The organism is Candidatus Firestonebacteria bacterium RIFOXYD2_FULL_39_29, from assembly GCA_001778375.1.
Classification (GTDB): Bacteria; Oederibacteriota; D2-FULL-39-29; order D2-FULL-39-29; family D2-FULL-39-29; genus D2-FULL-39-29.
Genome location: MFGV01000011.1, coordinates 1 through 46142, shown reverse-complemented (window position 1 = coordinate 46142; position 46142 = coordinate 1). Strand labels below are relative to the sequence as shown.

The window sequence follows — 46142 nt, the reverse complement described above, 5'->3', positions numbered from 1 at the left end:
ATTATTAACACGGGTCACAAAAGAATAAAATCCTTGATTTTTCAGTGCAAAAGTTATGGCTTAATTTGCTTGTTGCGGAATCGCTGTGTACACGAAGAATTGATTGACAAACACGTTGGCATCATAGTATTATATGTTTGCTTGTTTCTTGAAAAAATCAAACGGAGGATTGGTGAGTGTTTAAAAATATAGCCGTAGTTTTACTAAGTGTCATTATTGTTTCTCTTTTGCATTGTGGGGAAAAGCAGACAATCGAAACTGATCAGGAAAAGATTAGGGAATATCTGAAAACCGTGAACGAATACAATATGAAAGATATTAAAACATTTTCTGCCACATTAAGTCAGTCAAACAGGGGTGATAGTCCGGTAGATTCAAAATATTATGAAAAAAGAATATATGATGGGAGTATATTAACGAGAATTGAAACCGTCATTTTGAATAAAAAAAGCATAACAATACAAAACCCTAGCGGAATGTATATTATTAATGATGGACAAGTTTATAAGTATGTGTCACCAATTAAGATGAAAAAAGAGATATCATCGAAAGTGTTTAAGGAAATTGATAAACCTAATCCGGTAAATAATGTTAAGCCAGAGAATGATAAGACTATGCTTTCCATGGATGAATCTGAATACGATGGTGTTTCATGCTTTAATGTTACAATCAATAATGGAGCGTCGAAAGAGGACCTGAAAAAACAGGCAGATAATTTACGAAAATATATTCCAAAAGATCGTATGGAAAAAATGAAGCATATTAACATTGAAGATATGCTTCCTATTGCAACTGAATTATGTATTGGAAAAGCAGATAAATTTATATATAAAACAACTACATATAATGGAAAAGGCAAATGTATGTCAAAAAAGTATTATTCTTCAGTTAAAATAAATTGTGAATTAAGTAATGAATTATTTGAAATACCTGGAGATATGAAGATAGTGGAAATTGAAAATATTATTGATATGTATAAAAATATTAAAAAAGGAGATGGAAAATGAGAAAATGTATATTTGGTATAGTATTTGTGTTCAGCTTGCTGTTTGTGTCATCCGTGTCGTTGTTTTCTTATACGCAAGGTGAGTGTGATAGAGCAGCAGAATCTGCAGAAATTGATGCTGCACAAGTGGTTCTTGATGAAGCGGCATGTTTTGTTTGCCTTTCTGAAGTAGGGGGAACTGCATTACCTGTTTACGGTGGGGTTATCTATTTGATTTTAGTTAAAATTATACCTGGATATGCGCAATCATATGTTTTGTGTTCTAATTATACTGCGGATTGGACAACGTCATATTTTTCTCATGCTAGTGCGATGTGGATATGTAATCATGTAAATGGCGAAAGTGGACCTACTCCAGACGAATAAAATAATAATATATTATCAGCACTGCGTACTTAAAAGGATGCAGTGCTGATAAATTGTTGGCTCATAATCATGAAAGTTGTTGTATTTAGCTGAAGAGTTTCTATGATATCTTACAAGGTGTTATTAAAATTTCGATAATTATTGAGAAATTGATAACAACGTCTTTATAACATTCTCGGGGTTTTCAATTACGATATTTATTAATTTTGTTTATTATTCAAGGCAGAATATTTTGCGAGGTAGTTATTTTATATAATCAAAGATTAAAGCTTGATTTTGAAACGCCCAATTTTTGCGGGGCGTTTTTTATTATCGTGGTCTTTGTTTTAATAGGTGTTACGTTTTATTTGTTTAATAAAAAACCGCATAAAATTGGTTCTAAGATGTTATTTTTATCTGTTCTATTGTCTGGAATATTTACAGAATATCTGCTCGTATTGACATACTCAAGAGGCGCATTTATTGCTTTCGTACTTACGGCAATGATGTTTATTTATGCAGTTAAAGATAAAAAAGAAAGACTTGTTATATTGTTCTTTCTTGCCATATTCTTTATTTTCCTAGCAATTGTCCCTTTTGGTATGTCTAGAGCCGGCTCAATATTTAGTGATGATGACTCAATAGGGAATAGGTTGATACTCTGGAAAAGTGCAATTGGAATAACTTATGATAACTGGCTATTGGGTACGGGTTTTAGTAAATTCGGTGATACCTTCATTGCTTGGTACCAGCCTTTGAATATGCTTCAAGAATATACTACTCCTGTAAATAATTGTTTAACAATATCTGCAGGAGGAGGAATATTTCTGTTTTTCTTGTTTATGTTTTTAAGTTGCATATCTACTATTGGGCTTATAATTGAAAACAAAATAAAACGCAATCCTATTGTTTATTCATTTGCTTTTGCTCAAATAGGGTATTTTATCTGTGGATTTTCGAGTACTTTATTTGCTTCTCCCTGCCTGAATATCGTAATTGTCATTCTCACAACATTAAGCCTCGGATATATTGGAAGAATCTGGATAAAAGAAAGAGCAAATTTAGAAAGAGTATTTAAAACATTAAAGTATCCTATGATTGTTTCACTTATGAGTTGTATTATTCTGTTAATGATCGGTTTTTGGCTCAAGGAATATTCGAGTACAAAGTATTTTATATATAAGAACATAGGGGTTAATAAAATTAATGTTTATCGGATTGCTCCTACAAAAAGTAAAGTAAAAGCAGTTATTATTTATTCGTATGACAATAAGAATAATATTATTACAAGAGAGGCCCGAAGTACGATCAGGTTTCTGGCGGAAAAAGGTTATGTTGTTGTGACACCACAATTTACAGATATTGATATTAGGGCTCCTAAAGAATTGGAAGAAACGATTGAGTTTGTAGAAAGAAAAAAAGAGATGAATTGTTTGCCTGTCATTTTAGTTGGACAATCGGAAGGTGGGCAATATTCAATAATAGCTGCAGCTAGCCACGAGGGTACTAGAATAAAGGCTGTTGCTTCTATTGGAGCTCCGGCAAAATGGCCATTCATTGAGCTTTCAACAAAAGAGTATATTAGTAAAATAAAACAACCAATATTGTTGCTTCATGGAGGTAATGATAAAAAATATGAATTAGAAAACTTAAATATTTTAGTTAAAGCAGCAAAAATGGGTATTTCTAAATCAATTATATATAAAGACGCGGATACTTATCTGAGACCTAAAAGAAAAGAAGCGTTAGAAGAGATTGATAAGTTTATAACAAAGGTAATAGAGTGAAAAATAATAGAAATACTATGTTTAAAGGCACTCTGATTGCGTTAAATATTGTTTTATGCAGTATTGCTGTCGGCTTTCTCTTTAACGCTATAAATCCTTTCGGGTTGGAGATAAAAAAATCTACCATTACTCAAAAAATAATTATATATAAGGACGGAAAAATTATTGATGCTGAAAAGAATATCGTCAATCATGATTATACCAATGAATTGGAGTATCTTGATTTGCGGATGGCAAAATTGTATTACGACGAAGAGAGAGCTGTTTTTATCGACGCAAGAACCTCTGATATATATTCTTATGGGCATATAAGAGGGGCGATATCTCTTCCTGTCGGCAGTTTTGAAGAACAATATAAGCGTTCAAAAGTGAAAATAGATAAAGGTTTTGCTTTGATTGTTTATTGCAGCAGCTCATTTTGTCCATTGAGTGAAAGAGTGGCAATTCTTTTGAAACTTAAAGGTCATAAAAATATTAAGGTTTACAGCGGTGGATGGGGTGAGTGGTCGGAAGCAAGGTATCCGACGGAGAAGGGAACAAATGAGAAAAAATAAAATATTTGAAAAATATCTAAATAAAAAGGCTTTGTTTGTTTTAAGGTTGATAATAGGGGGATTGTTTATCCTTTCAAGTTTTAATAAGTTGTACGACCCGGAGCATTTTCAAGCTATTATAATGATGTATAAAATACTTCCTGATGTATTGGTTTCTATTTTTGCTATAGTTCTTCCCTGGGTGGAATTTGTCTGTGGAATATTGATAGTTCTGAATTGTTATGCAAAAAGTAGTGCCTTGATATTGTCTGCGATTTTAATTGCTTTCATAGGAGCTATCTTATTGAATCTTGCAAGAGGACTTATTCATGATTGTGGATGTTTTGATGTCTTTGGATTTAAAGAGGATATAAGCGTGATTGTTATTTTTAGAGATCTTGTGTTATTGGGGTTAACCGTATTGATTTATTTGAAAACTGGGAATAGTGGGTTTAAGTATTCAAAAAAACTGGGTTGACATGGCAAAAGACAAAAAAAAGTTGTAGTTGCTCGATAAATCGAGCGGCCTGATGCCTGCCCGCCAGTTTTTGGAGGGAATCAGGCAACTACGAATATTATTAAAGACGCTGGATCCCGTATCTGAGTATGGGATGACAGAAAAAAAGGGGAGATATTGTGAAAAAGACAGCGGTTCTGTTGTTTATGAGTATATTATCATTATTTTGTGATGATGAATTTACAGTGAAACGGGGGGAATATACTTTTACAACAGAGTTTGAAAATAATACTACAGTTACTGTCTTTTATGCTGTTCCTATGAAATTTAACAGGATTATGTCTAGCGCAAGTAATATCGTGTTTTGCGCTCCTTTTGTCGGAGAGAGAAAGTTTTTCGTCAGGGAGTTTAATAATTACTTTGTGAAGAATATGGGCTGTACTGTCTTTACTTTTGAGTATAAATACAAAAAGGAAGAACCGGAAAATAGGACAAAATGGTATTATTATAAGGAATCCGGCTGGCATGACCTTATGTTTAAAGTTCAGGATAAATTAATAGCAGATTATGGCCTTGATAGGAAAAAACTAATTATAGTCGGTGAATCCGGTGGTGCGAGCATGGCTCAGCAAATGGGAATATACTATCCTGATAAGGTTGATGCGGTCGCTGTAGTTGGCGGTGCTAATTATGATAAACCAACGGTCAAGACTGATGTAGCATGGTTGATGATAAATACCTGGGGGGATGATACAAAAAAAGCAAATGATAAGTTCATGGAAGATTCAACTGCTCTTAATATGCAAGTGTTGAGGCCGGTAACTCCCCCGATATATGCCAATATGGGAGCTCAGGATTTTCATCATGGCGCAAGCAAAATGGCGGAAGAATATCTGTTTGAATTTGTAAAGGGAATAATTGATTTAAGAAAGAATAACAATAAGCTGCCTTCGGCTGAAAAATGGCCTGTGAAGTATTCTTTTGAAGGCAAAATACTTAATTTTCCTTCAGAGGGGTTCAGGAAAAAATGGGAAGAACTTCCTCATGATTTTATAAAGAAAACATTTTACCCTTCAGCAAAAGATGATGTAATGGAATATCCGGTTAAGAAGAATGGAAATATTATATTGTTTTTGCATGATAAGAAGTTTACTTCAACAAATCTAATGGATAATATATATTACCTTCAAGAACTTGGGTATAATGTTGTCACCATAGACATCAGCATGGATGATTATGTAATATGTAAAGAAAGGATAATTAAAGCCCTGGATTATTCGAGAAATAAGGCGAAACAAGAGAATAAGAAGCTTTATGCTGTGGGGTTTGGTGAGTCAGGTCTTACTTTATTGAATGAAACCGCAAAAATAAAAGAAAATGGAGTAAAAAAGCTTTTTGTTTTTAATCCTGTTAGGAACTACTATTCCGAAAAGACCGTTAATTTTCCTGCGGATTGCGAATGCAAGGTCTATTATACTCAAGATTATTGGGATGATAAGCCGGTGACGGGCAAAGCCTGGTGCAACGAGGAGGTCCTTCCATTATATGATGATTTTGGCAGGAAGTGGTTTAAACTTCTTGATGCAATGTTTATAGAAAAGGTAGAAGACGAGAGAATAGAAGTGAAAAAGGAAATGAAAGAAAAGAAAGTAGACGAGAAAAAAGAGGAAATAGTTATCGGCGATAAGGATCGAATCCTTTCAACGAGTCAGGTGGATGAGATTGACCGTAATCTTACAACTATCGAAAGGTTTCTCATGAAAAAAGAAACCGAGATTGCCAAAAAAATGTTTGAAAAGCTGACAGCAAAATACTCTGACGGAAATATTGCATATGTTAATGCCGGTACTTACAAATGGATCATAAAGAAGATGGAGGATATTAAATAAAAGCAATGTGTAATCAATTGTATGATAGCCGCATGACTTTTGTATGCATCCGTCTGGTGGACGGCAAAACAAACTAACAGGTTGCTGAAAAACTCATTTTTCTGTCATTCTCGACTCGCCTGCCCGCCATTCTTTTTGGAGGGATTAGGGATCCAACGTCTTTGTCTCCTTTTTTTAGTATGAATAAATGAAAAAAAGACACTGGATTCCGTATCAAGCACGGAATGGTAATATGTAAAAGACCTCCTTCCGAAGAAGGTACATAAGGCTCTTTAAGAGCAGACCTTTTTTGTGATATTAATATATCACGAAGACGGGCTTAGTATCAGAGATACTATCCCACACAAAAACTTCGAAAGGAGGCCACATGAATTATATAGCAATTGATGCGCATTCGTCAACATGTACAATGTGTGTTCTGGACAACAAGGGCTGCGAAAAGGATAGCTCTCAAATAGAAACAAACGGAAGGCTAATTAAAAACTATCTGAGGAGTTTTACCGGAAAAAAGATAGTAACCTTCGAAGAATCTGAGATAAGCAGTTGGCTCTTTGACATAATAAGGCCGGAAGCAGAAGAAGTATTGGTCTGCAATCCAGTCGCTAACAAAGATTATACAAAGAAAAAAACTGATAAATTGGATGCCAGAAAGCTAGCAAGATTTTTAAGAGGCGGCTTTCTGACTCCTGTATATCATGATGGATCTAAGAGGGAAAAATTTAAGATATTAATCTCAGGTTATATGGCATTGGTTGAAGATGCTGTAAGAATGAAAAATCGGTATAAATCTATATTTAGAAGATCCGGAAAAAAACAAACAGGAAAAAAGCTTTACAACGATGAAAGCTTGATAGAAGACATAGCGGATCCCGGACATAAGTTTGTGGGAAGCAATATATATAAATTGCTGAGAGAAATGGAAACAATGAGAGGTTCTTATGTGAAAGAAATTAAAGAACAATCTAAAGAATTTGAAGAAGTCGATTATATTAAATCAATACCCGGTATTGGTGATATCCAAACCGCAAAGATAGTTGCATACGTAATTGATCCGAAGCGTTTTGCAAACAAGCACAAATATTACAGTTACTGCGGGTTGGTTCGTCACAAGCGAACTAGTGATGGCGTTAGTTATGGCAGCAGTAAAATATGGGGTAACAGTATACTTAAGTGCGTTTACAAAATGGCGGCACAGTCGGCAGTTAATAGCAATAACGCTTTTAAGCAATATTTTGATCATCTCACTAAGAACGGCTATAATGATAAAAATGCTTACAATGATATATCCAGAAAGATAGCAGCGATAAGCCTTGCAGTGTGGAAAAACAAAAAATACTTCAATGAAGAAGAAATATTAAAGTTAATCAGATAGGCTTGTGATTTTTTTGCCAAAAAATGCTTGATTGAGGGCAAGATCCTTTTTGTCATTGACCCTAGAGGTCCAACGGAATGGTTGATCTGCCCTTGGTTTAAATCATAGATTACAATGCTCTTAGAGAGCACCGATAGATGACTGAAGACCAAGAGAAATTAAAGTAATTAAAGCATAAAAAAGGCAAAAAAAGAACTCTGCTGATTAGCTACGGAAGGAGTTTTGGCAAACACATTTATTTTGCCTTAGTGGTATATTTGTGTCTTGACAAACTTTTACATAGATGACAAAATAATACTTTCAGTTTCTTTTTCCAATACTACTTGATAATATTTGGTTTTTATCGTTTTATATCAAAATCATGGGAAAACACCACGATAAAACCATTTGACAAAAGCATATAAAGCTTTTATAATCGTTTAGCTTATGAAATATTTAAAAAAAGATGACTTAACCGGCAGGCAGTATGTTTTTGCCTGTTTTTTTATTACTGCAATTATATTGATTGTTTATGGCAGGTGGATTAATAACTATTTTTCGGGTGATGATTTTTTTGGAATTACCTCTGTTATAAAAATGAGAATGAATTTTCTTTCCTGTGTCGAAAGGTATTCCTGGCTTATGTCGTCCCTGTCCTCTTATATTGATATGCTTATTTTTGGGATTAATCCGGCCGGATATAATATCACAAACATAATTCTGCATGTTTTAAATGTATTAATGCTGGGGCTGGTGGTTCTTCTTGTTTCAAATAATAAAGTATTATCCCTCCTGGTCATGTTCTTTTATGGCTTGAGCGCTCAAGGGATTGAAGCTATTGCCTGGATTTCCGGCAGGGGACATTCAACTCTAATGCTTTTTATACTTCTAACCATTGCCGGTTTTATATATTACAGGAAAACGAAAAAGATTATTATTTATTATATTTCTATATTTTTCGCTTTACTTGCCCATCTTGCTTTATTTAATGCAGTTATAATACCGGTGCTATTAATGCTTTATGTTTTATTGTTTAACAATAAACCGTTTTCAAAGAAGAACTATTTAAGTAATATAAAAATACTGCTTCCTTATTTTATGATAACAGCTGCTTATATTATTATTTATTTATTTGTGAAAAATACGCAATCAATCTCATCTTATTATAAGTTTGATATGTCCATCCCGGTTCAGCTTGGTAAAAATATCTTTGATTATATTGATTTTATGTATTTGAATTACCGTATCTTTGATTATAATTCCAATTCCGTGATAGTTGTAAGTATTATTGTTTTGATTGCGTATTTTTCCTGCCTATTATTAATAAAAGACAAAATGATACGTTTTGGACTCTTTTGGATGCTTATAACATTAATTCCTTATCTTCCTGTGCCTACCGTGAAATATTTTCAATATTCGCGCTACAGGTATATCCCCGTTGCCGGTTTCGCTATAATTATTTCCGCGGTAGTTATGAAATTATATAATATGAAAATAACATCAGGAAAGAAGAATTTGTTTAAATATAGTTATAAAATAATTGCAGTGTCTGTTGTCCTGGTATATGCGTTATCAAATGTGTATTATATTGATCTTGAAGAACAGGGATATAAAACCTTCGGGGATTACCATAAACAACTTGTAAACAAAATTATGCCGCTAATGGAGTCGGTTCCAAAAGATAAAATGGTGGTATATGTGAATAGCTATTATTTTAACGGACCAAAATACATGCAGCAATATCACTTAATAATGCCGAGGCTTCTTTTTGTGAGGAGTACAGGACCTCTTGGTTTGGTATACATAGAAGATTTACTGACTTTCTGCAAATATGATACTGAAAACCCGGGGGTATATGTACAGGAAAGGTCAAAAGAAAAAGTGTTTAAATGCATGGCTGATAATAATTATACGGGAATTCAATTTACGGAAAAAGGTTTCTCTTTCTTTCAGTTGAATAAGAATCGTTTTGAGGATTTGAAAAAAGATTGGGGAAAATCCGGCGGGCTTCCTGAAAATGTTATTGCGGTAAAATGGGAAGGAAAGTAATTCTCTGGCAATACATTTGACTTTTTAACGAGAAAATACTGTATTAAATATGCCTGAAGTGAAAATCCAAGCAAAATGAGAAAGCATAAAATATTTTACTGCATTTTTTACTTGACCTCTCATAAATTTCTGATATAATACAGATAATTACTTAAGGGGCATTTAAGGCAAACTCTAAGCTCTAAATTAGAAATTCTAAACTTAATGTTTAACCAGGTCTGATTTGAGACATTGATGCTAAACTGACACGATCATTCGAATTTTTGTGTCGTAGCACGGGATGACAAGTTCATTGTCACTTTTATAGACTTTATGGATGTTATAGACTTTACGGACGTATTTATTTATTCTCAAGGGGCGTAAGGATGCGAAAAACTATATTGACCGTATTATTTAATCTCTTTCCTATTGCTCTATTTGCTTTAACCGGGTGGACGGATCCTTTACCTATAACTAATGTCAGCGGAAGTATTCAAGATTTTGCTTTTTCTGTTTCTGCCGATAAAGGGGTTGGTCTATTTGCTTATGCCTGTAACGGGGGAAGCGCAAATAACGGGGTTTACTTTAAGAATTCTACGGAAAATATACTTTCCTGGTCGTTAAACTCATTTCTTTCTACGGTGAACAATGATTCTTTGTCCCCTTCAGTTGCCGGTATAAATGGTTTTGTTTATAATGCGTGGTTGGATAATAATTTGGGAATTTACCGGGTCTTCTTGAGAAGAGGTTTGACAGGGGATCCTCTGGAGCTGAGTGGAGGAGGTAATTGTTCTTCCGTTAACATATTTTCAGGCAGTACCGGGTCTGTTCACGCGGTTTGGAGTGAAGATGGTGTGATTTATTACAAAAAAGGTTTTAATAACGGAAGTAACTGGTCTGACGTTAAAACAATAAGTAGCGGGAGTTCGGAAAATCCTTTTGTGTTTGAATCAGGAAACTTGTTGATTGTCCTCTGGCAGGGAGGCGGGTCATCTTATGCTGAATATTCTACCAGCAGCGACGGTGGTATTACCTGGAGCGGAGAAAGTAATTTTTCCTCTTCCGGAATTGCTTCACTTTCCTGTTCCGTGGACTCTAAAGGTGTTGTGTATGCAGTCTGGGAACAGGCTGACAAAGTATATTTCAAGAAGTATAAAATTTCAGGCTGGGAGATGGAAAAGACGGTTTCGACAAATGTTTCAGGTACTGCAAAAAACCCTGCTATCACAATTGATACAGACGGAATCATATATGTAGTTTGGTCTGACAATAGAACCGGAGCGAATAAAATATATCTTTCTATGAGTGAGGATGAGGGTCTTGCTTTTTCTTCCGAAATTATTTTAGGTACGCTTACTCAACCCGGCAAACTGCTTTTTACCTCGTTTAAAAAGAATTTGCATTTATTGTATAAAGAATCAGGTCAGGTAATGTATCGAATTAAAGATACCTCTGCTCCGTCCCCGGTGTCCATCAAAAGTCCCGCCTATCACCCCTCCGGGGGCGGATGCAATAACAATTGCCCTGTCTTCATCTTTGAGAGTTCCGATAATGACGGAGGAACCGGGGTGAAGGGGTTTAGCTGTGCCTTTGATAAAAGCGCGGCTACGGTACCGTCTGAAGTTATAAATTGCCCTTCGAATACCTTGTCCTTTCCAAAGACAGAAAATGGTAGCTGGTATCTTCATGTCAAGGCAATGGATTTGCTTGGTAATTGGAGTGAAACATCTCATTTTAGAATGGTTATTAACAATACCTCGCTTTTACCTGAAAATGAGGTTTGGTCTGCGCCAAATCCGGTCAGATCCGGGCAAAATCCTGTGGTCAGGTATTTTGTCACGGATCCTTCAGAAGTGGAAATGACCGTGTTTAATGAAGCCGGAGATATTGTGGCTTTTGTTAAAAAAAATGCACTTATGGGAATTAACGAGATTAAAGATTTGAATATAAATGACAGGGCAAACGGGGTTTACTTTTACAGGCTCAAGGTTAAGAGCGTGCAAACCGGAGTTTCCGCTCAATTAGTCAAAAAAATATTACTGTTGAGGTAATTATGAGAATTTTATTTTTATTATTTTTATTAAATTCCCTGATGTTTGGAACTTTTTCCTCTTTGACGTATGATTTGAAATATGAAGGGGATAGTTCCGGCAGAATATCAGAAGCCTCCTCCTCAAATTATCTTATTAACGGGGATGCCGGAGCTTTTAACGGCGAGTTTTCTTCCGCACATTATCAAATAAATAACGGTTGGTATTTTACGGTTAATATTGATGATACACCGCCTTCTGCAGTCGAAAGTTTTACTTCTGCGACCCTTTTAAACGGTAGTATAAAGATTGCCTGGGCGAGTGTATTTGATAACGAATCCTTTACAAGAGTATATCGTGTCTATAGATCGATAAAACAGTCTGCGAATGGGAGCTTGATTACGGAGATTGACGGAAATGAGTTTACTGATACAAGCGGTCTTATTTATGGAATTACATACTATTACAGGGTGAAGCCGGTTGATTTAGCGGGAAATGAAAGTGTTATCGGGAATATTGCGGTCTCTGCGCTTTCAAAGAGTTTGAGTACTTCCATTACCTCCCTTGTTGTTGTTTCAAAAATTGGAGGCGGGGTAGAGCTTAGCTGGCAGAGAATGACGGGTATTTCTTATTATAGAATATACAGATCAGAAGTATTCGGGGAAAAAGGGACTCAGGTAAATACTGATGGAAATACAGTTACTGAAAGTTTTTCACAATCTTTAAGCGGCGGTTTAGTTGATGGAAAGAGATACTACTATACCGTTCAAGGGGTTGATAGCTCTCTTAACGAACAGCAGATCGGGAATAATCAGGCATCCTCTGTATGTGATGCCGTTGCTCCGGCTATACCCGTAGTTAATTCCTCTTCTCATCCTGACTCCTTGCCCGGTGTTGATAACTGTCCCCATTTTTCCTGGGTAGAGTCGGAGGATTCCAAGGCGCCGGGAGACGGGGCTACAGGGGTCAAAGGCTATCACTTTATTTTAAGCAGGAACTCTACGGAGACTTTCAGCAGCAGCTGGGTTTTTAAAAATGATCTTACAGTATGTTATGATATGATTGCTGACGGAGATTGGTACTTCTTTGTTCTTGCTGAAGATTACGCGGGAAACAAGAGTGCTGCTGCTTCGAAAAAGATAGTTATAAGTACCTCCGGTACAATCAACGGTATAATGTATGATGCTGATGGAATAACACCGTTGAAAGATACCCGCATGGATCTCGTGTCCGGTGTTTTGGCCGTAAAATCCTGCCGGACAGATAATTCTGGCAATTATACTTTTGATTGCGTACCTTTTGGAGAGTACAAATTAAAAATATATAAAGCCGGTTTTAATCCTTATGAAACTGAAATTTTCACACTTTCGAAAAATACAACCGCGGTAGTTTTTAATAAAATCATCAATACTGCTCAAAATATCGGCGCAGACGGTCTTGCGTCATATCCAAATCCGTGTAGGACGGGAACTGTTACTTTTGTTTACAAGGTGGATACACCGGGAAAAGTGTTTATAAATGTTTACGATTCAGCAGGGGAAAGAGTGGCAGCTATCGAAGAAAACCAGACACTGGCCGGTTTTCGCGAGACAAAATGGGATGCTTCCCTGGTCTCCTCAGGTGTGTACTTTTATCTGATAAAAATTGAAAATAACGGGAATATTATTAGGTTCCCGATAAAAAAACTTTCCTTGATCAGGTAGGGCTGGATGCTAAAAAAAATTATATTATCTGTTTTTGCTATGGGTTATTTTTCTTTTGCGGAAGCTTCGGATTCGTTTTCATTTTTATCTGCAGGCGCAGGCGCCAGAGCTTTGGCTATGGGCGGGGCTTTTACCGCACTTTCCGATGATACTTCGGCATTGTATTGGAATCCTGCCGGTCTTGCCCAACTGAATGTTTATAAGACACATTTTACGGGGATGTTCAGCAATATGGACTATGGACGCTTGAACGGTTTTGCCGGTATTTATGAAAAAATGGATAATTGCGCGGGCTCAGCCGGGTTAAGCCTGCATTATTTCAGAGTAAGCGGCATAGAGGGAAGGGATGATTCCGGTGCTGTGACGGGAGATATTGATTTTAATGCAGGAGTGCTCTCTGTCAGTTATGCAAACATTATATTTGAAGGAATGAAAGCAGGTATAAGTTTAAAATACTATTATGCTTCTTCGCTGGATTCAATAGGAAAGGGCTTTGGAGGGGATCTTGGAATAATATACAAACCATTTGGCCCGTATTTCTCGACAGGTATGGCGGTCAAAGATATTAATACAGGTGTTACCTGGTCCGGCGGCAGGACAGACTATGTTGAAACATTATTTGTTTTTGGCGCGGCGCAAAGTATTATTCTTGAAAAGTTTTCTGTCTCAGCGGATATAGAAAGTAATACTGCTTTGATTTTAAAATATAGGATTGGCAGCGAGTTCATTTTAAATAAATTCTTAGCTTTTCGTATCGGATTAAATCATGGAGATTTGACCTCAGGTTTTGGTGTAAATTATAAGAACTATAAAATAGATTATTCGTTTTTAATGGATAATGACGGATTTGCGGACGTGCACAGGTTCTCTTTTTCTGCCGGTTTCTAGCCGAAACAGCCGGCTGATGGCTCTGATGGAAATGAGATGACACAGATAAAACAATTGCCTGTATATTCATGTGGTATAATTCTAAAAGATAGGATATAATTTATTCAGATTTAATTTCCACGGAGGAAATATGAACGGGATGGAAACACCGGCAATATCAGGCGGGATGATGGCGATGATGGGGGCGTTTTTTGTGGTTTTTCTTTTTGCTTTTGCGGCAGTTTATATATTTTGCGCGGTTTGCCTTCAGACAATTGCGAAGAAGACGAATACTGCAGATAGTTGGCTTGCCTGGATTCCGATTGCAAATTTATTTTTAGCGGCGAATATAGCCAAAAAACCGGCTTGGTGGGCAATACTGTGCCTTGTCCCTATTGTTAATATAGTTGCGGGTATATTTTTAGCAATAGGAGTAGCCGAAGCCAGAGGCAAGGAAAGCTGGCTTGGTATTTTGATGATAATTCCCGGTGTCAATTTAGTAGTACTTGGATATCTTGCATTTAGCAAGTAAAACAAGAAAAGGAATTAAAGAAAGCAGACATCCTTCATCTTTTAGAAATACCCCATATATTTATTTATCTGTGTCATCTATTTCCATATTTGTGATATCAGCCGGTTGTTTTGGCTTGTTATTTCGGGCGTTTGCTGTTAAAATCATTAAAGCTAAAAAACACATAAGTTTTGTGAGTTATTTAACATCATTCATGGGGAAAAATGCTAAAATTAAGATGTAAGAGGCCTGAATTTAAAAGGATTCTCAGGTTCATGTATTTAAGGATTGTCAGGGCGAATGATTCGCCTCCTAGAGTTGCAGCCGGAGTTGCAGTAGGTGTGTTTCTGGGGATTTTTCCGACTTTTGGGCTTGGCTTGGTACTTGCGTATGTTTTGGCGGTGGTATTTAGGATTAATAAAGCTGCCGCTGTGGCGGGAAGCTTAATAATGAATCCGTTGACAACGCCATTTTTTTGGACGCTTTCTTCGATATTGGGCGGGAGTTTGATAGGAACAGAAAGAGCCCTTATACTTGGAGAACTAAAAACGGGAAATATCTTTAAAGCAATTGGACCTGCTTTTTTCGCTTATATGCTTGGAAATATCATAATATCGGCCGTGTTTGCCGTTGTTTCATATTTTATAACGCTTGAAATAATAAGAAGGCATAAAAAAGTTTAAAAAAACCGGAATTTATGTTATTATACAAGAAATATACAAAAGAGTTGACAGTAAGAAATGATCAGGAGATGTTAATATGCGAAAACTAATTCTTGCAATTGGCTTGACTGCAGTTATTCTAGTTGGTTGTGGCCAGGAGAATCTTCAGAGAAGCAACCCACTGGATCCGCAGTTTGGCGGTAATGGGGTAGTTCAGGGTTCATTCTACTTAAACGGTCAACCTATGTCCGGAGTAACTGTTTTTACTACACCTGCTACGAAAATTGCCACAACGGATGCGGGTGGAACATATATGCTTTCAATTGCCCCCGGAACGTATACTGTTTTAGCGCAAGCACCCTGGTTTAATCCTATAAGCTCTACGCAGCAAGCCGTGATAGCAGGTTCCACTATTAACGTTAACTTTAATCCGCCGAATATGACTCCTAATTACCAGGCTCCGTGCAATCCTGAGGGATTTGAAAATTATATAAGTGCGACCAGTCCGGGCTCACCCTGGAGCAACACCGCTTCCGGAGGTACCGTATTTGTTGACTCCAGTACATCCTCTGCGGGAATTAAATCCTGCAGGTTTGACAGCGGTAGTCTGGCAAATCAATACTCGAAACTTGAGCTTTATGGACTTAATACAACAGGAGTCCGGGTTTCAGCAAAAGTAAAGACGGATCAGGTTAGTTTAATTTGTAATATGAAAATCGGTGTGACTAATATGAATAATCAAACCACGGAGTTTGGTTTCGACGGCTCGGCAGCGGATTATGTGAAATATCTGCTTCCTTCGGGATTCACCGGTACACCTTTTGTATCTCCTTTTCCTGCATGTAATGAGTGGTACTATCTGTATTTTGAGGTGAATTATGAGGACAGGACTGCAAGGTTTGAACTCTGGAACCAGAATAAAACCATAAAGATGATGGATTCCGGAACGATTACTTTCAGCGGTACATACAGGAGTATAGACAAATTCTACATTAAGAATTCCAACTACTCTCAGGGGACTACCATTAATACTTATATTGACGAAATAGAGATTATAAAGAAATAAAAATTAATGCGAAATGGTTCCAATCAGGAAATATATGAGAAAAATATATTTGACCGTTTGTGTAGTAATAATTTTGGTTTTGCTTGGCTGCGGACAGGATAACCTTACAAGAAGCAATCCCCTGGATCCGCAATATAACGGCAGTTCGCTGGGTACTGCGACTTACACCGGTAAAGTAAGAAGCACCGACGGTAATACATTTCTTGTCAATGCTAGAGTGACCCTTTCAGGCAATAATTTTAACAAACAGGCGTACACAAATGATACAGGGGATTTTCTTATCAGTGACATCCCAATGGGGCAAAATCTTACAAGAAGTGTCACGGCTGCTTTCCATTCTGGCATACAGGATACTTTTACGGCCACGAACAGTACGGTTTATGATGAGAGGGTTTTGACACCGAAACCTCCTACAATAGAAGATAGTTTTGAAACCTACACGCCTGTCGCCCAGTTGTCTGTGCCCTGGTTCGTATCAATCACAGCTTCCGGCGGTGCCAATGTGATGGCGGGAGGTACCTCCGGTTCTTATGAACTTAACCTTTCCAAACCGGATGCCAGCGGTGCGGCGTATGTCTATAGGGTTATTACAGATAATTCTTCCTATAAAATCTCCGCAAAAGTACAAAGCAATATGGCTACTTATTGTTTTAGATTAGCCCTCTGCACAAATTCTAACGAGGAGATTGCAGGAATAGGATTTACCAATACCTCGATTGTCGGAATGCAGTATCAGACTAAGGCTGAAGGCACAAAAGATGATACGACACAATCACTCGGGACGCAGGGCGGGGGAACAATAGTTTTCTGGCTGCTTGAAGTTGAAGCGGACGGTCAGGAGAACAAAGCTACATTTACAGTCAAAGATGCCGTTACGAAAAGTATTATAATCCGGCGAACCGCGGTTTTAAATAATTCCGGAACGGCGATGCTTTCCAGAGCCCGCATTATAATGGATACACAGTCCCCGGCTCAGATACCACTCAGTATAAATGTTGACGAGTTCAAGGTGACGGAAAGATGAAAAAAACATTGATGTTGACTTTTTTGTGTTTTTTTATTTCGGGTTGCGGTCCTGAGAATCTGCAGAGGATTAATCCTCTAGATCCTAATTATAGCAGTGAGGGTAGCGGCGTAGTATCCGGAAGAGTAATGCTTGGTGGAATAGGGCTTTCTAATGCAACTGTGGCTTTAACGCCCTCTTTCTCTGGTTCTATTGTTCAGACAAACGGGACAGGGGACTTCAGTATCCGGGGTGTTCCTGCAGGCAGAGATTATACTTTGGCGGCCTCAGCTTCTTTCCTCAGGCAGACCGGCGGAGCTGTTGTTATAACAAAATTGAGTTCAGGGGAACAAAGAAGCGGGTATGCCGTGGCTATGAATGAAAATCCGGTGCTCTTTGAAGATTTTAATGGCTATACCGGAGCTCCTGCAACTCCAACTTGGCAGCCAGGGTATGTTGGCCCGTTCAATGTCAACAGTGGGGTAGGTGTAAGCGGTTCCAACGGCTGTCAAATTTCCACGGGTTCCGGACAAAATTACTTTCTTGATTCCAAACTTATATCAACCGGCAGCGGAATAAAAACAAAAGTTGCTATGCAAATAAGCGGTCAGGACAGTTCTTGTTTTCTTAAGCTGACAGATACGGCAGGAACCGGAGTTATCGAACTCGGTTTCTACAATCCGGGAGGAAGCTGGGGTGTCTATAGACGGACTCCGGCAAGCCCTACTTATGCTATCTGCACCTCTGCTTTGACAGCGAGTACTTATTATTCTTTCACTATCGTCGCCGATAATGATGCCAATACCGTCGAATTCAGTATAGATAATTACAGCGGGTCAAATGTCTGGAAGAGTTCACCCCAACCTATATGGAATACCAGCGCGCATAACAGTTTTAACAAGGTGTCCATTGTCCTGTACAATACCAGCGGTGTTTTCGCCTGTTATTTTGATGAAGTAAAAGCCCTCGCTAAATAATATCTTTTACTGGTTTTTTAAATAATAGAATATTGTATTAAAGTTCTTTATATTATAGTATAATTCTTGCAGAGGGAAAAAAATATGAGAAAAATATATATACTGGGATTGATAGTTTTATCGGTTGCTCTTATCGGTTGCGGTCCTGAAAATCTGCAAAGAAGCAATCCTATGGATCCTTTGTATAATGGCGGCGGGGAAGGCTTCGTAGAAGGTTTTGTAAGATATAGCAGTGGAGGGATGTCTGTTAACGGAGCAACCGTCTCGCTTGTAAATACAACTAAGACAAACACCACAGGTGATTCAGGTCATTATTTTTTTGATAAGGCACCGACTGGAAATATTACCCTTACGGTGACGTATCCCTGGTATTCTGATAGTTCCCAAATGATAGCCTTGGCAATCGGGGAGCATAAGACCGTAGATTTCTCTCTTTCTCCCGGCAGACCTTCTAATACTTTTCCCTGTGCTTTTAGCCCGTATACCTTCGGGCAGATACCTCCCTCACCCTGGTCAACAAATAAATTCGGCTCTGCAAGTATTTTACCGACGGTGGATAGCTCGGCTAGCCTCAGTGCTTCTCAAAGTGTTAAGTTTACCTGCGGAACTAATCTTAATGATTATTCAGAGTTAGTATACAGCGGTATAAATGGTACCAAAGGCGCAAGGGTTAAGGCGGCAATAAACGTATCGAGTATTAATCAAAACAGTTTCATGGTTGGATTGAAAGACTTAGCAAATAATGGACCGGAAATAGGAATATATAACAATAATTTCTATAGGAAAACTCCTTCCGGCACAGGATCAATTCTGTCCGGATTTGGGGCGCCGGCACAAGGCATCTTCTATTACGTAGAGATGGTTTATGACAAAGAAGCTGGGAGCGTAGCTTACAGCGTTTATAGTGCTTTGGATGTAATCATGGGCATTCCGTACACTATCACCGGACAAGCCAAGTATTCAACTGACAAGGTTTCGGTTGTACTTAAAGATACCTCAAGTGTTACTACCTATGCCTATATAGACGATATAGACGTACTCAAGAAATAGTTTGAAAATATCGTAAAAACACAGTAAAACAAATCCTATTTGCCGTATTAAAAAATACCCATCTTTCGGTAAAACAGAATACTTGATTTATGACCCTGTCGGGTGTTTTTGCTTCTCTTTCAAGGGGAAAACTGCATAAAACCGGCTAAACTTTTATCCAGATCCGGTCTTTTTTGTTAAATATCCATTTTTTATCATTAATCTTAAAATATTTAATTTTTAATTTTTTGCTTTGCGCCATTTTTATTGTTGTTTTCCAGTCTTTTATTCCGCTGAGTGCATCCATTTTTGTTACATTTTGAGCGCCTGCGGCTGTTGCGCATTTTACTGCGGTTATCGCAGATTCTCCCTTAACAAAAGCAGTTAAAAAACCGGCAATAGACGCGTCTCCAGCCCCGGTTGCGCTTGCTGCTTTTTCAACGTGAAAGCAGGGCGTCCAGATTTCTTTTTTTGCCCAATTTTTTATTTTTACCGGAAGTTTTTCTATAATAGCTTTCCCTGCGGTTTTTAAATAGTACCCGCGGTGCCCGCATTTTATAACTGCAATCTTAACGCCGTAATCGAGTAATGTATCTGCAACCCGGGTTAAATCTTTTAAAGTGAAAAAATCCACCGGATCTTTGCTGCCTGCGGCTTTTTTGATTTCGTAATAGCGTTTTTTGTTTAGTGTGTATAGAGCCTCTTCTATACTCGGCAGGAATATGTCCGTATACGGCATTAATTTTTTAAAAATATTATTCCAGTTAAGTTTACCTGCTTCTTCGCTTGGATCAGGCATAGTAATATCAAGGGATGTGACGGTCCCGAGTGACTTAGCTTTTTTGAATATTTTGACGAGCTCTGATCCGTTATTTAAATACAACTTCCGTAGGAGTGTAGGATATCCCAGATGAAGGACCCGCGCCTTCTTTACTGTATTAAAGTTTATATCGTTACAACCGAAAGTATTGTTTGTTCCCGGATTATGAAAGAAAAACCTGTCAACACCCGGAATTGCCATTACTATGGTGTAGGAACTGCTTTCAGATTTTATAGTGTTAATGCCGGATAAATTATTTGTATGCTGCTTTAATAGGGCCTTAATAATCCCGCCGAACATATCGTCGCTGATCTTTGTCATCAGTTCCACGCGGTTTCCCAATTTTAACAGGGAAAGGCCGGTGTTTGATACGGAACCGCCTGTTGAAAGCACGGCCTTATCGATAATTGTAAGGCTGCCGGCCGAGAATAGTTTACTCATATCTCCTGTTTTTGATTTAGAAAATGAGGGAAAAATATCAAGGCAGATGTGTCCTGCCGCTACAAAATCTATGCTCTTATTCATAATGATATATTAAGCAATAATCATTGAATAATCAAGGAAATTATCTATTGTTAAAAAAAATCTATTGTGATAATATTTAAATGATGTAAAAGTATGTTATAAGATTTGTAAATAAAAGGGGGAGCTATGGGTGGTAAAGTAAGAATTGGAGTAATCGGTGCAGGAATAGGCTCGGCGCACTCAAAAGCATTGAAACAGGTTAAAGATGCGGAACTTTCAGCTATCTGCGATATTGACGAGGCAAGGGCAAAAGTTGCGGCAACTAACTGGCAGATACCTAAAGTATATAAAGATTATAAGGAAATGATAAAAAAAGAGAAACTTGATGCGGTAACTGTAGCACTCCCGAATCATCTCCACAAGGAAGTAACGATTAAAGCTTTTGAAATGGGTTGTCATGTTTTTTGTGAAAAACCTATGGCAATGAATGCCGGGGAAGCAGAGGAGATGATAGCTGCCGGAAAAAAAGCAAAAAAGATATTAGCAATAGGATTTGTGCAAAGGTTCAGGTCTGAGAGCCTGCTGCTTAAAAAGCTTATTACCGGGGGGGATATGGGAAATGTTTATCATTCCATGGTGTTTGCTTTGAGAAGAAGGGGTGTCCCGGGATGGGGAACCTGGTTTACTACCAAATCAAAATCAGGCGGCGGCGGTCTTATTGATATCGGAGTTCATATCATAGACCTTACAATGTGGGAAATGGGATTCCCCAAGCCGGTATCCGTTACGGGTTCCGAATATATGATGTTCGGTCATAAAAAAGATTACAACTATATCTCTATGTGGGGCTCAAAGAATGAAAAGGGAATTTACGACGTGGATGATTATGCTACTGCTTTTGTAAGGTTTGAAAATGGCGCTACCATGACGCTCGAAGTCAGCTGGGCGGCAAATGTTGAAAAGGACTGTTTTTATTCCGTTATACTTGGTGATAAGGGCGGGGCCAGATTGGATATTGACGAGCCGTTAAAAATTTACACCGAACATTACGGTAAAATCGCCGATATCGTTCCAAAGTATATAAAAGAAGATAACTGGTTTAATCAGTTCAGTAATTTTATTGATAGTGTGAAAAATAACAAGACTCCGGTAACTCCGGGAGAGCATGGCTTGCAGGTGCAAAAAGTTATTGATGCGATATATTTGTCGTCAAAAACAAAAAAAGAAGTTAAAATTACATAATTTAATTATTGCAGAGATTTTTAGCGGAGCGATAATAGCAGTTTTTGCTATTATCGCTCCGTTGTAGTTAGAGTTGCTTTCCAGTCATATTTTAGACCCTATTGTAGGAAGGTTGAGAAAAAATCAATAAAATAAATCATTTTTGCCGCTTTTAAAAATGCCCAATTTCTGGTAAAATACAATGTTTAGATTTAATTGCTTTTCAAAGGGGAATCAATATGAAGAACGATATTAAAGTAGGGTTAATCGGCTTTGGTACGGTTGGGGCTTCAGCTGTCAGGATAATTAATGAAAATAATGCCAAAGTAAGCAGGCGCGCCGGCGGCAGGATAATTGTAACAAGGATCGCGGATAAAGATATTACTACTAACCGGGGTGTTAAAATTGACAAAAAGATACTTACCACCGATGCCTATAATATCATAAATGATCCGGATATAGATATTGTTGTCGAGCTAATCGGTGGAGTTGAGCCTGCCCATAAGTTTATTATTGATGCCCTGAATAACGGTAAACATGTTGTAACAGCCAATAAAGCTGTGCTTGCTAAATACTGGGAAGAGATAATGGAAACAGCGAAGAAGAACGGAGTGGATGTATATATCGAAGCTTCTGTCGGCGCCGGAATACCGGTTATACAAGCTCTCCATGACGGTTTGGCGGCAAATAATATTAAATCCATATATGGCATTGTAAACGGTACTACCAATTATATCCTTACAAGGATGCTCGAGGACAATAAGGATTTTGAAGAAGTGCTTAAAGACGCGCAAAAAAAAGGTTACGCGGAGGCGGATCCTTCTACGGATCTTGAAGGTAAAGATGCGGCGAACAAACTGGCAATACTTTCTTCCATTGCCTTTGATACGGCCGTTGACCTTAAGGATGTCTACGTGGAAGGAATTTCCCGTATTACCAGAAAAGATATGCTCAATGCCAGGGAGCTTGGATATGTTATTAAACTTCTTGCAATTGCCAAGGCTGTGGACGGGACCCTGGATGTCAGGGTTCATCCCGCGCTTATTTCCAGCGAACACCAGTTGGCTGCGGTTGATGATGTGTATAACGGTATTTATTTCGTCGGTGACGCGGTTGGGCCTGTTATGTTCTACGGACAGGGAGCCGGCGGAGATTCAGCCGCTTCCGCGGTCGTAAGTGATATTATATATATCGCAAGGAATATAATAAACGGAATAGCGGGTAAAGTTCCAAGCGTATTTTTTGAAAAAGGAAAAGCAAAAATTAAAGTTAAATCCATAAATGAAATAAATTTCAGGTATTTTTTGAGATTTACAGTTCTGGATAAACCCGGAGTATTTGCGAAAATAGCGGGAGTACTTGCAACGCATGGAATCAGCATCTCTTCTGTAGATCAGAAAGAACAGCATTCGGGCAGTAAAGTTCCGGTAATTATAACCACTCATGAGGCAAAAGAGAAAGAGATGAGAAAGGCCCTTGCTGAAATAGATAAACTTTCCGCCACCAAAGAAAAAACCCTGGCGCTGCGTATGGAAAAGGGAGAATAATGAAAGAAATAAATATTTATAAAGGATTGATTGACACCTGGAGAAAATATCTTCCGGTAACAAAAAAGACTCCGGTGATTTCCCTTTGTGAAGGAAATACTCCGCTGATACGCGCTTTTAATCTTGAAAGAAAGATCAGTAAAGATATTGAGCTTTATCTGAAGTTTGAAGGTATGAACCCGACCGGTTCTTTTAAAGACCGCGGAATGACAATGGCAATTTCCAAAGCAAAGGAGGAAGGTTCCAAAGCGGTAATCTGTGCTTCTACGGGAAATACTTCTGCTTCGGCCGCGGCTTATGCCGCCAGAGCGGGAATGAAGTGTGTGGTTATTCTTCCTGCCGGAAAGATAGCTTTGGGTAAACTTACGCAAGCTCTTATGCATGGAGCTACGGTGCTTGCTGTAGACGGTAACTTCGATGATGCTTTAAATGTTGTTAAAGAGATCTCCTCAAAATATCCGATAACACTTGTTAATTCTATTAATCCTTACAGAATAGAGGGGCAAAAAACAGGAGCTTTTGAGATATGCGAGAATTTTGTCCCTGATTTTCACGCGATTCCTGTCGGAAATGCCGGAAATATTACTGCATATTGGAAGGGATATAAGGAGTTTAGAGCTGTCGGAAGGATTAACAGAACTCCCGTAATGCTTGGTTTTCAGGCGGAAGGAGCGGCTCCGATTGTCCGTGGATATCCGGTAGAAAAACCTGAAACGATAGCGACTGCAATACGTATTGGGAATCCTGCTTCCTGGAAACAGGCGGAGGCGGCGAGGGATGAATCCAAAGGTCTTATTGATATGGTGAGTGATAATGAAATAGTGGCAGCTTATAAAATACTTGCGGCAACAGAAGGCGTATTTTGTGAACCGGCTTCAGCAGCTTCAATAGCCGGTGTCTATAAACTTGCAGGAAAAAAATATTTTTCAAAGAAAGCCGGTACTAAAAAAGCCAGAGTAGTTTGTATCCTGACAGGTCACGGTCTTAAAGATCCTGACAGGGCAATTAAGGTCTCCAAACCACCCATAACGGTTAAACCTAGCATTAAAGAAATAATGAAGCACATTTCCTTGTAAAACAAGCACTAAGAATAAAGCACTAAGCACTAAAAAGGAAGACAATTTATGGCGAGTATGCCGCAGAAAACCACGGAGGTAACTCCGTGGATGAATGCGGCATGAATAATAAGCAAAGCTTTTCCCGATAGGAAATATATCATAAAGCGGGATAAATTTGAATTCCATTCGCCGAAACTCCGGACGTAAGTCCGCAGAGGTTCATATATTACAATGATTTTGCTTAGGATTTAGGATTTTAAGCTTAGTTATTGATTTACTTTTGGTTTACATTTTGGCCTTTAAATGGTAAAATGAACTATTAAGGCAAAACCGCCTGTTTGAGGCGGTTTGTTATTTAAAATGAGAAAGGTTTAAAGACGTTGTGATTAGAGAAAAAAAGATAGGGGCAAGTATACTTAGATCCGGAGACAAGGAGCAGAAATAGATGGGTATATTGCTTGACGAAGCACCATATATACTGGAAAAGTTCCCCGGCGGAGGGTTTGTAATTACATCCGCAGACTGGTTTATTAACTGGTCTCGCGCTAATTCTCTTTGGCCATTGACTTTTGGTTTAGCCTGCTGTGCTTTCGAAATGATCTCAGCAAATATGTCAAAATATGACCTTGACCGGTTCGGGGTCTTCCCGAGACCCACTCCCAGACAGGCTGATCTTATATTTGTAGCTGGAACATTGACAAAAAAAATGGCTCCAAGGCTGAAAAAACTTTATGACCAGATGGGAGAGCCCAAATATGTTATATCTATGGGGAGTTGTTCAAACACCGGCGGGCCTTTCTATGATTCTTATTCCGTTGTAAAAGGAGTGGACAAGGTAATTCCGGTGGATGTTTATGTTACAGGCTGTCCGCCTCGTCCCGAGAATCTCATTCAGGGTATTATAAAACTGCAGGAAAAAATAAAAAAGGATACAATAAAGAACAATGGACGCGCAAGAATATTTAACAAAAATAAAAGCTAAGTTCCCGGACGTCGCTGATGTACCTGCTGAAAAGTTAAAGGACGGTATACCTGCCCTTAGCTGTCCGGCGGCTTCTTTATTTGAGGTTGTGAGATACCTCAAGGAAGAGAGCCTTAATTTCCTTATGAATCTTTGCGCTACGGATTACAAAGAATATTTTGAAGTGATATATCATTTTACTTCCCTGGAAAATAAGGTAAAGCTTGCGTTAAAAGTAAAACTTCCAAAAGAAAGGCCGGCTGTAGCATCAATAACACTTCTTCATGCGGGCGCTGACTGGCAGGAGCGAGAAGCCTTTGACCTGCTTGGTATTGACTTTCCGGGACATCCGAATTTAAAAAGAATTTTACTTCCCTGCGAATGGGAAGGACATCCTTTGAGAAAAGACTATGACAGAAAACCAGATCAATACGACTAAAATATTAGATAAAGACGGCTTTGAGACCATGTATTTAAACATGGGGCCTCAGCATCCTTCTACACACGGGGTGTTACGCCTTGGACTGGTGCTTGACGGTGAAGTTATCGTAAAAGCAGAACCTGATATCGGCTATTTGCACAGAGGTATGGAAAAGCTTGCCGAGAAACGTACTTATCAGGCAAATATTGCTATGAGCGACAGGTATGATTATGTTTGTTCAATGAACAATAATTTTGCAGTTGCGTTAGCAATAGAGAAACATCTAGGAGTTGAAGCGCCAATAAGGGCTCAATATATAAGGATACTGATGGCAGAGCTGAACAGGGTTGTAAATCATATGCTCTTCTTTGGTTTCTTTGCCATGGATCTTGGAGCAACCACAGCTTTGGTTTTTGGATTCAGAGAGAGAGAACAGGTTATTGAACTTTTTGAAAGTGTTTCGGGAGCCCGTCTTACTTATAATTATTTCAGAGTGGGAGGCGTAGCAAGAGATCTTCCGTCTGATTTTGTAGAAAAAACAAAAGTGTTTATCAGGTTTATGAGAGCTAAATTAAAAGATTATGATAATCTGGTCACGGATAATGTTATTTTCAGGGACAGGACAGAAGGTGTCGGGAAGTTCTCAAAAGAAGATTGTGTCGGCTATTCCTTAAGCGGTCCGATAATCAGAGCTTCAGGCATTAAATATGATATTAGAAAAGACGATACTTATTCCGTATATAATGAATTTGATTTTAATGTTCCTGCTCTGGAAAATGGAGATTGTTTTGACCGGTATTTACTGAGAATGCTGGAACTCCGTGAATCATTAAAGATCATTGAACAGGTACTGGAAAAACTTGAACCTGGTGAAATTATTGCAAAAGTTCCAAAAGTAATAAAACCTCCTGTCGGAGAAGCTTATGTGAGGACAGAGTCGCCCAAAGGTGAACTGTCCGTTTATTTAGTAAGTGACGGTTCTGCCAATCCTTACAGATTTCATCTTAGAGCGCCGTCTTTTATTAATTTACAGATACTTCAAAAAGTTCTGGTCGGTGTCAAAGTTGCTGATGTTATCGCAATTTTAGGTTCTATTGATATAACTCTCGGAGAGATTGACAGATGAGTTCAAATTACGGATTGGAAAAAGTATGGTTATGGGGCGTTTCCCTTATTGAACGATTGATAAGCTGGCTGGGACTTCCCTATATTTTTGCGTATACTATAGAAAAAATAATATTTGGTGTTGCTCTTTTGGTTTTTATCGCGGTTTCAGTCCTGTATCTTATCTGGCTGGAGAGAAAAGTTTCCGCGCATATGCAATCACGTATGGGGCCTATGCATGTGGGCGGATGGAGAGGCTGGGCTCAAACTATAGCAGACATGGTAAAGCTCTTGTTTAAAGAGGATATTATCCCTTCAAAGGCGGACAAATGGGTTCATAGGATTGCTCCGATAGTGGTTTTTGTGCCTTCCCTGATGGCATTTCTGGTCATCCCCTTTGAGAAGAACCTTATAGTTCAAGATCTTAATATAGGGATACTTTTAATATTTGCTTTTTCTTCTATTGCCGTTCTTGCTATTATCATGGGCGGCTGGTCTTCCAATAATAAATATACCCTTCTTGGCGGTATCCGGTCGGCTGCGCAGATGGTGAGTTATGAAATCCCTCTGGTGCTTTCCATTTTAAGCATTGTTATGGTTGTAGGAAGCTTGAAACTCAATGATATGGTTGCTGCTCAAAGCGGAGACGGTAAGTTCTGGTTTGTATTTACTCAACCGCTGGCTTTTATATTGTACCTGGTTGCCGGTACAGCGGAAGTTAATAGAGTTCCGTTTGATATTCCTGAGGCTGAATCCGAGATAGTTTCCGGTTATAATACCGAATATAGCGGTCTTAAATATGGCTTTTACATGCTCTCGGAATTTACGAATATGCTTATTATTTCAATGGTTGCGGCTACGGTATTTTTGGGAGGCTGGAGCGCACCTGCCTGGCTTTCCTTCTTACCGGGTGTTGTTGTACTTTTAATTAAGACTTATTTCATTGTTTTTATTTTGATGTGGTTCAGATGGACTTTTCCCAGATTAAGGGTTGATCGCTTGATGGATTTTGGATGGAAGATTCTTATTCCTCTGGCGTTTCTTAACATATTTATTATCGGACTTCGCATGGTGGTGTTTAAATGGTAAATTACTTTGTAAAGATATTTAAAGGTACCTGGAGTTTAATAAAAGGTATGGGCGTTACTTTAAAATATTACTTTACAAAACCTGTAACTGTGCAATATCCTTACGAAAGGCGGGAGGTTGCTCCGGTCTGGCGCGGAACGCTCAGACAGCTCTGTGATGATAAGAGCGTGGAGATTTGCGATGGTTGTCAGATTTGCGCCAAGATCTGTCCCGTTCAATGCATAACCATGGAAGTCTATAAAGATCCTATAGATAATAAAAGAAAAACCAGCAGTTATACCGTTGATTTTGGCAGGTGCATGTTTTGCGGCTTATGCGTAGAGTCCTGCCCAAAAAAATGCCTGGTGCATACGACTGACTATGAGTTCGTCTCTTACGATAGAGCCGGGATGGTGCTGGGGAAAGACAAGTTGGTAAGAAAATAATAACTAAGAATAAAGCACTAAGCACTAAAAATGAAGGTATTTAAAATAAGTACAATGATTTTGTTTAGGATTTAGAATTTAAGTCTTGATTGATTTTGTGTTTGTTTAGTGCTTAGAATTTAGATCTTAGTGATTGAATTTGGATGGAATTGCAAGTTTAAATCTGTTATTATACTAAAACCTCGTTCTTGATGTTGTATCAAGCTTCAAACGCCGGGATGGTGGAATTGGCAGACACGTACGCTTGAGGTGCGTATGGGCTTTCCCGTGGGGGTTCAAGTCCCCCTCCCGGCACCATAAAGCAGAAAATCGACAATAGAAAATAGAGAATAGATAAGGAAGATATTGAATAAAAGAAGATGTCAACTTTCGATTCTCGATTTTCAAAGTGTTTCATAAATATACCACATTAATTCAAACCCAGGCCCCAGAACCTAGAACCCAGGACCTGCACTTATCAAGGAGTTCATCATGCTTATAATCGGAGAAAGAATAAATGCTACCAGAAAACATGTCGGCGCGGCTGTTGCCAATAAAGATGAGAAGTATATAATAAAAGAGGCGACGGAACAGGAACAGTTCGGGGCCCACATGATAGATGTTAATGCCGGCAAGTCTCCGGAAAAAGAAGTAGAAGATATGAAATGGCTTATGGAGCTGGTCCAGAAGCATACAAAGCTTCCTATCTGTATTGATTCGGCGAATTCGAAAGCGGTTGCTGCCGCCCTTCAATTAAACAAAAACGGCAGGCCTTTAGTTAATTCAGTTACGGATGAGCAGCCAAAAATAGAATCAATTCTGCCGCTTGTTAAACAATATGACACTATGGTAGTTGCGCTGCTTATAGATGAAAAAGGTGTTGCGGATACCGTAAACCGCCGTATGGAAATTGCTGATTCGCTTGTTAATAAGATACTTAAAATAGGAATAAAGATCGAAGATATTTATGTTGATCCTTGCATTTTTCCGTTGTCAACGAACGGTATAAACGGATTGGATGCGGCTGAAAGCATTATGAAGATCAAAGCAAAGTTCCCGGGGATAAAAACTACTTGCGGGCTTTCAAATATCTCTTATGGGCTTCCATTAAGAGCTCTTATCAATCAGGCTTTTGTTGTAATGCTTATGACTGCGGGGCTTGATTCAGCGCTTATTGATCCTCTTGATAAAAAGATGGTGTCACTTGTCTATGCGGCGAAGGCGCTTCTTAATAAAGATGAATACTGTATGGATTATATTACGGCAGCCAGAGAAGAAAAGCTTGTCTAAAAGTTAAAGCTGTTTTGGAGCCAAAATGAAACCTGCCCGAACTTATGCACACAGGGTAAACAAAGCAGAAAAATTCCTGAACGGTTTAAATGACTACGAGAGAACCACAGGTTATTCCTATAATGCCGCATATTTTAATCTGAAAAGAATGAAATATCTTCTTTCATTAATGGGCGATCCTCATTTAAAAGTACGTTCCATCCACGTGACCGGAACAAAAGGCAAAGGGTCCACCTCGAATTATATCGCTTCTATTTTGCGGGCCGCAGGGATCAAGACCGGGCTTTACACTTCTCCTCATATCCTGACATTCAGAGAGAGAATAAAGATAAATAATAAAAATATTTCCTGGAAAGAACTTGACCGCCTGACCGAAGAGATCAAACCCCTGGTTGAAAAAATAGAAAAAGAGACAAAATACGGCTTGCCTACGTTTTTTGAAGTCTATACCGCCATGGGCATTTTATATTTTTTTAAAAAGAAGGTTGACGTAATGGTCCTTGAGGTCGGTATGGGTGGAAGATTGGATGCTACCAATGTCGTTCATCCCTTGGTATCGGTCATTACCCCAATAAGTCTGGATCACGTTAAGGAATTAGGAAACACTGTAAGAAAGATTGCATGGGAAAAGGCGGGGATAATTAAACAGGGGGTTCCTGTTGTTTCTGCCCTTCAGAAAAGTGAAGCGTTACGTATTCTCAAAAATAGAGCGAAAGAGCGAAAATCTGTATTCAAAATCGAAGGTCGTGACTTTTTCCATGAAGTTACAGCTGATACGCATAACGGAATAAGCTTCAATTTGAAAGGTCTGAATTTGAATTTTAATAATATAAACTCAAGAATGCTGGGATCTCATCAAGCTCAAAATGCTTCAGTTGCTCTTGCCTCCGTAGAGTTGGCTGCCGGTAAACTTGGAATAACAAGTACTCTTTTAAAAAAAATCGTGCCTGGAGCTCTTGGTAAGATGCTCCTGCCTGGAAGAATTCAGGTTATCTCAAAAAAACCTTTTGTTGTTTTTGATGCTGCTCATAATGCGGCTTCTGCAAAAGTTCTTATGGATTCTTTGAGAAAATTTAAATATGATAAACTCATCATGGTTCTGGGAATGTCGGCGAATAAAGACTTTAAAGGCTTTATTCAAGTTCTGGAAAAAGAAACTGATCTGGCTGTTTATGTCAAATCTTCAAATTACAGGTCAGCGGATCCGGAGGAACTATTAAAAGTTTCTAATATTAAAAATGGAAAAGCCTTCTATGATGTTCCTTTAGGTATAAATTATGCCCTGAAAATAGCAGGGAGGAAGGATCTGGTCTGTATAACAGGTTCTTTCTATGTTCTTTATGATGCTTTTAGATACCTTAAAGTCCGGTTGTAGAGAAACAAGATAACGAATTGAGCGAAGTATAAATAATAAGACCACAATTCTTCGCGAAATCCGCCTAGGCGGAGGGTAGGCAATGATAATATTAATAGATGCATACAATGTAATGCGTTCCACCGCTTTTGCGGATGATTTTGATTTTAAAATACTTAGAAATCAGAGGGAAAAGTTCCTTTCTCTTTTATCCGAATATGCTTCAAGGGTAACACACCGGGTAATTGCTGTTTTTGACGGTGCCGGCACAGGTGAACTCCTTTCTAATTCAGAAAACTTTGGAAATGTAGAGATCCTTTATTCTTCAGGGGGAGAATCGGCAGATGATGTTATTAAAAAAATGGCAGCGGAAGCTTCAAATCCGAGAAATATTATGGTTGTTTCTTCTGATAAAGAAATAATGTACTATGTAAAGCAATGCGGAGCAAATGTAGTCCCTGCCGGTGAATTGTATTCTAAAATAAGGTCAAAAAGTACTCCGTTACAGAGTGATTATAAAGATCCTGAATATATCGAAAAATACATTAAGGGCTATGAAGAGGAAAAAAGCAGCCGCCGGCCAAAAAACAAAAAAAGAAAAGCAATTTCGTGGTAAAATGTGATAGAATAATTAAGTAAAATAAATGTGTTTTTGGAGGATTTATGTTAAAAAAAACAGGTATTTTGATTCTGCTGGTTTTTTCAATTTCACTGCTTGTGATTTCTCCCGGGGACCGGCTTTTTGCTGCGGAAAGTAATACTGATGCGAAAAAAACCGTCTCAAAGACCGAGACAGAACGAGCAAGGAGACTTCTTACTATTACCGGGCTGACTTCGTCTCAAATCAGTAAATATGGAATAAGTGAAGATATAGTTTTGCAAATTCATGCTGCGGCTGTAGTTTCAGGGAGTAGTTTTCAAGTGGTTTATGAAAATAGCGACAAAGGTGCCAGCCTCACCGACTTCTATAAAAAGTATTCTGTCTCTGCTTCTGCTCAAACAGCTGCAACAGCAAAATATACTAAATTGAAAGCTGATTTAGAAAAGACAGAAACGGCAGCACAAACACCTGCCGGTGTAGACAAAAGGGCTATGGCTGACGTAATATCTATAAAAACCGGAATTTCCAGTAGTATGATTATGGATTATGGTTTTGGCTCGGGAATACCCGTGAATGATATTATCACTTGCTGTGTTATAGCTGCCAAGTCAGGTAATAGCCTTTCAGTTGTCATAGAAAAAAGAAAAAAAAGAGGTACTATTGCGAATGTCTATAAGGATCTTTCAATAGATACCCAGAAGCAGTATGAAATTTCAGCTGTTGTAAATTCCTGTCGTGAAGAAGTTGAGATGGCGGGAAAACCTAAAGGAGCAGGAAATACGCCTTTAATAGACATTAGTGGAAATAAAATATTAGAAGCGGCAAAACTTGCTGATATTACCGGAGTAACGAAAAACAGCATTATTGATGCCATGAAAAAAGGCAACAGCAGCACTGACATAATTAAGGCTATTGCAATAGTAAAAAAAATAGGAGGCAATTTAACTTCAATACTTGAGATCAAAAGAGACGGGGGCTGGATGAAAGTTAATTCGTATTATGGAGTCGGAAGCGTTCAGGCTCAGAATGAAATCGCCGGTATCATTAAAGAAATTAATGATAAAATAAAACCGCCTGTGCCTGTTCAAAAAAAAGTATTGGTAAATGGAAGATAATTTGAGTTTCATATTAAAAAATATTTAAAAGGAGTTTTTATATGGCAGAAGGAAAAAGCGGCAGTATCTGGTTCTACATAGTTATTCTCATTGTCGGTGCGGTCATTGGTTCTGTTATCGGGGAGCTGATCGGACAGATAGGCCCAAAAGAGGGTATTATTCATAATATACTTGTTAATGGGGTTAACCCTGGTCTAAATCCGGCTTCAGTGATAGATTTAAAGTTCTTTACAGTTACCTTTGGTTTTACACTTAAACTTACCTTAAGCAGTGTTCTTGGTATAGTAATAGCAGGGTTGATTCTAAGAAAAGTATAAAATAAAAAAAGGCGCAGAAGCTGATAAGCATCGCGCCTTTTTTTAATGGTTACTCAGCTGTAGTTTCGGCTAAAAATTTCTCAGAATAATCTTTTATTGATCCTTTCTTTCTGATATCTTCCATGAAATTAGAGAAAGAAGATTGCTGCTTTTTGTTCAATATATCCGTTTTAAGAGTCTCTTTTTCTTTTTCGAGTTTCTTCATATCCGGTTCTTTTAGATCTGCCAGTTCCAGAACATATATTCCTGATGTACTTTTTGCCGGCCGGCTAAGCTCTCCCTTAACTCTTAAAGATTTAACCGACTTTAAAAAATCCGAAGTATCGTCTATGTCTTTAATGGACTTGTCGTTCATGGTAAAATATCCGGTATCTTTAATTCCATACTTGGAGCATGCTTTATCAAAAGTAGTTTTGCCTTCTTTGATAGACTTATAGATGTTTTCTGCCTCGGCTTCCGCCATGGGCGATGCTTTTTCTTTTTTGATATTATCTTCAATCTGAGTTCTTACGGTCTCAATTGTCTTATACCCTTCCGGAATAAACCCGGTCAGTTTGAAAACATAAAATCCTTTTTTTGTTTCCACAACTTCGGAGGTTTCACCCGGCTTTAGTTTAAGGATTGCAGCCTTTACCGTTTCCTGTTCGTCAGAGTCTATGTCTTTAGGGTTTAAAAACTCAGAACGGGAAAAAGAGCTCTCTTTCACGATAAAGCCGCCGATTTTAGCTCCTGCGGAAAAATCTTTTTTTATATTTATTAATTTTTCAGAGGCGTTGGTCTTGCCCTTTGCATCAGGGGAGGGTTTAATCAGAACATGTCTGGCTCTTATCTCATCGCCTTTTTTTTCTTCAACTTTTATTATATGATAACCAAAATCTGTTTTTACCGGTTCCATGGTGTATTCTCCCGGGTTCAGCGAAAAAGCTGCTTTTTCAAATTCAGGGACCATCATGCCTTTTTTAAAAAAGCCCAGATCCCCGCCGTTACTTTTTGATCCCGGATCTTCCGAATATTCTTTTGCCAGATCTTCAAATGCGGTGCCTGTTGACAGCTTTTTGATAAGCATCACCGCTTTTTCTTTGGCTGAGATATCAAACTCTTTTGTAAAATCCAGCATTACATATTGAACCTTAAATTGTTCCGGAATACTAAATTCATTTTTTCTCTCGTTGTAATACTTTAAAATATCATCTTGAGGGATCTTAAATTGTTTGGAAAAAGCAGCAGTATCTATTTTTATGAAACGCACCTTTTTTTGGCTGTACTTGATGTCAAGTTCCTCATTTAGTTCATTCTCGCTTACTTTTGAAGAGTCACGAATCATCTGCTGTACTTTTATAAGATTGGAATTATTAATAAAGTCGGCGATTAATTCTTCTTCTGTTATTTTATTCATTTTTAGAACATACTTCAGATAGTTAGGATTGTATTTCCCTTCGACCGTGTAAGTTTCTCTTATTTTTTCTTTTACTTCAGCTTCGGAGGTGGTTATTCCGTTCTTTTTTACATAATCCAGAAGCAAATGCTGATTAATTAGATTCTGAACAGTCCCTTTTTTGATATCTTTTTTGTACATCTCAGGGACTTCTTCACCTTTAAAAAATCTTGTTTGATACTGTTCCAGAGTTCTCGTATATGCTTTACTAAATTCATCGTATTTTATTGACTTTCCGTTTACTACGGCCACTGTGTCAGGATCCTGCCTGAAGAGACCGCTCGTTATTCCCGCATAACCTAAACTTAAAACAAAAGCTATTGCCACTCCAAAATATATATACTTCATAACTTTCTTGTTTCTAAATACTTCCATTGCCATAATATGTGTTCCCCCTTAGAAGGTAATATTACATAAAGCCAAAACAATAGAATAATAATATCACCAAAAAAGGAAATATTCAATATAATATTTGACAAATATCATTTTCTATGATATTAATTATAAGATAGGGGTTGCAAAAGGAGTGACCCGGGGGGAATAAAACGATGGAAGTGGGTGAAATACTTTTAAAGAAGCATGTTGATGAGGATATGCTTAATTTTATTAAGAATTATATTAATACATTTGAGAAGCTTGATATTGTCAGATTCTTTGGTCTAAATTCCTCTTCCCGCGTGGACGTAGAAACCCTTACCGAAGTTACAAATAATAAAAAAGAAGAAATAAGCAAGGCTATTAAAGAGCTTGTGAAAGCACACGTTTTAGAAGAAGTAGATGTTGACGGGAAAAAATTGTATGAGCTTTCTCAAAATAAAAACACACTGGAACTGGTTAAGCGGTTTATCTCCTATTATAGTAAGAACTCTATTCGTATGTTGATAATAGGTTATCTGCTGAATAAAAGTATTGAGACAAAAAGATAGCTGGAAAGTCAGGAGTTTTATGACAAACGATACAAACAGGGTAAAAACCGGTATAAAAGGTCTTGATGAGATGCTGGGTGGCGGGCTTTATGAAGGAAGCAGTATGCTCCTTAAAGGTGCGCCCGGGACAGGAAAGACAACTCTTGGCCTGCAATTTATTCATAATGGAATTACAAAATTTAATGAAAGCGGATTAATAGTCACCTTTGAGGAATTCCCTCAAAAGCTTTATCGTGATGCTTTGAGCCTTGGTTGGGATCTTAAGGACCTTGAGAAAAAAAATAAACTCAAAGTTATCTTTACCAGCCCGGAAATATTTTTAAAAGATTTAAAAAGCGGCGCTTTTATTACAAAGCTTGTTGCCGAAATGAATATCAGAAGAGTTCTCGTTGATACCGTTAGCTATTTTCAGGGCTTATCCGGCGAGGCTTTTGAATTAAGGAAAATATTCACAAAGGTGATTTATGGTCTTGAAAAAGAAAATATTACTTCTGTCTTTGTAGAAGAGTCAAGCGATAGCGGTGTTGATGTTGTGAGCGTGACACATGATTTTTCCTATGTTGTTGATGTTGTCGTTTCACTCAGATTTGTCGAGGTGGAAGGTGCCATCAAAAAAGCTATTTTAGTCTTAAAGACAAGAGGCAGCGAACATGATGAGAAGATAAGGGAATTTATGATTAATAAAAAAGGTTTTGATATAAAAAATAAATTTGAAAGTGTGGAAGGTATATTAAGCGGAAACACAAGAAAAGTTATTTCGGAAAGACTGGAAAATTTCTTCGTAAAAAAGCTAAAATAATAGAAAAAAGGTTTTAGGTGCTTGGTTCTGGGTAATAGGAAGAAAGATAAGAAGGCGGTCAAATGGCTGTCTTTTTTTTTGAGCTAAGTATCTTTCAATTGCTTTATGAGCAGAGGGATCCTAAAGTAGTGTAATCGTAGGAAATCTTTTAAGCTTGAACAAACCCCGTTTTTATAGTATAATCACCCTCTATCGTCGTATTTAATGTGTCCCCATAGACTAGTTGGTTAGGTCACCACCCTTTCAAGGTGGTCGGACGGGTTCGAGTCCCGTTGGGGACGCCAAATTTGCTTAGGCAAATTTGGCCGAGAATCGATAGTCGAAATTCGAGATTTGATTATGGAGGATATCGATTCGGTCCATTTTCGATTCTCGATTTTCAAAAGATCTCTTTGCGAAGCAAATATATAATAACCTCATATCGCATTATGCTGAAACATCTTTTCTATTTTCATCCCCGTGTGTTTCCCTTTCAAAAATCAGTATTGACTTTATGCAAGACTTTATGTATACTTTATGCAAGATATGTGGAAACCAAAGTATAATATAAATAACAGAACCTTACGGCTTCTGGAAGAAATTGCAGGGCTCAAGGAAAAGATACAGTCTGCGAGTGTGAAACTTCCGTGGATTCCTGCACTTGTTCGGGATGCAGCTGTTAGCCTTGCACACGGGTCTACGGCAATAGAAGGATGCACCCTTTCAATTGAAGCAGTTGAATCGCTCTTTGACGGAAAGGAAGTGGTTGGTTATCCGGAAAAGCATGTTGTAATGGCAAGAAATTATTTAAGCGCAATAAAGTGGATAATTAAAAGAGAGAAGGACAAGATAATAGATAAAAAGGATATTTTGCGCCTTCACGAAATAATTGTGACCGGAGCTCTTGAAGGCGGAAAAGCAGGTGAATACCGGAGAGTGGATGTTAAAGCCGGACTTCATTTTGCCCCACACTGGAAAAAAATACCCGGGATGATGGAAGAATTCACGGATTGGATAAACGGAGAAGCGAATGAACTGCCGGCCGTTATATCTTCCGCGTTGATGCATCTTCAATTTGTTACCATACATCCTTTTCAGGACGGCAACGGACGAAGCGCCAGAGCTTTTGCTACCTGGGATTTATACAGAAAAGGTTTTGACTCGCTTCATATTTTTTCTTTAGATGAAGTGTTGAATGAAAACCGGCGTTTTTATATCAGCAACCTTCAATATGTCCAGGTTGAAGGGCGCCCCATTGATATCTGGTTGGAATATATGTGCGAGAATGTTCTGGAAACACTGGAAAGAACTTATAAGCGTATCCTAGCGGTTGGCATAAATGAGAAATTAAATGTTTCCCTGACTCTCAGACAGGAAAAATTACTAAGGTTATTACAGGAAAAGAAACTCGCGGGTATAAGAGAAATAGCCGAAGCGTTAGGCACAACCCTGCCCGGAGCGCATTATGTAATGAAACCCCTGATTAGTTCAAGTGTGATAGAAGCGGTAGGTAGCCATAAAAACGTGAAATACAGGGTAAAAAAATGAAAACCTTGATAATAATTATGGTGTTAACTGGGGCTTTGTTCTCTGAGCAAATATTTGTCGAGCCCCCTATCGATTTTTCGAATACTCCGGTAAAAGTAGCCATTGAAACACTGTTTTTAAAAGCGGGGGCCAAATACTTAATAGAAGTGAATCTCTCAACTTACGGCAGTGTGACAATGCTTTTTAAAGAGCGGCAGGAATTAGATGAGTTATTGAAGCTGATTCTTGAATCGAAAAAACTTGATTTTGAAAAAGATAAAGCAGGCATTTATCACATAAAAACCGGGAAAGCGATTAATGAAGAAGATGATAATTTTGGCGACATAATTGCCAGAAGTAAGTTATATATTACCTGGAACATTGTAAAAGATAAATTGCAGTATCGGGAATATCTAAAGGGTGTGGATCCGACAAAGAAGAATGAAACAGTGGATGTTCCTTTGGAATTTGCAAAAATTCCAATAATTGAAGTGCTGTCGGTTATTCTGGCAAAAACCGGAAATAATTTTATGACCGCTGAGAATAGTATGGATTTTAAGGTAACTTATAAATTGATGGAAAAAATGAAACTTGATGATTTACTTAACAACGATTTTAAAGGATACAGGATATAAATACGATAAGTCGCAAGATATGTATTATTTCTTAAGAAGAAGAAATTTGAAACTAAAATATATCCAATGACATACACTATTGTTTCTGACATTTTTGATATGAACATGTCTAGCCGACGTTTAATAGATAAAATGTATTTTGAAAATAACGAAGATGGCTCAAAGTCGCTGGAATACAAGTACTCGGATTTTAAAGGCTATGAGGAGTTTTATAGCAAAATTAAAGACAAGTTGACTACACAGGCTAAGTTAGAGAATAATAATGACAAAAAAACTGTCAGAATTACAGATAAAACCGAGAATATACACTCTCTGATAAAATTATTGTATGATAAGTAATTTAAAAATGACTGCATTAACGGTTATGTTAATATTAATTCTTGAGGTTTAGGGCGCGGAGCACGGTGTCTTTAGATACTTTGAGAGCTTTTGCAATTCCCGTAATGCTCATGCCAAGCATATGCAATTCTGTTGCTTTAGGCGCAAGCCCTATATATAGCGGGATATGATCAGACAGGGTAATGATAATATTGGCTGTAATTAAACTTTGAGTTCGATTCGCTTCACAATGGGGACGCCAAATTTCCAAAGAGGAAATTTGGCAGAGCAATTGAACAATCGAGATTAGACAATAGATAAAAGCCAGTTCAATTGCGTTCTATTGCTCAAAAGTCTTTTTTTGAATGTTGCTTAGTTCTATTGTTCAAAAAGATCTTGTGTGGAAGTTTCGAGTTCTATTTTCAAACTATCTGTTTTTCACGGGGGTGAAAAATGCCATTCCTTTTCGAAAATCTAAAAGTCTATCAAAATTCTCTTAATTTTGCTGAAGAAGTCAGCAATCTTACCGAAGGGTTCCGGAAAGGTACCTATTATCTCGTTGACCAGTTGAATCGTGCATCTTTATCAATTGCAACGAACATCGCCGAAGGAAACGGTCGCTTCCAAAAAGCCGACCGTATACATTTCTTCAGGATAGCCAGAGGTTCTGCTTTTGAATGTGTGCCTATTCTTGAGTTATGCAAGAGAAAACAACTAATAAGCGAAGAGCCCAACAAAAAACTTAAAGAAAAGCTGAATGAAATAGGTAAAATGTTAACAGGATTAATTCAGTATTAGGCTGATATTTTCTGGCAGAGTCTGCCTAGGCGGACGATCTATTTTCATACCTGTGTGTTTCCATTCCAAATATCATCGGAAATCTTTACGGTTGACAAAAATCAATTATACAGATATAATGCAACAAGTAAATATTGGAGTGTGTTACAATATTTACGCGTATAATATGGAGTGGGGGAAAATATGGGCGCAGGCAAGCAAATTGTCAGGTATATGGAAGCAAGTACAGGAGCTGATCTTTCTGAGAAGATGGTTTTTATCGGCGGACCCAGGCAGGTCGGGAAGACCACGCTTGCGGAACAACTGGGAGATAAACTTTACAAAGGAAATTATCAGTACTTGAATTGGGACAGCCGGGAAGACAGAACGAAAATTCTTAGTGAAAAATTTGAAACAAAAAGCAAGTACATCATTTTTGATGAGCTGCACAAATACAAGAATTGGAAGAATTATATAAAGGGTATTTACGATAAGAATAAAGAAAGGCTCAATATCTCGGTCACTGGAAGTTCCCGGCTTGACATTTTTAGGAAGGGCGGGGATTCTCTTTTGGGTAGATACCGTTATTATCGGTTGCATCCTTTTAGTGCCGCAGAAATGGCAGGAATATCCTATAAAGGAGTTCCTTTAAAAGATAATCCTGATTATAACGGTAAAGTTGACGGCAAGATATTTGAAAGGCTTTGGAAATATGGAGGCTTTCCCGAGGTTTACCTGAAACAGGATGAAGCGGGACTAAGGCGCTGGCATAATGAACGATCTGACAGGATTATAAAAGAAGATATAAGAGATATTGAGTGTATAAAGGATATTTCCGCTATGCAGGTGCTTGTTGAATTATTGCGGGGAAAAGTCTCTTCCGAGTTATCGATTGAATCCCTCTCTGAAGATCTGAAGGTTTCATTCAAGACAGTTCAGCATTGGTTGGATATTTTGTCCAGATTTTACTATATTTTCAGGATAGCGCCTTTTAGAAGTTTAAAAATAAGGTCTTTAAGTAAAAAAACTAAAATGTATCTATGGGACTGGTCAGAACTTAAAGATGAAGGCGCCAGATTGGAAAACATAGTTGCGTCGCATCTTCTTAAACTTACTGACTACCTGTATGATACACAGGGCTACAAAGTAGAGCTTCATTTCATAAAAGACAAAGATCAGAGAGAAACAGATTTTCTTGTTTCTGTGGATAATAAGCCCTGGTTTGCCGTGGAGGTGAAATCTTCGTACAGAGAAATTCCCCAAACTCTCAGATATTTTATAGAAAGGATTGGTATACCGGCTGCTTATCTTGTGGTGATGGAACCGGGGAAAGATTTTATTATTAAAGGCGTAAGGGTTATTAGTCTAGATAAGTTCCTTGCTGGATTGGTTTAGCGTAAATCCTTAGAAAACCCACTGCGTATGCTAAAACCCTCTTTAAGGTTGGACAAACATTCCAAATTTCGACTGAAAAATGCTTTGAGATTACTTAATTTTGTGGTAAAATAATTTAAATAGTGTTTTACCGGGTGAATAGAGGGGAATCAATTATGCATTTCGAAGTAGTTAGTATTATAGTATTAATGGGGGTTTTATGAAAAAGTTGTTTATGATATTTGCGGTATTTTCCTGTTTTTCTGCTGCAGGCTTTGCTCAAGCTGCTACTAAAACCAGTTTTTTATATGAGGAACTTGCCAATGAGGAAAAGGCAGTACATGAAGTCATGAGTATAACTGGAGTCAGTGAAAAGGATATAAAAGGAGATTATAAAAAAGTTGATCTAAAAGATATGTTGATGGCATATTCTTGTTCTTGTTCGCTTGATGCTTTTTTATCTGGCGATGGAACCGGCTCAAATAATGAGGATATGACAACAGCGGTAATATACAACATTCAGGATAAATACCGCAATTATTGCGACCGGATATTTAAGGTCAAAGTAACAAAGGGTATTTATTTGAATGTCAATAAAACACAGCTTTCTGATGAGATGTATTCGGCAATACAGTCAATGGATTCGCTGAGTCCTGTAGAAAAAAACGTCATAAATAAAAGCGATATCAGTTATAAATGTTTTGGCAGAAAATTAACTATACGGGATTCAATAACTGCCTGTGTTGTGGCGGCAAAAACAGGTAAAGATTTGTCTTCTATTGCGGAAAAGAGGATGAGTGGGGTTGATTGGGAGACTCTAATATATGATTTCCGGCAAAGCAATATGTTTGTCAAATCGAATTATTTCAGATGGATACCATTGGTCAGCATGAGGACGGGGGAGACAGTAGGTTACGTGGGTTCGCTTTATAAAGTACACGTACCCAAAAGGATACAGGGCAAAATATCCGTTGAAGACCTGAACGGTATTTTAAGCGCGTGTGCGACTGCGGCTTCAACTGTAAGCATTCCTGAAGGTTACAAAGAAATGTCTCAGGATCAGGAGCAAACGGAATTGGCGGAAAAAATATGCAAATTAATAAATGCTGACCAATCTGTTGTTCTTGAGAGCATTAAAAAAACAGATAAGATAGATCAGGCAGTTAAAATTGCCATAATAGCAAATAAAACGAAAAAAGCCGTAAATGATATTATAACTGAAAAGAAAAAATATCAGACAATTGGTATGCTTTGTAAACAGTTTTTAAAACTCAGTCCGGGTGAAATAAAAGAGATAAATGACCTTGCGGATTCCGCAATGAAAACATTAGAAAAGAAATAGAATTGAATATGCAGAAGGTTTTAAGGTTAATAAAGTTTGCAATGTAAATGATAAAAATCCATATTTAATATAGAAAAACCAGCCAGAATTTGCTAATATAATGATAAGTATGCCCTGCGGGGGCATTTTTGTATTTGTAGTATCATTTTTAGCGGGAGGGAAAAAGTTAAGAAAGATGGGGATAATTGTACAGAAATTTGGCGGGTCGTCGGTTGCTACTCCGGCAAATATGAAGGATGTGGCAAGACGTATCGTTAAATGCAAAGATGAGGGCAACGAGGTGGTTGTCGTTGTTTCTGCTCCGGGTGATGAAACAGATAATCTTATTGATCTTGCCAAGCAGATAACTGATACTCCGGATGAAAGGGAAATGGATGTACTCTTGGCAACAGGGGAACAAAAATCCATTGCGCTTATGGCGATTGCGATTAAATCTCTGGGTTGCGATGCTATTTCCTTTACCGGACCGCAGGTTGGTATTGTTACTGATGATGTACACGGTAAAGCAAGAATAGTCAAGATTGGCGGAGAAAAAATTGTTAAGGCTCTGAAACTTGATAAGGTGGTTATTGTTGCCGGTTTTCAGGGTATGGATGTTGATGAGGATATTACCACTTTGGGACGGGGCGGGTCTGATCTTACTGCTGTAGCAATTGCCACGGCTCTTGGCGCGGAAGTTTGCGAACTTTATAAAGATGTAGACGGAATACTGACTACAAATCCTAAGATAGTTCCGGAAGCCAGGCTTATTAAAAATATCTCCTACGAGGAAATGCTGGAGATGGCTTCGGCCGGTGCTCAGGTAGTTAATGCAAGGTCTATAGAATATGCACAGAGATATAATATGCCTGTACGGGTAAGGCCCACCTTTAACGAAGGAATGGGTACGATGATTACGAAGGAGGCAAAAGAAATGGAAAAATTATATGTCAGCGGTGTTACTTACAGCAAGGATGAAGCAAAAGTTACAGTTTACGGCATTCCTGATAAACCGGGAAATGCAGGTGCGATTTTCAGAGCTCTTGCCGATGAAAATATTAATGTTGATATGATAGTTCAGGACGTAAGTGAAGAAGGTGTTACTAATCTCTCCTTCACCATCGGGAAAGAGGAGCTTAAAAAATCTCTTGCGGCAGTGGAGAAGGTCAAAGCAAGGATAGGTATTAAAAATATTATGATAGATGAAGGTATAGCCAAAATATCGGTAATAGGTGTCGGGATGAGAAGCCATGCGGGTGTTGCGGCAATGATGTTTGAGGCGTTGTCCGAATCAGGGGTTAATATCGAGATGATTTCAACTTCTGAAATAAAGATATCTGTAGTGATTGACAAAGCGAAAACTGAAGATGCGGTGAGGAAATTGCATTTAAAATTTAACTTGGACAAAATTTAGTAAAGCATTGACGATTTACGAATGACAATTGACAATTAGGAAGGCGGTAAACGCACCGCCGAGTAAATTAGGGACAGCGACCAATTAACGGGCAGATGAAAGGCGGTCTGTCGAGGAAATGCTTATATGAAAAAAGTTATTCTTTATGACACAACTTTAAGAGACGGGGCGCAGGGAGAGGGGGTAACTTTCTCTGTTGATGAAAAACTGAAAATTGCCAAAAAACTGGATGAAATTGGGATTGATTATATTGAAGGTGGTTGGCCGGGTGCGAATCCTAAAGATGCTGAATTTTTCCGGAAATTAAAGGAGCTTAAGTTAATGCATTCCCGGAGTGTTGCTTTTGGCAGTACGAGAAGGGCAAAAAATTCCGCTAAAGACGATGAAAACCTGAAAGCTATCATTAAGTCCGGGTCATATGCTGCAGCAATCTTTGGCAAGACCTGGGACCTTCATGTATCCGATGCGCTTCGCATTTCCCTTGAAGAAAATCTGAAATTAATCTTTGATTCTGTGGAATACCTGAAAGCGAATAAGCTTGAAGTATTTTATGATGCTGAGCATTTTTTTGACGGATACAAGGCAAATAAGGAATATGCTGTTAGAACTCTTTTAGCGGCGGAAAAAGCAGGAGCGGACTATCTCGTGCTTTGCGATACCAATGGCGGGTGTCTGACTTCCGAGATCAAAACAATAATTGAAGACGTAAAAAAACATGTAAAAATATCTCTTGGAATTCATGCGCATAATGATTCCGATATGGCAGCAGCAAACTCTGTAACTGCCGTTGAATGCGGGGCTATGGTCGTTGAGGGGACAATAAACGGATTTGGAGAGAGATGCGGGAATGCAAATCTTTGTACAGTGATTCCAAATTTACAGCTTAAGTCAGGCGTTTCCTGCCTTTCTGCAGGTAAATTAAAAGAACTTACCTCGCTTTCTATTTTTGTTGCCGATATTGCGAATGTAATGCTTGCTGACAATATGCCGTTTGTCGGTTATTCTGCTTTTGCTCATAAAGGCGGAATCCATGTTGATGCAGTTAAGAAAAACCCCAGAACTTACGAGCATACAGAACCGGAATTTGTCGGTAATAAAAGAAGAGTACTTATTTCCGATCAGTCGGGTATCAGCAATGTTCTTTATAAAGCAACAGAACTGAATATTGATATGGGAAAAGATAATCCTGCTTCAAAAGAACTTTTAAGGAAACTCAAAGAATTGGAGAATCAGGGGTACAATTTTGAAGACGCAGAAGCTTCCTTTGAGCTTTTGATGAAAAAAGCTACGAAGACGCATCGAACCTTTTTTAATCTGGAAGGTTTCAGGGTAATACTTGAAAGTAGAGCCGGTAAAGTAGTCTCGGAAGCTACAATAAAAGTTTCGGTTAAGGGTGTTTCTGAACATACAGCAGCAGAAGGGAACGGGCCTGTCGATGCTTTAAATAATGCTTTAAGAAAAGCGCTTGAGAGGTTTTATCCTTCCTTATCTCAGGTTTATCTCAGGGATTTTAAAGTGAGGATAATTAACCCTCAGGCGGCTACCGAAGCTATTTGCCGCGTTAATATTGAGTCTACAGACGGAAAGACTATCTGGAGCACGGTTGGAGTTTCTACTAATCTTATCGAAGCCAGCTGGTATGCGCTTCTAGACAGTATAGAATATAAACTTCTTAAAGACGGAGTTAAGTGATGTCTGCTTTATCCCGTCTGATAACCTGTCTCTTTCTGATAGCTTTTATTCCGGGGTGCGGTACGTTTTATCGTACAATTATTACTATGGAGCCTGTAAACACAGGAGATTATACTATTACCTCAAATGAAGGGATTTGTTCTTTTCTGAAAGAAGGTATTAAGGTGAGTCTTGTCTTTGAGACCAGAAAAAAATTAGAAGAGGTGTCTGAATACATAAATTGGAATCCGTATGTAAGCGAGCAAAAGTACTTCTTTTCGGTGTTCAAACTGACGGTGGAAAACACCAGGCAGGATAAAATATTTATTGATACCGGAAAAACTGTGTTGCTGGACAGCCTTGGCGGTCAGTCAAATTCTCTATCTTTAGATTATTTTAAGTCCCTATATCCCGTGGCCACAATGGTTCAGGCAAAAAACACTTCACGCGGTGATTTATTCTACGATAAAACTGTTATTTACACCGAGGACTATTACAGGTATAACAGGGTGGAAAAAACCCTTTTTATCAACGGAGAGATTTATCCCGGGGTAAAAAGAGAAGGTTACATAGTCTTCGATCAGGTAAAACAGGAAGCGGGGAATATCATTGTTAATCTTCCTGGAATTACTTTGAATTCTAACGGCTCCGCAGAAGGTCTTAAACTCGAAGAAATTAAATTTAAATTCTTGCATAAAGTAGAAATAAAGACAATTACTAATAACTAAGCACTAAATTCTAAACAATAACTAAGAATAAAGCACTAAGCACTAAACTTAAGGAAGTTTATATATAGGTACAAAGATTTTGTTTAAGACTTATTGCTTGATTTTAGATTTGTTTAGTGCTTAGAATTTAGTTATTCAGACTGTGTCGCAATTATTTCTAGAAACACCGTTCTTTGACAACTGGAACCAAGAAGCGGTTTTTTAACCGAACTTAAACATTTTTCCCG

43 protein-coding genes and 2 tRNA genes are annotated in these 46142 nt (G+C 38.1%); 43 read left to right on the top strand and 2 right to left on the bottom strand.

Annotated elements, in window-relative coordinates; translation table 11 throughout:
* Nucleotides 1–176: 176 nt before the first annotated feature.
* The 17 genes from A2536_11505 to A2536_11425 all read left to right on the top strand — a co-directional run bounded on the left by A2536_11505 (nt 177) and on the right by A2536_11425 (nt 19265).
* Nucleotides 177–1007 carry a hypothetical protein gene (locus tag A2536_11505; protein ID OGF48008.1) on the top strand — a complete coding sequence of 277 codons (831 nt, stop codon included), beginning with the start codon at nt 177–179 and terminating at the stop codon, nt 1005–1007.
* Nucleotides 1004–1372: a hypothetical protein gene (locus tag A2536_11500; GenBank protein ID OGF48007.1), complete on the top strand. Its 369-nt coding sequence runs from the start codon at nt 1004–1006 to the stop codon at nt 1370–1372. The genes A2536_11505 and A2536_11500 overlap by 4 nt, the downstream gene beginning before the upstream one ends.
* A gap of 206 nt (nt 1373–1578) precedes the next feature.
* On the top strand, nt 1579–3138 hold the full coding sequence (locus A2536_11495; GenBank protein OGF48006.1) for a hypothetical protein: 1560 nt from the start codon (nt 1579–1581) through the stop codon (nt 3136–3138).
* On the top strand, nt 3135–3692 hold the full coding sequence (locus A2536_11490) for a hypothetical protein (protein OGF48005.1): 558 nt from the start codon (nt 3135–3137) through the stop codon (nt 3690–3692). Before A2536_11495 ends, A2536_11490 begins: the two co-directional genes overlap by 4 nt.
* On the top strand, nt 3679–4149 hold the full coding sequence (locus A2536_11485) for a hypothetical protein (GenBank protein ID OGF48004.1): 471 nt from the start codon (nt 3679–3681) through the stop codon (nt 4147–4149). The genes A2536_11490 and A2536_11485 overlap by 14 nt, the downstream gene beginning before the upstream one ends.
* Nucleotides 4150–4307: 158 nt before the next feature.
* Entirely contained in the window at nt 4308–6017 is a 1710-nt protein-coding gene (locus A2536_11480) for a hypothetical protein (GenBank protein OGF48003.1), read from the top strand.
* A gap of 367 nt (nt 6018–6384) precedes the next feature.
* Nucleotides 6385–7389, top strand: coding sequence for a hypothetical protein (locus tag A2536_11475; GenBank protein ID OGF48002.1), 1005 nt, complete (start codon nt 6385–6387; stop codon nt 7387–7389).
* A gap of 426 nt (nt 7390–7815) precedes the next feature.
* Complete coding sequence (locus tag A2536_11470; GenBank protein OGF48001.1) at nt 7816–9417, top strand: hypothetical protein; 1602 nt, start codon at nt 7816–7818, stop codon at nt 9415–9417.
* A 365-nt stretch (nt 9418–9782) separates the two neighbouring features.
* A complete protein-coding gene (locus A2536_11465) occupies nt 9783–11447 on the top strand; it encodes a hypothetical protein (protein ID OGF48000.1) in 1665 nt (554 codons plus the stop codon).
* 2 nt (nt 11448–11449) lie between these two features.
* The gene (locus tag A2536_11460) at nt 11450–13129 is read left to right on the top strand and encodes a hypothetical protein (protein OGF47999.1); all 1680 of its coding nucleotides are present in this window, start codon (nt 11450–11452) and stop codon (nt 13127–13129) included.
* Nucleotides 13130–13135: 6 nt separating this feature from the next.
* Nucleotides 13136–14017, top strand: coding sequence for a hypothetical protein (locus tag A2536_11455; protein OGF47998.1), 882 nt, complete (start codon nt 13136–13138; stop codon nt 14015–14017).
* A gap of 130 nt (nt 14018–14147) precedes the next feature.
* Nucleotides 14148–14528, top strand: coding sequence for a hypothetical protein (locus A2536_11450; GenBank protein OGF47997.1), 381 nt, complete (start codon nt 14148–14150; stop codon nt 14526–14528).
* Nucleotides 14529–14731: 203 nt separating this feature from the next.
* The gene (locus tag A2536_11445) at nt 14732–15190 is read left to right on the top strand and encodes a hypothetical protein (GenBank protein ID OGF47996.1); all 459 of its coding nucleotides are present in this window, start codon (nt 14732–14734) and stop codon (nt 15188–15190) included.
* Nucleotides 15191–15266: 76 nt separating this feature from the next.
* Nucleotides 15267–16235 (top strand): hypothetical protein, encoded by a 969-nt coding sequence (locus A2536_11440; protein ID OGF47995.1) that lies wholly within the window; start codon nt 15267–15269, stop codon nt 16233–16235.
* 34 nt (nt 16236–16269) lie between these two features.
* Complete coding sequence (locus A2536_11435) at nt 16270–17259, top strand: hypothetical protein (protein ID OGF47994.1); 990 nt, start codon at nt 16270–16272, stop codon at nt 17257–17259.
* A complete protein-coding gene (locus A2536_11430) occupies nt 17256–18215 on the top strand; it encodes a hypothetical protein (protein ID OGF47993.1) in 960 nt (319 codons plus the stop codon). Before A2536_11435 ends, A2536_11430 begins: the two co-directional genes overlap by 4 nt.
* 84 nt (nt 18216–18299) lie before the next feature.
* Entirely contained in the window at nt 18300–19265 is a 966-nt protein-coding gene (locus A2536_11425; GenBank protein ID OGF47992.1) for a hypothetical protein, read from the top strand.
* Between the two features lie 145 nt (nt 19266–19410).
* Here the strand turns inward: A2536_11425 and A2536_11420 are convergent, their stop codons facing one another.
* A complete protein-coding gene (locus A2536_11420; protein OGF47991.1) occupies nt 19411–20505 on the bottom strand; it encodes a hypothetical protein in 1095 nt (364 codons plus the stop codon).
* Nucleotides 20506–20715: 210 nt separating this feature from the next.
* Between A2536_11420 and A2536_11415 the strand changes: the two genes are divergently transcribed.
* The 14 genes from A2536_11415 (at nt 20716) to A2536_11350 (ending at nt 33011) form a co-directional block, all read left to right on the top strand.
* Nucleotides 20716–21771: a hypothetical protein gene (locus A2536_11415; protein OGF47990.1), complete on the top strand. Its 1056-nt coding sequence runs from the start codon at nt 20716–20718 to the stop codon at nt 21769–21771.
* A gap of 218 nt (nt 21772–21989) precedes the next feature.
* Complete coding sequence (locus A2536_11410; GenBank protein ID OGF47989.1) at nt 21990–23297, top strand: homoserine dehydrogenase; 1308 nt, start codon at nt 21990–21992, stop codon at nt 23295–23297.
* Entirely contained in the window at nt 23297–24373 is a 1077-nt protein-coding gene (locus A2536_11405; GenBank protein OGF47988.1) for a threonine synthase, read from the top strand. The genes A2536_11410 and A2536_11405 overlap by 1 nt, the downstream gene beginning before the upstream one ends.
* 427 nt (nt 24374–24800) lie before the next feature.
* The gene (locus tag A2536_11400) at nt 24801–25337 is read left to right on the top strand and encodes an NADH dehydrogenase (protein ID OGF47987.1); all 537 of its coding nucleotides are present in this window, start codon (nt 24801–24803) and stop codon (nt 25335–25337) included.
* The gene (locus A2536_11395; GenBank protein OGF47986.1) at nt 25300–25755 is read left to right on the top strand and encodes a hypothetical protein; all 456 of its coding nucleotides are present in this window, start codon (nt 25300–25302) and stop codon (nt 25753–25755) included. The genes A2536_11400 and A2536_11395 overlap by 38 nt, the downstream gene beginning before the upstream one ends.
* Nucleotides 25727–26863: an NADH dehydrogenase gene (locus A2536_11390; protein OGF47985.1), complete on the top strand. Its 1137-nt coding sequence runs from the start codon at nt 25727–25729 to the stop codon at nt 26861–26863. Before A2536_11395 ends, A2536_11390 begins: the two co-directional genes overlap by 29 nt.
* 14 nt (nt 26864–26877) lie before the next feature.
* On the top strand, nt 26878–27930 hold the full coding sequence (locus A2536_11385) for an NADH-quinone oxidoreductase subunit H (protein ID OGF48010.1): 1053 nt from the start codon (nt 26878–26880) through the stop codon (nt 27928–27930).
* Nucleotides 27924–28355 carry a hypothetical protein gene (locus tag A2536_11380; protein ID OGF47984.1) on the top strand — a complete coding sequence of 144 codons (432 nt, stop codon included), beginning with the start codon at nt 27924–27926 and terminating at the stop codon, nt 28353–28355. The genes A2536_11385 and A2536_11380 overlap by 7 nt, the downstream gene beginning before the upstream one ends.
* Before the next feature lie 212 nt (nt 28356–28567).
* Nucleotides 28568–28652, top strand: a tRNA-Leu gene (locus tag A2536_11375).
* Between the two features lie 174 nt (nt 28653–28826).
* Entirely contained in the window at nt 28827–29624 is a 798-nt protein-coding gene (locus A2536_11370; protein OGF47983.1) for a methyltetrahydrofolate--corrinoid methyltransferase, read from the top strand.
* 25 nt (nt 29625–29649) lie between these two features.
* Complete coding sequence (locus A2536_11365) at nt 29650–30999, top strand: hypothetical protein (GenBank protein ID OGF47982.1); 1350 nt, start codon at nt 29650–29652, stop codon at nt 30997–30999.
* Between the two features lie 82 nt (nt 31000–31081).
* Nucleotides 31082–31594: a hypothetical protein gene (locus A2536_11360; GenBank protein ID OGF47981.1), complete on the top strand. Its 513-nt coding sequence runs from the start codon at nt 31082–31084 to the stop codon at nt 31592–31594.
* 47 nt (nt 31595–31641) lie between these two features.
* On the top strand, nt 31642–32694 hold the full coding sequence (locus A2536_11355; GenBank protein OGF47980.1) for a hypothetical protein: 1053 nt from the start codon (nt 31642–31644) through the stop codon (nt 32692–32694).
* 41 nt (nt 32695–32735) lie between these two features.
* The gene (locus A2536_11350) at nt 32736–33011 is read left to right on the top strand and encodes a hypothetical protein (GenBank protein ID OGF47979.1); all 276 of its coding nucleotides are present in this window, start codon (nt 32736–32738) and stop codon (nt 33009–33011) included.
* A 49-nt stretch (nt 33012–33060) separates the two neighbouring features.
* On the opposite strand, the gene A2536_11345 is transcribed toward A2536_11350, so the two are convergent.
* The gene (locus A2536_11345) at nt 33061–34827 is read right to left on the bottom strand and encodes a hypothetical protein (GenBank protein OGF47978.1); all 1767 of its coding nucleotides are present in this window, start codon (nt 34825–34827) and stop codon (nt 33061–33063) included.
* 167 nt (nt 34828–34994) lie between these two features.
* On the opposite strand from A2536_11345, the gene A2536_11340 reads away from it, so the two are divergent.
* The 12 genes from A2536_11340 to A2536_11285 all read left to right on the top strand — a co-directional run bounded on the left by A2536_11340 (nt 34995) and on the right by A2536_11285 (nt 45915).
* Nucleotides 34995–35372 carry a hypothetical protein gene (locus tag A2536_11340; protein ID OGF47977.1) on the top strand — a complete coding sequence of 126 codons (378 nt, stop codon included), beginning with the start codon at nt 34995–34997 and terminating at the stop codon, nt 35370–35372.
* 19 nt (nt 35373–35391) lie between these two features.
* Nucleotides 35392–36171 (top strand): hypothetical protein, encoded by a 780-nt coding sequence (locus A2536_11335; protein OGF47976.1) that lies wholly within the window; start codon nt 35392–35394, stop codon nt 36169–36171.
* Nucleotides 36172–36379: 208 nt separating this feature from the next.
* Nucleotides 36380–36455: transfer RNA gene (locus A2536_11330), tRNA-Glu, on the top strand.
* A gap of 241 nt (nt 36456–36696) precedes the next feature.
* Complete coding sequence (locus tag A2536_11325) at nt 36697–37698, top strand: hypothetical protein (GenBank protein OGF47975.1); 1002 nt, start codon at nt 36697–36699, stop codon at nt 37696–37698.
* Entirely contained in the window at nt 37695–38312 is a 618-nt protein-coding gene (locus tag A2536_11320; GenBank protein ID OGF47974.1) for a hypothetical protein, read from the top strand. The genes A2536_11325 and A2536_11320 overlap by 4 nt, the downstream gene beginning before the upstream one ends.
* 66 nt (nt 38313–38378) lie before the next feature.
* Nucleotides 38379–38651, top strand: a complete 273-nt coding sequence (locus A2536_11315) for a hypothetical protein (GenBank protein ID OGF47973.1) — start codon at nt 38379–38381, stop codon at nt 38649–38651.
* 432 nt (nt 38652–39083) lie between these two features.
* The gene (locus A2536_11310) at nt 39084–39428 is read left to right on the top strand and encodes a four helix bundle protein (GenBank protein ID OGF47972.1); all 345 of its coding nucleotides are present in this window, start codon (nt 39084–39086) and stop codon (nt 39426–39428) included.
* 183 nt (nt 39429–39611) lie between these two features.
* Entirely contained in the window at nt 39612–40802 is a 1191-nt protein-coding gene (locus A2536_11305) for a hypothetical protein (protein OGF47971.1), read from the top strand.
* 199 nt (nt 40803–41001) lie between these two features.
* Nucleotides 41002–42123: a hypothetical protein gene (locus A2536_11300; GenBank protein OGF47970.1), complete on the top strand. Its 1122-nt coding sequence runs from the start codon at nt 41002–41004 to the stop codon at nt 42121–42123.
* Between the two features lie 175 nt (nt 42124–42298).
* A complete protein-coding gene (locus tag A2536_11295; protein ID OGF48009.1) occupies nt 42299–43516 on the top strand; it encodes an aspartate kinase in 1218 nt (405 codons plus the stop codon).
* A 126-nt stretch (nt 43517–43642) separates the two neighbouring features.
* Nucleotides 43643–45208, top strand: a complete 1566-nt coding sequence (locus A2536_11290) for a citramalate synthase (GenBank protein OGF47969.1) — start codon at nt 43643–43645, stop codon at nt 45206–45208.
* A complete protein-coding gene (locus A2536_11285) occupies nt 45208–45915 on the top strand; it encodes a hypothetical protein (protein OGF47968.1) in 708 nt (235 codons plus the stop codon). Before A2536_11290 ends, A2536_11285 begins: the two co-directional genes overlap by 1 nt.
* The last annotated feature ends 227 nt before the right edge of the window (nt 45916–46142 follow it).

Excerpts from the sequence above, each read along its gene's own strand:
- A2536_11395 (OGF47986.1), top strand. The coding sequence starts at position 25,300 with ATGGACGCGCAAGAATATTTAACAAAAATAAAAGCTAAGTTCCCGGAC.
- A2536_11425 (OGF47992.1), top strand. The coding sequence starts at position 18,300 with ATGAGAAAAATATATATACTGGGATTGATAGTTTTATCGGTTGCTCTT.
- A2536_11370 (OGF47983.1), top strand. The coding sequence starts at position 28,827 with ATGCTTATAATCGGAGAAAGAATAAATGCTACCAGAAAACATGTCGGC.
- A2536_11455 (OGF47998.1), top strand. The coding sequence starts at position 13,136 with ATGCTAAAAAAAATTATATTATCTGTTTTTGCTATGGGTTATTTTTCT.
- A2536_11345 (OGF47978.1), bottom strand. The coding sequence starts at position 34,827 with ATGGCAATGGAAGTATTTAGAAACAAGAAAGTTATGAAGTATATATAT.
- A2536_11430 (OGF47993.1), top strand. The coding sequence starts at position 17,256 with ATGAAAAAAACATTGATGTTGACTTTTTTGTGTTTTTTTATTTCGGGT.
- A2536_11295 (OGF48009.1), top strand. The coding sequence starts at position 42,299 with ATGGGGATAATTGTACAGAAATTTGGCGGGTCGTCGGTTGCTACTCCG.
- A2536_11320 (OGF47974.1), top strand. The coding sequence starts at position 37,695 with ATGAAAACCTTGATAATAATTATGGTGTTAACTGGGGCTTTGTTCTCT.
- A2536_11365 (OGF47982.1), top strand. The coding sequence starts at position 29,650 with ATGAAACCTGCCCGAACTTATGCACACAGGGTAAACAAAGCAGAAAAA.
- A2536_11465 (OGF48000.1), top strand. The coding sequence starts at position 9,783 with ATGCGAAAAACTATATTGACCGTATTATTTAATCTCTTTCCTATTGCT.
- A2536_11420 (OGF47991.1), bottom strand. The coding sequence starts at position 20,505 with ATGAGTAAACTATTCTCGGCCGGCAGCCTTACAATTATCGATAAGGCC.
- A2536_11360 (OGF47981.1), top strand. The coding sequence starts at position 31,082 with ATGATAATATTAATAGATGCATACAATGTAATGCGTTCCACCGCTTTT.
- A2536_11500 (OGF48007.1), top strand. The coding sequence starts at position 1,004 with ATGAGAAAATGTATATTTGGTATAGTATTTGTGTTCAGCTTGCTGTTT.
- A2536_11300 (OGF47970.1), top strand. The coding sequence starts at position 41,002 with ATGAAAAAGTTGTTTATGATATTTGCGGTATTTTCCTGTTTTTCTGCT.
- A2536_11410 (OGF47989.1), top strand. The coding sequence starts at position 21,990 with ATGAAGAACGATATTAAAGTAGGGTTAATCGGCTTTGGTACGGTTGGG.
- A2536_11355 (OGF47980.1), top strand. The coding sequence starts at position 31,642 with ATGTTAAAAAAAACAGGTATTTTGATTCTGCTGGTTTTTTCAATTTCA.
- A2536_11390 (OGF47985.1), top strand. The coding sequence starts at position 25,727 with ATGACAGAAAACCAGATCAATACGACTAAAATATTAGATAAAGACGGC.
- A2536_11335 (OGF47976.1), top strand. The coding sequence starts at position 35,392 with ATGACAAACGATACAAACAGGGTAAAAACCGGTATAAAAGGTCTTGAT.
- A2536_11325 (OGF47975.1), top strand. The coding sequence starts at position 36,697 with ATGTGGAAACCAAAGTATAATATAAATAACAGAACCTTACGGCTTCTG.
- A2536_11340 (OGF47977.1), top strand. The coding sequence starts at position 34,995 with ATGGAAGTGGGTGAAATACTTTTAAAGAAGCATGTTGATGAGGATATG.
- A2536_11405 (OGF47988.1), top strand. The coding sequence starts at position 23,297 with ATGAAAGAAATAAATATTTATAAAGGATTGATTGACACCTGGAGAAAA.
- A2536_11315 (OGF47973.1), top strand. The coding sequence starts at position 38,379 with ATGACATACACTATTGTTTCTGACATTTTTGATATGAACATGTCTAGC.
- A2536_11475 (OGF48002.1), top strand. The coding sequence starts at position 6,385 with ATGAATTATATAGCAATTGATGCGCATTCGTCAACATGTACAATGTGT.
- A2536_11435 (OGF47994.1), top strand. The coding sequence starts at position 16,270 with ATGAGAAAAATATATTTGACCGTTTGTGTAGTAATAATTTTGGTTTTG.
- A2536_11310 (OGF47972.1), top strand. The coding sequence starts at position 39,084 with ATGCCATTCCTTTTCGAAAATCTAAAAGTCTATCAAAATTCTCTTAAT.
- A2536_11305 (OGF47971.1), top strand. The coding sequence starts at position 39,612 with ATGGGCGCAGGCAAGCAAATTGTCAGGTATATGGAAGCAAGTACAGGA.
- A2536_11440 (OGF47995.1), top strand. The coding sequence starts at position 15,267 with ATGCGAAAACTAATTCTTGCAATTGGCTTGACTGCAGTTATTCTAGTT.
- A2536_11285 (OGF47968.1), top strand. The coding sequence starts at position 45,208 with ATGTCTGCTTTATCCCGTCTGATAACCTGTCTCTTTCTGATAGCTTTT.
- A2536_11470 (OGF48001.1), top strand. The coding sequence starts at position 7,816 with ATGAAATATTTAAAAAAAGATGACTTAACCGGCAGGCAGTATGTTTTT.
- A2536_11445 (OGF47996.1), top strand. The coding sequence starts at position 14,732 with ATGCTAAAATTAAGATGTAAGAGGCCTGAATTTAAAAGGATTCTCAGG.
- A2536_11350 (OGF47979.1), top strand. The coding sequence starts at position 32,736 with ATGGCAGAAGGAAAAAGCGGCAGTATCTGGTTCTACATAGTTATTCTC.
- A2536_11450 (OGF47997.1), top strand. The coding sequence starts at position 14,148 with ATGAACGGGATGGAAACACCGGCAATATCAGGCGGGATGATGGCGATG.
- A2536_11400 (OGF47987.1), top strand. The coding sequence starts at position 24,801 with ATGGGTATATTGCTTGACGAAGCACCATATATACTGGAAAAGTTCCCC.
- A2536_11485 (OGF48004.1), top strand. The coding sequence starts at position 3,679 with ATGAGAAAAAATAAAATATTTGAAAAATATCTAAATAAAAAGGCTTTG.
- A2536_11460 (OGF47999.1), top strand. The coding sequence starts at position 11,450 with ATGAGAATTTTATTTTTATTATTTTTATTAAATTCCCTGATGTTTGGA.
- A2536_11290 (OGF47969.1), top strand. The coding sequence starts at position 43,643 with ATGAAAAAAGTTATTCTTTATGACACAACTTTAAGAGACGGGGCGCAG.
- A2536_11415 (OGF47990.1), top strand. The coding sequence starts at position 20,716 with ATGGGTGGTAAAGTAAGAATTGGAGTAATCGGTGCAGGAATAGGCTCG.
- A2536_11380 (OGF47984.1), top strand. The coding sequence starts at position 27,924 with ATGGTAAATTACTTTGTAAAGATATTTAAAGGTACCTGGAGTTTAATA.